Annotated in this window: 49 protein-coding genes (2 of these 49 running past the window's edge); 40 read left to right on the top strand and 9 right to left on the bottom strand. The window is 47.7% G+C overall.

The genetic code is table 11. The annotated features are described in order from the left end of the window. From ACFVU8_RS12640 to ACFVU8_RS12630, 3 genes are all read left to right on the top strand, one after another. A protein-coding gene (locus tag ACFVU8_RS12640) for a cation diffusion facilitator family transporter (RefSeq protein WP_387427658.1) crosses the window boundary here: on the top strand, positions 1-216 show its 3' portion. 753 nt of this gene lie to the left of the window's left edge; the window shows 216 of its 969 coding nt (coding positions 754-969); its start codon lies beyond the left edge, outside the window; the stop codon is at positions 214-216. A gap of 31 nt (positions 217-247) precedes the next feature. Beyond that, the gene (gene recJ / locus ACFVU8_RS12635) at positions 248-2,650 is read left to right on the top strand and encodes a single-stranded-DNA-specific exonuclease RecJ (protein ID WP_387427657.1); all 2,403 of its coding nucleotides are present in this window, start codon (positions 248-250) and stop codon (positions 2,648-2,650) included. A gap of 208 nt (positions 2,651-2,858) precedes the next feature. Further along, the gene (locus ACFVU8_RS12630; RefSeq protein WP_066364443.1) at positions 2,859-3,377 is read left to right on the top strand and encodes an adenine phosphoribosyltransferase; all 519 of its coding nucleotides are present in this window, start codon (positions 2,859-2,861) and stop codon (positions 3,375-3,377) included. A 107-nt stretch (positions 3,378-3,484) separates the two neighbouring features. Here ACFVU8_RS12630 and uraA read toward each other — a convergent pair whose 3' ends face one another. Next, positions 3,485-4,789: a uracil permease gene (gene uraA / locus ACFVU8_RS12625; RefSeq protein WP_387427655.1), complete on the bottom strand. Its 1,305-nt coding sequence runs from the start codon at positions 4,787-4,789 to the stop codon at positions 3,485-3,487. A 361-nt stretch (positions 4,790-5,150) separates the two neighbouring features. On the opposite strand from uraA, the gene ACFVU8_RS12620 reads away from it, so the two are divergent. The 13 genes from ACFVU8_RS12620 (at position 5,151) to ACFVU8_RS12560 (ending at position 22,821) form a co-directional block, all read left to right on the top strand. Beyond that, on the top strand, positions 5,151-7,331 hold the full coding sequence (locus ACFVU8_RS12620) for a RelA/SpoT family protein (RefSeq protein WP_379465883.1): 2,181 nt from the start codon (positions 5,151-5,153) through the stop codon (positions 7,329-7,331). A 21-nt stretch (positions 7,332-7,352) separates the two neighbouring features. Beyond that, the gene (gene dtd, locus ACFVU8_RS12615; protein ID WP_387427654.1) at positions 7,353-7,796 is read left to right on the top strand and encodes a D-aminoacyl-tRNA deacylase; all 444 of its coding nucleotides are present in this window, start codon (positions 7,353-7,355) and stop codon (positions 7,794-7,796) included. 172 nt (positions 7,797-7,968) lie between these two features. Next, positions 7,969-8,124: a hypothetical protein gene (locus tag ACFVU8_RS12610; RefSeq protein ID WP_175370493.1), complete on the top strand. Its 156-nt coding sequence runs from the start codon at positions 7,969-7,971 to the stop codon at positions 8,122-8,124. 185 nt (positions 8,125-8,309) lie between these two features. After that, positions 8,310-8,816 carry a type 1 glutamine amidotransferase domain-containing protein gene (locus ACFVU8_RS12605; RefSeq protein WP_387427652.1) on the top strand — a complete coding sequence of 169 codons (507 nt, stop codon included), beginning with the start codon at positions 8,310-8,312 and terminating at the stop codon, positions 8,814-8,816. Between the two features lie 42 nt (positions 8,817-8,858). Beyond that, entirely contained in the window at positions 8,859-9,293 is a 435-nt protein-coding gene (locus ACFVU8_RS12600; protein ID WP_387427650.1) for a hypothetical protein, read from the top strand. 843 nt (positions 9,294-10,136) lie between these two features. Beyond that, on the top strand, positions 10,137-11,390 hold the full coding sequence (gene hisS / locus ACFVU8_RS12595; protein WP_379465880.1) for a histidine--tRNA ligase: 1,254 nt from the start codon (positions 10,137-10,139) through the stop codon (positions 11,388-11,390). 58 nt (positions 11,391-11,448) lie between these two features. Further along, entirely contained in the window at positions 11,449-13,233 is a 1,785-nt protein-coding gene (aspS, locus tag ACFVU8_RS12590; RefSeq protein WP_387428018.1) for an aspartate--tRNA ligase, read from the top strand. Positions 13,234-13,299: 66 nt separating this feature from the next. Beyond that, positions 13,300-14,055, top strand: a complete 756-nt coding sequence (locus ACFVU8_RS12585; protein ID WP_175370488.1) for a tRNA threonylcarbamoyladenosine dehydratase — start codon at positions 13,300-13,302, stop codon at positions 14,053-14,055. 200 nt (positions 14,056-14,255) lie between these two features. Next, the gene (locus tag ACFVU8_RS12580) at positions 14,256-15,554 is read left to right on the top strand and encodes an NCS2 family permease (RefSeq protein ID WP_066364425.1); all 1,299 of its coding nucleotides are present in this window, start codon (positions 14,256-14,258) and stop codon (positions 15,552-15,554) included. Positions 15,555-15,688: 134 nt separating this feature from the next. Continuing rightward, the gene (locus ACFVU8_RS12575; protein ID WP_387427649.1) at positions 15,689-18,085 is read left to right on the top strand and encodes a HelD family protein; all 2,397 of its coding nucleotides are present in this window, start codon (positions 15,689-15,691) and stop codon (positions 18,083-18,085) included. A gap of 757 nt (positions 18,086-18,842) precedes the next feature. Beyond that, positions 18,843-20,405, top strand: coding sequence for a tetratricopeptide repeat protein (locus ACFVU8_RS12570; RefSeq protein ID WP_387427647.1), 1,563 nt, complete (start codon positions 18,843-18,845; stop codon positions 20,403-20,405). A gap of 582 nt (positions 20,406-20,987) precedes the next feature. Next, positions 20,988-21,269 (top strand): CD3324 family protein, encoded by a 282-nt coding sequence (locus ACFVU8_RS12565; RefSeq protein ID WP_066364419.1) that lies wholly within the window; start codon positions 20,988-20,990, stop codon positions 21,267-21,269. 247 nt (positions 21,270-21,516) lie between these two features. After that, positions 21,517-22,821, top strand: a complete 1,305-nt coding sequence (locus ACFVU8_RS12560) for a replication-associated recombination protein A (protein WP_387427646.1) — start codon at positions 21,517-21,519, stop codon at positions 22,819-22,821. Between the two features lie 249 nt (positions 22,822-23,070). Here the strand turns inward: ACFVU8_RS12560 and ACFVU8_RS12555 are convergent, their stop codons facing one another. Continuing rightward, entirely contained in the window at positions 23,071-23,667 is a 597-nt protein-coding gene (locus tag ACFVU8_RS12555) for a TetR/AcrR family transcriptional regulator (RefSeq protein WP_387427644.1), read from the bottom strand. 219 nt (positions 23,668-23,886) lie between these two features. Between ACFVU8_RS12555 and ACFVU8_RS12550 the strand changes: the two genes are divergently transcribed. Then, positions 23,887-25,386 carry a DHA2 family efflux MFS transporter permease subunit gene (locus ACFVU8_RS12550; protein WP_387427642.1) on the top strand — a complete coding sequence of 500 codons (1,500 nt, stop codon included), beginning with the start codon at positions 23,887-23,889 and terminating at the stop codon, positions 25,384-25,386. A gap of 246 nt (positions 25,387-25,632) precedes the next feature. On the opposite strand, the gene ACFVU8_RS12545 is transcribed toward ACFVU8_RS12550, so the two are convergent. Then, positions 25,633-26,490: a patatin-like phospholipase family protein gene (locus ACFVU8_RS12545; protein ID WP_387427640.1), complete on the bottom strand. Its 858-nt coding sequence runs from the start codon at positions 26,488-26,490 to the stop codon at positions 25,633-25,635. A 118-nt stretch (positions 26,491-26,608) separates the two neighbouring features. Here ACFVU8_RS12545 and ACFVU8_RS12540 point away from each other — a divergent pair, with 118 nt between their 5' ends. Continuing rightward, positions 26,609-26,977, top strand: a complete 369-nt coding sequence (locus tag ACFVU8_RS12540; RefSeq protein ID WP_387427639.1) for a MerR family transcriptional regulator — start codon at positions 26,609-26,611, stop codon at positions 26,975-26,977. A gap of 119 nt (positions 26,978-27,096) precedes the next feature. Here the strand turns inward: ACFVU8_RS12540 and ACFVU8_RS12535 are convergent, their stop codons facing one another. Beyond that, positions 27,097-27,543, bottom strand: coding sequence for a GNAT family N-acetyltransferase (locus ACFVU8_RS12535; protein WP_387427637.1), 447 nt, complete (start codon positions 27,541-27,543; stop codon positions 27,097-27,099). A gap of 61 nt (positions 27,544-27,604) precedes the next feature. Between ACFVU8_RS12535 and ACFVU8_RS12530 the strand changes: the two genes are divergently transcribed. Together ACFVU8_RS12530 and ACFVU8_RS12525 are read left to right on the top strand one after the other, a co-directional pair. Further along, positions 27,605-28,378: a class I SAM-dependent DNA methyltransferase gene (locus tag ACFVU8_RS12530; protein ID WP_387427635.1), complete on the top strand. Its 774-nt coding sequence runs from the start codon at positions 27,605-27,607 to the stop codon at positions 28,376-28,378. Positions 28,379-28,632: 254 nt separating this feature from the next. Next, a complete protein-coding gene (locus ACFVU8_RS12525) occupies positions 28,633-29,046 on the top strand; it encodes a CPBP family glutamic-type intramembrane protease (RefSeq protein WP_387428017.1) in 414 nt (137 codons plus the stop codon). A gap of 87 nt (positions 29,047-29,133) precedes the next feature. On the opposite strand, the gene ACFVU8_RS12520 is transcribed toward ACFVU8_RS12525, so the two are convergent. Together ACFVU8_RS12520 and mnmA are read right to left on the bottom strand one after the other, a co-directional pair. Next, the gene (locus ACFVU8_RS12520) at positions 29,134-29,544 is read right to left on the bottom strand and encodes a DUF2000 family protein (RefSeq protein ID WP_387427634.1); all 411 of its coding nucleotides are present in this window, start codon (positions 29,542-29,544) and stop codon (positions 29,134-29,136) included. A 378-nt stretch (positions 29,545-29,922) separates the two neighbouring features. Then, the gene (mnmA, locus tag ACFVU8_RS12515) at positions 29,923-31,047 is read right to left on the bottom strand and encodes a tRNA 2-thiouridine(34) synthase MnmA (protein WP_387427633.1); all 1,125 of its coding nucleotides are present in this window, start codon (positions 31,045-31,047) and stop codon (positions 29,923-29,925) included. A 323-nt stretch (positions 31,048-31,370) separates the two neighbouring features. Between mnmA and cymR the strand changes: the two genes are divergently transcribed. Then, positions 31,371-31,790: a cysteine metabolism transcriptional regulator CymR gene (gene cymR / locus ACFVU8_RS12510; RefSeq protein ID WP_175372785.1), complete on the top strand. Its 420-nt coding sequence runs from the start codon at positions 31,371-31,373 to the stop codon at positions 31,788-31,790. 149 nt (positions 31,791-31,939) lie between these two features. Here cymR and ACFVU8_RS12505 read toward each other — a convergent pair whose 3' ends face one another. Beyond that, positions 31,940-32,428, bottom strand: coding sequence for a GNAT family N-acetyltransferase (locus tag ACFVU8_RS12505; RefSeq protein ID WP_379465867.1), 489 nt, complete (start codon positions 32,426-32,428; stop codon positions 31,940-31,942). 125 nt (positions 32,429-32,553) lie between these two features. Here ACFVU8_RS12505 and ACFVU8_RS12500 point away from each other — a divergent pair, with 125 nt between their 5' ends. The 8 genes from ACFVU8_RS12500 (at position 32,554) to leuS (ending at position 42,454) form a co-directional block, all read left to right on the top strand. Next, the gene (locus ACFVU8_RS12500) at positions 32,554-33,441 is read left to right on the top strand and encodes an AraC family transcriptional regulator (protein ID WP_387427632.1); all 888 of its coding nucleotides are present in this window, start codon (positions 32,554-32,556) and stop codon (positions 33,439-33,441) included. 669 nt (positions 33,442-34,110) lie between these two features. Further along, positions 34,111-35,385, top strand: coding sequence for an MFS transporter (locus ACFVU8_RS12495; protein ID WP_387427631.1), 1,275 nt, complete (start codon positions 34,111-34,113; stop codon positions 35,383-35,385). Between the two features lie 131 nt (positions 35,386-35,516). Continuing rightward, positions 35,517-35,975: a 2-thiouracil desulfurase family protein gene (locus tag ACFVU8_RS12490; RefSeq protein WP_387427630.1), complete on the top strand. Its 459-nt coding sequence runs from the start codon at positions 35,517-35,519 to the stop codon at positions 35,973-35,975. A 131-nt stretch (positions 35,976-36,106) separates the two neighbouring features. Continuing rightward, a complete protein-coding gene (locus ACFVU8_RS12485; RefSeq protein WP_387427629.1) occupies positions 36,107-37,258 on the top strand; it encodes a cysteine desulfurase family protein in 1,152 nt (383 codons plus the stop codon). A 96-nt stretch (positions 37,259-37,354) separates the two neighbouring features. Beyond that, on the top strand, positions 37,355-37,876 hold the full coding sequence (locus ACFVU8_RS12480; RefSeq protein ID WP_066364385.1) for a PRC-barrel domain-containing protein: 522 nt from the start codon (positions 37,355-37,357) through the stop codon (positions 37,874-37,876). Positions 37,877-37,890: 14 nt separating this feature from the next. Beyond that, on the top strand, positions 37,891-38,100 hold the full coding sequence (locus ACFVU8_RS12475) for a hypothetical protein (RefSeq protein WP_066364384.1): 210 nt from the start codon (positions 37,891-37,893) through the stop codon (positions 38,098-38,100). A 230-nt stretch (positions 38,101-38,330) separates the two neighbouring features. Then, positions 38,331-39,398: an AI-2E family transporter gene (locus ACFVU8_RS12470; protein ID WP_175372792.1), complete on the top strand. Its 1,068-nt coding sequence runs from the start codon at positions 38,331-38,333 to the stop codon at positions 39,396-39,398. Positions 39,399-40,006: 608 nt separating this feature from the next. Continuing rightward, positions 40,007-42,454, top strand: a complete 2,448-nt coding sequence (leuS, locus tag ACFVU8_RS12465) for a leucine--tRNA ligase (RefSeq protein WP_387427628.1) — start codon at positions 40,007-40,009, stop codon at positions 42,452-42,454. A gap of 107 nt (positions 42,455-42,561) precedes the next feature. Here the strand turns inward: leuS and comER are convergent, their stop codons facing one another. Beyond that, positions 42,562-43,413, bottom strand: a complete 852-nt coding sequence (gene comER / locus ACFVU8_RS12460) for a late competence protein ComER (protein ID WP_387427626.1) — start codon at positions 43,411-43,413, stop codon at positions 42,562-42,564. 186 nt (positions 43,414-43,599) lie between these two features. Between comER and ACFVU8_RS12455 the strand changes: the two genes are divergently transcribed. From ACFVU8_RS12455 to ACFVU8_RS12430, 6 genes are all read left to right on the top strand, one after another. Further along, positions 43,600-44,361, top strand: a complete 762-nt coding sequence (locus ACFVU8_RS12455; RefSeq protein ID WP_387427624.1) for a ComEA family DNA-binding protein — start codon at positions 43,600-43,602, stop codon at positions 44,359-44,361. Positions 44,362-44,467: 106 nt separating this feature from the next. Beyond that, positions 44,468-44,986, top strand: a complete 519-nt coding sequence (locus tag ACFVU8_RS12450; protein WP_387427623.1) for a deoxycytidylate deaminase — start codon at positions 44,468-44,470, stop codon at positions 44,984-44,986. A 203-nt stretch (positions 44,987-45,189) separates the two neighbouring features. Next, entirely contained in the window at positions 45,190-47,886 is a 2,697-nt protein-coding gene (locus tag ACFVU8_RS12445) for a ComEC/Rec2 family competence protein (protein WP_387427622.1), read from the top strand. Between the two features lie 533 nt (positions 47,887-48,419). Beyond that, the gene (locus ACFVU8_RS12440) at positions 48,420-49,676 is read left to right on the top strand and encodes an ISL3 family transposase (RefSeq protein WP_387427620.1); all 1,257 of its coding nucleotides are present in this window, start codon (positions 48,420-48,422) and stop codon (positions 49,674-49,676) included. 8 nt (positions 49,677-49,684) lie between these two features. Further along, positions 49,685-50,167, top strand: coding sequence for a Crp/Fnr family transcriptional regulator (locus tag ACFVU8_RS12435; RefSeq protein ID WP_387427618.1), 483 nt, complete (start codon positions 49,685-49,687; stop codon positions 50,165-50,167). A 23-nt stretch (positions 50,168-50,190) separates the two neighbouring features. Next, on the top strand, positions 50,191-51,147 hold the full coding sequence (locus ACFVU8_RS12430) for an aldo/keto reductase (RefSeq protein ID WP_387427616.1): 957 nt from the start codon (positions 50,191-50,193) through the stop codon (positions 51,145-51,147). Between the two features lie 290 nt (positions 51,148-51,437). Here ACFVU8_RS12430 and ACFVU8_RS12425 read toward each other — a convergent pair whose 3' ends face one another. Beyond that, positions 51,438-52,109 (bottom strand): Crp/Fnr family transcriptional regulator, encoded by a 672-nt coding sequence (locus tag ACFVU8_RS12425; protein WP_387427615.1) that lies wholly within the window; start codon positions 52,107-52,109, stop codon positions 51,438-51,440. A 128-nt stretch (positions 52,110-52,237) separates the two neighbouring features. Between ACFVU8_RS12425 and ACFVU8_RS12420 the strand changes: the two genes are divergently transcribed. From ACFVU8_RS12420 to ACFVU8_RS12400, 5 genes are all read left to right on the top strand, one after another. Next, positions 52,238-53,407 carry an adenosylhomocysteinase gene (locus tag ACFVU8_RS12420; protein ID WP_387428015.1) on the top strand — a complete coding sequence of 390 codons (1,170 nt, stop codon included), beginning with the start codon at positions 52,238-52,240 and terminating at the stop codon, positions 53,405-53,407. A 41-nt stretch (positions 53,408-53,448) separates the two neighbouring features. Then, positions 53,449-54,267 carry a purine-nucleoside phosphorylase gene (locus ACFVU8_RS12415; protein WP_387427613.1) on the top strand — a complete coding sequence of 273 codons (819 nt, stop codon included), beginning with the start codon at positions 53,449-53,451 and terminating at the stop codon, positions 54,265-54,267. Positions 54,268-54,363: 96 nt separating this feature from the next. Continuing rightward, entirely contained in the window at positions 54,364-55,641 is a 1,278-nt protein-coding gene (locus ACFVU8_RS12410) for an NCS2 family permease (RefSeq protein WP_387427611.1), read from the top strand. A 47-nt stretch (positions 55,642-55,688) separates the two neighbouring features. Next, a complete protein-coding gene (locus ACFVU8_RS12405; RefSeq protein ID WP_387427609.1) occupies positions 55,689-56,945 on the top strand; it encodes a nucleoside permease in 1,257 nt (418 codons plus the stop codon). Between the two features lie 48 nt (positions 56,946-56,993). Continuing rightward, a protein-coding gene (locus tag ACFVU8_RS12400; protein WP_387427608.1) for a Gfo/Idh/MocA family protein crosses the window boundary here: on the top strand, positions 56,994-57,671 show its 5' portion. The gene runs 315 nt beyond the window's last position; the window shows 678 of its 993 coding nt (coding positions 1-678); it begins with the start codon at positions 56,994-56,996; its stop codon lies beyond the right edge, outside the window.

The raw sequence follows: 57,671 nt of genomic DNA, 5'->3' as shown, positions 1-57,671 counted from the left end.
GGGCGTTATGTGAACCTGGAGGTCAAAATCAGTGTTAACCCGCGCATTACAGTGCTAGAAGCCCAGGAAATTGCGGAATGTGCCAGAAAGCTGCTGCTGCAACGTTTTGTTCACGTGGGCGAGGTGCGTATGGATGTCGTACCGTATGATCCGGGTTATCCTTACAAGAGCAATCATGAGCTGGTGGATGATGATCTGCCCACCCTGCTTCAATAGTTTGCCAAGGTAAGAGAAAGGTGAGTTATCCGTGCTTCATTCTAAAACAAGATGGCATTCTCCGGCAGCCGATCCCGATGCAGTAAGGGAACTGGCCCGGAGCCTTTCTATTTCTCCGCTTTTGTCGTCACTGTTAGTTACCAGAGGCAAGGCAACGCCTGAAGAGGCGCTGGTATTTATGGACGGTGGCGGGCAGGAGCAGCACGACCCGTTTTTACTTAAGGGGATGACTGAAGCGGTTCCGAGAATTAGAAAGGCATTGCAAGAAAATGAACATATTCTGGTCTACGGTGATTATGATGCCGATGGTGTGTCCAGCACAGCGCTGATGATTCATCTGCTGCGTTATCTGGGCGCTTCCTATGACATTTATATCCCGCATCGTTCAAACGAAGGCTATGGTTTACATAATCATGCCCTGGATTGGGCGCTGCAACAGGGAGTCTCCCTGATTATTACTGTAGATACAGGTATCAGTGCTTATCACCAGATTGCTTATGCCAAGGAACTGGGCATGGATGTGATCGTAACGGATCACCATGAGCCGCCGGCACTTCTGCCAGAGGCCTATGCATTGATTAATCCCAAGCTGCCGGATTGCCCTTATCCCTTCAAAGGTTTGGCTGGTGTAGGTGTTGCACTTAAGCTGGCACAGGCACTCCTTGGTGGGGACATACCGGAGGAATGGACCGAAATCGCTGCCATAGGTACTGTGGCGGATCTTATGCCTTTACTGGGCGAGAATCGGGAGATTGTACGCAGGGGGATCCTCTCCATGCGTAATTCCCGTTTCCCTGGCATTCGCGCGCTACTTGAGGTTAGCGGGGTAACTATGAATACAGTAGGCGCGGTGAACATTGCTTTTGGCATGGCGCCGCGTATCAACGCCAGCGGCCGTCTTGATCACGCCGGGCGAGCTGTCTCGCTGTTGACCACAGAGCATGCAGAAGAAGCGCGTGAGCTGGCGGATGAGCTGGACTTGCTGAATAAGGAGCGTCAGCTGGTTGTGGAGAGAATCGTGGTTGAAGCCACAGCCAAGCTGGAGGAAAGAATCGCAGTTGAAGGGCTTCCCGATGTGATCGTTTTGGCTTCGGAAGGCTGGAATGTAGGTGTGGTAGGCATCGTTGCCTCCAAGCTACTGGAACGCTACTACCGGCCGGTAATCATTCTGGACATCCATCCCGAGACGGGGATGTGCAAGGGCTCAGCCCGCTCGATTCCTGGATTCGATATTTATGCGGCCTTATCTTCCTGTTCCAGCTTGATGGATCATTTCGGGGGGCATCCTTCGGCTGCCGGTATGAGCCTTCATCGCGATGGCCTTGGTGCCTTCGCTGATGCACTGAACGACTATGCTTCAGGTGTACTGACACCGGAGCATTTTGTGGCGGTGACATCAGCGGATGGTGAAGCAACGATCGCCGATCTGTCGCTTCAAGCGGCGGATGAGCTGGAACGGCTAGCGCCGTTTGGCATGAGTAACCCGTTGCCGAAGTTTATTCTTCGTGGTGCTGCGGTCAAAGAGACACGCACCATGGGCGCCGAAGGCAAGCACCTCAAAATTGTTCTGCAGCAAGGCAAGCATATTATTGAGGCGGTTGCTTTTGGCAAAGGTCCGCTCGGGGCACTGCTGCCCGGTGGTACTAAAGTGGATGTGTTAGCCGAATTGTCTGTGAACGAGTGGAATGGCTCCCGTAAGCCGCAGCTGATGCTGCAGGATCTGGCTGTCCACGAAACTCAGCTGTTCGATCTGCGCGGAGCTGCCGATGCGGTTCGGCAAGCGCGTGAGATCAGCGAGCGCCTGACGCCCTATGCGGGAACGGATCCGTATCGGGCTGTAGTCGTGTCTCGTAAGGAGCGAGCCCTTGTGCCAGATGAGTTGAAGGGCATGTCTCTTTGGACATACGATGAGAACGGCGGAATTTCCGCACATGACGATGAGCAGAATAAGCTGGAAGAGGAACGTGTGTCTGTCCTCTGTCTGCTGGATCTGCCGGAGTCGCCGGAACAACTGGACGCGGTACTTCAGACCTTTCCGCTTATCGATAATGTGGCGCTGCTGCATTCGATCCGAGAGAGACGTGAACGTCTGCAGGTTCCTACCCGTGATCATTTTAAGGCCTTATATAAGCTGCTTGCTTCCGTCGCTGCTGCGGCAACCCCAGAGCATGAGGTGCTGCTGCGTCTGAGCCGGCAGACCCCGCTGAGCGTACGTATGCTGGGTATGATGCTGGATGTGTTCGAGGAGCTTGATTTTATCGAACGCCACCAAGGGCTGATCACTTTTGTAACGCAGCCTGCTGCCAAGAGCCTTACAGCTTCGCAGCATTTTATCCGTTTGGGACAGGTAGCGCAGATGGAAGAGTATTTCATGGACGGCAGCCTGTCAGAGTTGCAGGACTTTATGCAATCCCGCCGGCAAGGTGTGTCCTGAGATTATAGAGATGCTTACGAAGTAATTTTGTTCGACGTTAAATCAATGCAGCCTATGCTCACAAAAAGCGTATGCTTTCGAAGTAAGTTTGTTCGATGTTAAATCAATGCAGCCTATGCTCACAAAAAGCATATGCTTACGAAGCCAGTTTTGTCGAAGTAAAATCACCGCAGCCTATGCTATACAAAACTTTTAGGAGATGATAATCTTGAACTTCAAAGAAATTATTCGCGTGATTCCGGATTTCCCACAACCGGGAATCAGCTTTAAGGATATTACAACACTGCTTAACAATGGCGAGGCTTACCGCCAGGCGATCGATGAACTGAAAGCCCTTGTAGCCCACCTGAAAATTGATATTATTGCCGGACCTGAAGCTCGCGGCTTCGTTGTGGGCGCACCACTGGCGTATGCACTTGGTGTAGGTTTTGTGCCGATCCGCAAGAGCGGTAAGCTTCCCTATGAGACTATTGAAGTTGGATATGACCTGGAATACGGTAAGGATAAGCTGGCTGTGCACACCGATGCTATCAAGCCAGGGCAAAATGTACTGATCGCCGACGATCTGCTGGCAACCGGTGGTACGATTGCTACTTCGGTTAGCTTGATCGAACAACTTGGAGGCAAAGTCGTCGGGGCAGCGTTCCTGATCGAGCTAGTTGAACTGGCCGGACGCAACAAGCTGACTGATATCGAAGTCATCTCCTTGCTGAACTATGAGGACTAAGAGATAAACGAAATAGCGTTTCCCGGGAAATAAAAAGCGGACTGCTGTCGATAGATGATAGCAGTCCGCTTTTTTATAAGTAATTTTACCCGCGTATTACCCGCGTATTAATGAGCAGATTTTTCGTTATCTTTCTCATTGCTAAGTCCAAGTACTTCAATGAGCTTGAACAACAGGGAAAGGACCATACCAACGATGGTAGCTAGCGCCATTCCCTTCAGATGAACATTACCGATCGTAAGGGTTGTACCACTGATGCCTACAACAAGAACGAGGGTTGCGAGAATCATGTTAGTTGCTTTGGAGAAGTCGACCTTTTGCTCTACGAAGATACGTAGGCCCGATGCTGCAATAACACCGAACAGCAGCAGGGAGACACCACCCATTACCGGAAGAGGGATATTGGCAATAACGGATGAGAAGGTGCCTGAGAACGAGAGCAGAATGGCGATGATGGCGGCACCACCAATTACAAATACGCTGTAAACTTTGGTCAAAGCCATGACTCCGATATTTTCACCATAAGTAGTATTAGGAGTGGAACCGACAAAACCGGAGATAATGGTAGATATCCCGTTCCCGAACAGTGAGCGATCCAGGCCAGGGTCCTTGGCCAGGTCCTTGCCGACGATATTGCTTGTAACTAGTAAGTGTCCGATATGCTCAACAATAACAACAAGGGACACCGGGATAATGGTTAGAATAACATCCCAGTCAAAGGAAGGTGTAGTGATGGTTGGGCTGGCAAAGAAATGGGCATTACCAATTGCTGCTGTATCTACTTTGCCCATCAGATATGCCAAGCCGTAACCTGTCACGATCCCGATCAGGATGTGAATGATTTTGGGGAAACCGCGGAAGAGAACCGCTCCAATCACAGTGACGCCGAGGGTTACCATGGACAGGATGATAGCACTGCTGTCAGGTGTCCAATCTGTTGCGCCTTCAGGACCGATCAGTCCGGCCATACGTGCGGCTACCGGCACCAGTTCAAGTCCAATGGTGGCCACGATAGCGCCCATGACTGCTGGAGGGAAGACTACGTCAATCCAGCCGGTTCCGGCAAAACGGATAATTAGCGCGACAAGGATGAAAATCACACCGGTGACGATAAATGCGCCAAGTGCAAGCGAATATCCACGTTGATGATCATCCTGATGTTGTGCCAGCACGGCCAGAACAGGTGAAATAAAAGCGAAGCTGGAGCCAAGATAAGCAGGGATTTTACCGCGGCAGATTAAAATGTACATGAGTGTGCCGATACCGTTCATCAGCAGAATCATACCGGGATCTACCCCGAACAGGTTGGGCACCAGCACCGTGCTGCCGAACATGGCAAACAAATGCTGAAGACTCAGAAGGAAGCCCGGCCCCCAGGGAAGCCTTTCGTTAACTTGAATTTCGCGTTGCAATGGTGGTCACTCCTCTTTCTTTTTCATAATATAAATCATTACTTGGCAAACCGCCTTTACTAGATTAAATAGAACTTGACATTTTTACAACAACAATTTCACAAGTGACATCAATTTGTACGTTATTGTGACTTCTCTTGACACTAATGCCATGCGATGGCAAGTGTTGACGTAATCCCTCGCAAGCGTCATAATTATAGACAACTTTCAACTGTAAGAGGTTGTTCACAGAAAGCGGCATAACGATCGAGAAACCTGCAGACGATGCATATTTTTGCAGGTTTGTTTATTTTATCGACTACATCATCGAGAGACTCCTGGAAGGAGTTTTTCTTATAGAAAGGAAACGGATACGACGAGAATGGGCATTGAGCGATTAATTGACAAAGCTGGCGCATATATAAAAGAAAAAGATCTGCTCCGCATCACGGAAGCATATGAATTTGCCGAACAGGCCCACCATGGGCAAGTCCGCAAATCGGGGGAGCCGTATATCCTGCATCCGCTTGCCGTCGCAGATATTGTCGTCAATATGCAGATGGATGTAATCTCCATTATTGCTGCACTTCTGCATGATGTTGTGGAAGATACGACAGTGTCCCTCGAACAGATCCGTGCGAATTTTGGCGACACCTGCGCCATGCTAGTTGATGGTCTGACCAAGCTGGAACGCATCCGCTTCCGCTCCAAGGAAGAGCAGCAGAACGAGAATTACCGCAAGATGTTCATTGCAATGGCGCAGGATATCCGGGTCATTGTCATCAAGCTGGCGGACCGTCTGCACAATATGCGGACACTGAAGTACCAGTCTGAGGAAAGCCAGCGCAGGATCTCTTATGAGACACTGGAGATTTTCTGTCCTATTGCAGATCGATTGGGGATTTCGGCAATCAAGTGGGAGATGGAGGATATTGCCCTCCGGTATTTGAATCCTCAGCAGTATTACCGCATAGCCAATCTGATGCATAAGAAGCGGGCAGAACGCGAACAGTTCATCGAGAGCGTCATTGGCCGCATTCAGGCCAAGCTGGACGAGATGGGTATCGAAGGTGACCTGTCCGGACGGCCGAAGCATATCTACAGCGTTTATAATAAAATGAGCACGAAGAACAAGCAGTTTAACGAGATCTATGATCTGCTGGCTATTCGTATCATTGTCGATAACATTAAAGACTGTTATGCCACACTAGGCATTATTCATACCCTTTGGAAGCCGATGCCTGGTCGTTTCAAGGATTATATTGCTATGCCCAAAGCGAACATGTACCAATCGCTTCACACCACGGTGGTTGGGCCAGGAGGGGAGCCTACAGAGGTTCAGATCCGTACCTGGGAGATGCATCGTACCGCAGAATTCGGTATCGCGGCGCACTGGGCGTATAAGGAAGGCACCGGCAACAACGGCAATCCCGAGAACCGGATGCCATTCTTCCGGGAAATTCTTGAGCTTCAACATGAGGCTAAGGATGCGGAAGAATTCGTCGAATCGCTGAAAATGGACTTTTTCTCGGACCTCGTCTTCGTATTTACTCCCAAAGGCGAGGTTATTGAACTGCCTGCCGGCTCTGTTCCGCTTGATTTTGCCTTCCGTATCCATACGGAGGTCGGTAACCGGACTATTGGCGCCAAGGTGAACGGAAGAATTGTACCGCTTGATCATAAGCTGAAGACCGGGGACATCGTGGAGATCCTGACCTCGAAGCATTCGTATGGTCCGAGTCGCGACTGGCTGAAGATTGCCCAGTCCTCCCATGCCCGGAGCAAGATCAAGCAGTGGTTCAAGAAGGAGAAGCGTGAGGAGAATGTCGAGAAGGGCCGTGAAGCGATTGAACGTGAGCTGAAGCGTTTGAACGTTGAAGTGTCTGAATACATCTCCGACGATAAGCTGCTTGAGGCTGCGAAGAAATTCGCCTTCAACGATATTGAAGATATGCTCTCTGCTGTAGGTTTCGGCGGCATTACGGCCGCGCAGATCGCCTCCAAGCTGACCGAGAAGCTGCGCAAGGAGCAGGAAGAGACTGCTAATCATCTGGAGCTGACCTCTGAGATGAAGGAGATCAAATCCTCGGGCGAGAAGCGGAATCAGCCGACGAACGGTGTGCGTGTCAAAGGCATTGATAACTTGCTTGTACGTTTTGCCCGATGTTGTAATCCCGTGCCAGGCGATGACATTGTCGGGTATGTGACTCGCGGCCGCGGGGTATCTGTTCACCGCCAAGACTGTCCGAATATTCCGGGCGACGGTGAGGGCGAAGAAGCGGCACGGGTGATTGAGGTAGACTGGGAAGGCAGCGTCGAGGCCAATTATAGCGTCGATATTGAGATTACAGGCCATGATCGTAACGGGCTGCTCAATGAAGTACTGCAGGCTGTCGCAGAGAGTAAGACCAACATCTCGGCGGTGACCGGACGATCCGACAAGAACAAGATGGCCATGGTTCATATGACAGTCTTGATCCGCAATACTGAACATTTGCAATCGGTAGTGGATCGGGTCAAACGTGTCAAGGATGTCTACACGGTCCACCGGATCATGCAATAAGGCAAGGAGCTGAAAGCTGCAATGAGAGTAGTAGTACAGCGCTGCAAGGAAGCTAAGGTAACGGTTAATGGCGAAGTGACCGGCGCGATTGGTGAAGGCTTGATGCTACTGGTCGGCGTGACCCATGGTGATACAGAGAAGGATGCGGCGTATCTGGCGGAGAAGATCGCGGGACTGCGAATTTTTGAGGATGAAGCAGGGAAAATGAACTTCAGCGTCACTGACACTGGCGGTGCGATTCTGTCTGTATCGCAGTTTACGCTCTACGGGGACTGCCGTAAGGGCAGACGCCCCAATTTCATGGCCGCCGCTGCGCCGGCTGAAGCCGAGCAGTTATATGCTTATTTTAACCGTGAGCTGGTTGCCCGCGGTCTGCAGGTTGGAACCGGGGTGTTCGGGGCGATGATGGATGTGTCGCTCGTCAACTGGGGGCCTGTCACGTTAATCCTCGATAGCCGGGGTTAAATCAAGCGCTACAATTTTGTTTCATTTGAGACGAGTAAAATATCGGCGGATGCCGCATTACTGTTCCTTTGGGAGCCGTGTGCGGCATCTTTTTTTGTACGGATAGGGCATTGTTCGTATGGTTAGACTAGAAGCGGATGGATATTACGGCAAGTTGCAAGGAGCTACGGCAATGAGACAATCTCAAAAGGCATGGGTATGGAGAAGCAACCCGACATTGGCGACAGGAAGCCCTGCTGAAGCAGGCGCAATTGTAAAAGGAGCTGAAGCTCCGGCTGAGATTCAGGTATTGAAGGGAAGAAGTCGTGACCTGCTGCCGCGTACCTGAGACGGGTAGTAAGTCGGCTTTTTCTATGAGGCTATAGAGGCGCACGAAGGGGATAATAACAGGTTCATTCTGTAAGACAGGGTTAGAAAACATATCGACCGGGTAATAGTAGAAGAGCAAGGATCTTTCAAGCGCAATCGTTCCGTTCAGCTGCATAAGAACAAGCAGAAGGGAGAAGTTGTCTCATGAGTAGAGTTGCATTTCTATTGGCGAGTGATTTTGAAGATTCCGAAATGAAGGTTCCTTACGATGAAGTGATAAAAGCAGGACATCAGGCGGAGATCATAGGTCTGAAGGAAAATGAGACACTGGTGGGTAAGCAGGGCAAGGCTTCGTATACAGTCGACAAGGCGATCTCAAAAGTCCGCGCAGGCGATTATGACGCTGTGGTTATTCCCGGCGGATCATCTCCAGAGAACCTGCGACTAAGTCCGGAAGTGCTTCGATTTGTAAAAGAGACCAACAGCGCAGGCAAGCCTATTGCCGCCATCTGTCATGGCCCGCAGATTCTGATCAGCGCTGAGCTGCTCAAAGGACGTACGGTAACCTCCTATCCTCCACTGAAGGATGATGTTGTCAATGCAGGAGCGGAATTTAAAGATGAAGAAGTGGTCGTCGACCACAATTATATCACTTCACGTACACCGAAAGACGAGCCGGCATTCGTGCGTGAGCTGCTGAAAGTGCTATAGACTACAGACTGACTTGAACATATATTCAAGGAGGGATTAACAATGCCTAGAAGAATACAGGCTTATTTTAAGACAGAAGATGATGCGCTAGGAGCCAAAACAGCACTTATCGCCTATAACGTGGAAGGGCTGGAGGTATGGCCGCTCAATGATCGGTTGGAACAGGACCGCCGTTTTCTGCTACCGGTGATTCCACTTGGGAATTCCGCCTTGGCAGCCGGTGGATTCAGTACATCGGGTACCTCTGGGTCACCGGGTGCCGGAGCTGCACTGGTTGCTAGTACTGGAATTCCAGAGTCTGTGGACGATGTTGAAAGCCGCGGGATTGAGGGAAGCACTGGGGAAGAAGCTGAACTTAGCGACGAAGAGCTTGGGGAACTCAGCTATATCATGGAGCTGAAGGTGGATGAGGATCGATATAACGAAGTTATTCAAATCCTGCGAGGCAAGCAAGCTTATGTGGAGCGGTTTGATTAACGGCTGCATTCTAGAGTGATGAGCAATATAGCGTCGGATGGCCTTTGTGGGCTATCCGGCGCTTTTGAATTGGATTATAAGTCGGTTCGGTTGAAAATAGGGCCCTCAAGGGTTGCCGTCACGTCAGGCTAAAGCTATGATAAAGAGACGGGTATGTCCCTGAAAATTAAGCGCTTTCTTTTCTGTAATGTACTCGTAACATTTCATACATGATTCCTTAATATAGCGTGTTTATAATAAAGACATGACCCCCTTTTTAATAATATATGATGATGGACCCGCAGCAACCGGCTGTGGGTCATTTTTTTTGTAACAGGAGAAATTTGCCGATTAAGCTCACTTTCCGCCCTCATTCATCTTAAAATTATTAATTTCCCTTCTTGACTTTAGCGCAGTGGTTCAGTAGAATCTAACAATAACAGTTATATTATAGTGCTTTGATGACGGGAATAAGTAATTCGGGCCCCCACAACCCCAGAGAGGAATCCCCTGACGAGTCGGTATTGTCCATACCAAGGACGATTAAGTCGCTACGTCTGGCTGCAAGGATTCTGTTGATGAGCGAATGAATGACCTCCCCGAGAACGCACGGCGAACATCGGCAGGATTTGACAACTGCTGCAATCAGTAGCCGTTTGCGCGTAGGCGGGCGTTAACCGCTTGAAGCGGATGTGGTGAGAGTAATCTCCTGCTCCGGAATGTGGGTGGTACCACGGGTGAATTATTGGTTATGATAATCCCTCGTCCCTGTTTGTGATAAACAGGGCGAGGGATTTTTTGTTATGCTGCGCACTAACGCAGAAATTAAGGCTATAAGGGGTATTTTTTCAGGAGGGATAGGCAGTGGCTAAAGAAAGATTCGAGAAACCCACAGGCACACAGGATGTGCTGCCAGGCGCGGTGGAGAAATGGCAGTTTGTAGAGGCGAAGGCCAGAGAGCTGTGCCACCGTTTTAACTACCGGGAGATCCGTACACCTATGTTCGAGCATACCGGATTGTTTGAAAGAGGCGTAGGCGAAACTACGGACATTGTAGAAGGCGAGATGTACACGTTCAAGGACAAAGGCGACCGGGATCTGGCGCTTCGTCCAGAAGGGACAGCAGGCGTTGTACGTGCTTATGTGCAGAACAAGCTCTATGGCGAGCCGGATGTCAGCAAGCTGTATTATATCGGGCCGATGTTCCGTTATGAACGTCCACAAGCGGGTAGATACCGTCAATTCCACCAGTTTGGAGTTGAAGCTTTCGGAGCGGTAGATCCGGCGATTGATGCTGAGGTCATTTCCTTGGGTTACGAGTTCTATAAGGAATTGGGTCTGAAGGATGTGCGGGTGGAGATCAACTCTGTGGGTAACGCGCCAAGCCGTGCGGCCTATCGGGAGGAGCTTCTGAACTTCCTGCGACCAATGAAGGACAATCTTTGCGGTGACTGCCAGCGGCGCATGGAGCGCAACCCGCTGCGGGTACTAGACTGCAAGGTAGATCAGGATAAGTTCACTGATGCACCGTCCATTTTGAATAGTCTGGATGAAGAGTGCACCGTGCATTTTGCCAAGGTTAAGCAGCACCTGGATACAATGGGCGTTGACTATTCCATCAATACGCGTCTTGTGCGCGGACTCGATTATTACACGCATACTGCGTTTGAATATAAAGCAGCCGGTATCGGTTCCATCGATACAGTAGGCGGCGGCGGGCGCTACAACGGGCTCGTGGAACAAATCGGCGGGCCGGATCAACCGGGTATCGGTTTCGGGATCGGTCTGGAGCGTATTCTGCTCATTCTGGAACACCAGAAGGTGGAACTGGAATCTTCCAAACCGCTGGATGTCTATTTTGTAGCGCTGAGTGAAGAAGCTGATCTCGAGATTACGAAGCAGCTGTATCATCTGCGCAGCAAGGGCTACTCTGCCGAACGAGATTATCTGGGCCGGAAAATGAAGGCGCAAATGAAGTCGGCAGACCGCATGGCAGCCAGATACACCGCGATCTTGGGCGAAGACGAGCTGAAGGCCGGTGTGATTGCCTTGAAGTCGATGGACACAGGAGAACAGCGTAACGTCAAGCTGGATGAACTTGCTCAGTCCATCGTATAGTCTGAGGCAATAGCATAGTACAAGAGATATTTCAATCATGAAAGGATATGATCAAATCATGCAAAGAAGTCATCATTGTGGACAATTAACGCAGGACCATATTGGACAAACCGTTACCCTTAACGGCTGGGTACAGACCCGCCGCGACCTCGGGGGCGTACTTTTCATTGATCTCCGTGACCGCAGCGGAATTGTGCAAGTTGTTTTCAATCCGGATTATTCGGGTGAAGCGCTGCAAACCGCTGACAAAGTACGCAGCGAATACGTTGTGGCTGTAAAAGGTAAAGTGGTTAAGCGCGATGACGAAACCGTGAACAAGAATCTGCCTACCGGTGAGATTGAAGTGCAAATCACGGATATTGAAGTGCTGAACGCAGCGAAGACACCTCCGTTCTTTATCGAAGATGGTGTAGAAGTGGACGAATCTTTGCGTCTGAAATACCGTTACCTCGACCTGCGTCGTCCTGAAATGCAAAAGACGCTGTTGTTGCGCTCCAAAGCATCTAAAATATTCCGTGACTTCCTGGACAGCGAAGGTTTTATCGATGTAGAAACACCGATTCTAACTAAAAGCTCACCGGAAGGCGCGCGTGACTATCTTGTACCGAGCCGGGTGCATGAAGGGGAATTCTTCGGTCTGCCGCAATCCCCGCAAATCTACAAACAGCTGCTGATGGTGGGCGGTATAGAGCGCTACTATCAAATCGCCCGTTGTTTCCGCGATGAGGATCTGCGTGCTGACCGCCAGCCGGAATTCACCCAGGTCGACATTGAGACCTCCTTCCTGTCCCAGGATGATCTGCTGGGCATGATGGAGAAGCTTTTGCAGCGTCTCTTCAAGGAAACTGTTGGTGCAGATCTCGCTCTTCCGTTCCAACGGTTGACATATGCTGATGCTATTGGTAAATACGGCTCCGACAAGCCGGACCTGCGCTTTGGTCTGGAACTGATCGAGATGAATGATATCGTAGCGACCAGCGGCGTGAAGGTATTCGCGTCCGTTATCGAAAAAGGCGGAGAAGTGAAGTGCCTTAACGCTAAGGGCTGTGGTACTTGGACTCGTAAAGAAATCGACGATCTTGGACCGTATGCCGCGCGTTACGGCGCGAAAGGGTTGGCATGGATTCAAGTGAAGGATGGCGAATTCAAGGGGCCAATCGTTAAGTTCTTCTCCGAAGAAGAGATTGCTGCTGTTAAGGAACGTACTGGCGCTGAGGAAGGCGACTTGCTGCTCTTCTCCGCAGATAACAAAAAAGTGGTTGCAGATGTTCTTGGTGCGCTGCGTCTCAAAATCGGACGCCAGCTCGGCCTGATCGACGACAACGTCTTCAAATTCGCTTGGGTAACAGACTTCCCGCTGCTGGGCTATGATGAAGATCAAAAACGTTATGTTGCTGAGCACCATCCGTTCACACGTCCGCGTGAAGAGGATCTGCACCTGTTCGAGACTGATCCGGGTGCCATTCGTGCCCAAGCCTACGATATCGTGCTGAACGGCTACGAAGTCGGTGGCGGCTCGATGCGGATCTACAAACGTGAAGTGCAAGAGCAAATGTTCAAAGCGCTCGGCTTCTCTGAGGAAGTTGCTTACGAAAAATTCGGTTACCTGCTCGACGCGTTTGAATACGGTACGCCTCCGCACGGCGGAATTGCCTTCGGCCTTGACCGTCTCGTGATGCTGCTCGCTGGACGCACCAACCTGCGGGAAACAATCGCATTCCCGAAAACTGCAAGTGCAACCGATCTGCTAATGGATGCTCCATCCCCAGTGGAAGGCTCGCAATTGGAAGATTTGCACATCAAGCTGGCGCTGAAACCGAAGAAGGAAAAAGACAAAGAATAATCATACTATTCATTCACTGCGAAGCGCATTTTGCGCTTCGTAGTGCTAGTTAAGGAGGTTAAAAATATGTTGCACCAGTTCTCGCGCACAGAACTTGCCATTGGGCCGGAAGGCCTGGATATTATGAAAAACAGCACCGTAGCAGTGCTAGGTATCGGTGGTGTCGGCGGTATAGCGGCAGAGGCGCTGGCCCGTAGCGGGGTTGGGCGGATTATCCTGATTGATAAGGACGTGGTGGATATCACCAATGTGAACCGCCAGATCCACGCACTCACTACCACTGTAGGCCAGAAGAAAGCCGAGCTGATGGTGGACCGCATCAAGCTGATCAACCCGGACTGTGATGCTATTGCGCTGAATATGTTCTATACGGAAGAAACATATGAAGAATTGTTTAAATATAAGCTGGATTATGTAATTGATGCTTCGGATACGATCATCTACAAAGTCCACCTGATCAAAGAATGTCTGGCCCGGGGAATTCCGATGATCTCAAGTATGGGCGCAGCCAACAAAATGGATCCTACCCGGTTCCAGGTTGCTGACATCTCCAAGACTACCTATGACCCTATCGCCCGGATTATCCGTCAGAAGCTGCGTAAAGAGGGCATCAAAAAGGGTGTTAAGGTTGTATTCTCTACAGAGACTCCAGTGAAACCGCGTCAGGATGTTACGGATAAAATTGTTCCCGAGAACGCGCCGGACAGACGCAAGGCGAAGCAGCCGCCTGCCAGCAACTCGTTCGTGCCGCCTGTAGCCGGTCTTATTATGGTCAGCGTAACCGTGAAGGATCTGCTGGAGGCCGGAGGCGTCAGCTTCTAATTTCCTTACTTACCAGGAAGCTGCATCTAGGCCGAAAGATTTCTGTGAATAAAGGGTAGACTAAATATTATCAAAGTAAATGGACAAAAGGGCGTACAGCCGGTTTCTGGCTGCTGACGCCCTTTTGTCAGGGCTTGAGGACTTTTTTTTGCAATGCATAGAGATGGACCTGACTTGACATTAGCGGAGGTTTATAAATAATGAAATCGAATTTTTGGCGAAATAGCGTAGGTTTACTGCCTGAACATGACTGGAAACGGGAATGGGCGGCCGGTATTCTCTCCTATTTTGCTTCAGTATATATTGTAATGGTCAATGCGGCCATTCTGCATGATGCGGGCATGCCGCTGCGGGCAGGGATGGTGGCTACATTGCTGACGGCCATTACAGGCTGCCTCTTGATGGCTTTTGCCGGCAAGACGCCGATCATAGTGGTGCCGGGGATGGGGATCAACGCTTTTTTCACGTACACCCTTGTGCATTCCATGAAGCTGGATTGGCGGGAGGCGCTGGCTGTAGTTGTCGTAACCGGCGTATTGTTTGCGATTGTGGCGTTCACTTCGCTCTATCGTATCTTGAGCGAAGCGATTCCGCACAATCTGCAGCATGCCATCACAGTCGGTATCGGTTTGTTCCTGACCTTTATCGGGCTGCAGAAGAGCGGGATCGTTATTGCCCATCAGACGACCTTCGTGGCCATCGGCCACTTCAGTGACCCGGCAGTAATCACGTCATGTATTACTCTGCTGCTCGCACTGGTACTGTTCATCCGTGGTACGAGCGGCGGTCTGCTGATCAGTATGGCGGTAGGTACCGGACTTGCTTATCTACTGGGTGCCACCAAAGGACCGGAGAATGTGGAATCCGGACATGTTTTCAGCGGATACAGTAATGTATTCTTCGGCATGCAATGGACTGGCCTGCTTAGTTTGGTATTCTGGATTGCCATTTTCCTGTTGCTATTGATTGTTGTCTTTGAAAATATCGGTCTGATCGCCTCCCAGACTCAGTTGGCAAACCGTCCAGAACGCTTTAAAAGCAGCCTGCGTGCGCTTTCCATCGCCAACATTGCGGCAGGTATCTTCGGCAGTAGTCCGGTGGTGGCTGCTGCAGAATCCAATGCCGGAATTGCGGCAGGTGGCCGCTCCGGTCTGACCTCCCTGGTCACAGGTATCCTGTTCGGTGCAACCTTCTTGTTCATTCCACTGCTGGCTTATGTGCCGGATAGCGCGATTGCCCCGATTCTGATGGTTATTGGGGGATTGATGGTGCAGAGTGTACGTGAGATGGACTTTAGCGACATGACAGAGCTGTTCCCGGCGTTCCTGGTTATGGTCATGATTCCGTTCACTTACAGTATTGTTGACGGGATGGCGTTTGGCTTCATTACCTACCCGATCCTAAAACTGTCGATGGGCAAAGGCAAAGATGTCCCACCAGCCCTGTACGCCATAGCGGCCCTATTTGTAGCGAATTTTATCCTGCACGCACTGTTATAATCCCTCAATCAACTTGTCCAGCTTGAAACATATGGATTTCGGGCCTTGGTTATGCTACAATGAGAATCCTTTTTGTATGTAGAAGAGGAATAAGGCAACCATGGCTCGATAATACTTTTAGGAGGTAACTGAAATTGGAAGACAATCTTCAAAGTGCCTATCAAGAGGAAGAAGACAGGCTGGACAAAACACTTGTAGAAATTGATGCTGTGCTGGAGAAGCTCCGCAATACGCCGGTATACACTGGACATGATTACACGGAGCAAGCTCTGGAGGCCTCCAGAGAGCAAAGACGCAGGGATTTGACCAAGCTAAGGCAGGAGCCTTATTTCGGACGGCTTGATTTTCAAGGTACAGATGAGCACGAACGCAAGGCGCTTTACATTGGCAAAATCGGTGCAGACCGCGAACAGGTAAGCGACCGTCCGCTAGTCATCGACTGGCGCGCACCGGTAGCAAGCCTGTTCTATTCGTTTACCGGCGGGACCGAGCCAGCTTCCTATGAAGCGCCAGAAGGATTGGTAGAAGGGCTAGTCTACCTCAAGCGCAACGTGGTGATCCGCAAGCAGATTCTGGAACGGGTAGCGGACACCTTTAACCGGGAGAGTGACGGCCCCGCGGTATCGGACGAATTCCTCGTCTACCGCCTTGGCGAGAACAAGGATAACCGTCTGCGGGATATTGTGTCGACAATTCAGGAAGAGCAGGACAAGATCATCCGGGCAGCGAAGAACACCGCGCTGATTATTCAGGGTGTTGCGGGCAGTGGGAAGACGACGGTAGCCCTGCACCGTCTGGCCTTCTTGCTCTATCAATACAAGGATCAGGTCTCAGCGGAGAAAATGATTATTTTCGCTCCGAACCGCATGTTCCTTGATTACATCTCTGATGTGCTTCCAGAGCTTGGTGTGGGCAACATTGCACAGAACACGTTCCCGGACTGGGCGGCAGAGGTGCTGGGGCTGGAGCTGCCGCAGCAGGATGCAACGCAGACGCTGAACCGCTGGTTCGAGACTTCCGGCGGCATGCCGGAAATCACGGAAGAGACGCCGGGCCGCTTCAAAGGTTCCACTGCGCTGATGGGCCTTATCGAGGACTCCATCAAGCTGTTGGAAGCAGACGCTGTCCCGGAAGGAGATTTCATCCCTTGGGAAGGTACGGTACTGCGCCGCTCCATGATTCTGCGCTGGCATAATGAGGAGTACGCACCGTACCCTCCGGCGAAGCGCAAGGAGCGGGTGATGGCACGGATCCATCGCTGGATTGAGATGGAGCTGAAGAAGAGCCCGTCTGCAGCAGCTATGAAGGAACGCAAGAAGAAGGGCGCTCAGCGGGAAAAAGCGTACAGCGCTAAATGGTCCAAGTACGATCCTCTGACCATCTACAAGCAGATCTTCCGGGCGGCAAAGACCCCGGAGAGTTGGCCTGCAGAACCACCCGAGATCATTCCGGCTGGTGTTCTTAAGGAAACGGCAAAGGAACTGAAGAAGGGTATTATTCGGGAAGAGGATTTGCCGCCTCTGCTGTATATTCATTATCTTCTGAACGGCAACGAAGGCATCAGCCGCTTCGACCATGTCGTGATTGATGAGGCGCAGGACTTCTCGCCGTTCCAGATCGCGATTCTGGATCTGTACGTGCGCGGTCACTCCTTCACAATCCTGGGCGATCTGTCGCAGGGCATACATGCCTACAAGGGTGTACATGGCTGGGAAGAGATGCAGAAGCTCTTCGATCCCGAGCATACGGCCTACCATGCGCTTACACGCAGTTATCGCTCGACGATGGAGATCATCGAGTTCGCGAACGGCATCCTGTCTGCGGGTGTGAACAGCCCGTTGTTGGCCGTGCCGGTCTTCCGTAGCGGTAACCCGGTGCGTCTTATCGCCTATGGTGAAGCAGGCCGCCCTGAAGTGCAGAGTTCTAAAGTAGGTGGCTCAGAAGCAGGCAGGTCTGAGGTAGACGGCTCTGAGGTAGATGGCTCTGACGTGGGCAGATCTGAGGCAGGTGCCACTGATGCGGGCAGATCTAAAGCAGACGGTTCTGAGGTACGTGACTCAGAAGCAGGAGTCCCTGATGCAGGCAACTTGTTGAAGACAAATGAGCTGCACCTGGATCCACGCGTCCAGGACCTGAGAGCCGCGCTGGCTGCGCTGTCTGGCCGGGAGTATCGTACGGTTGCTGTGCTGACACGTAGTTTGCGGGAAGCCACGGAGCTGTATGCGGCGCTCGCAGAGCATTTTAGCGACATCCATCTCATCGACGGCAGCATGACAGCTTATCAAGGCGGGCTATCCATACTGCCGGTGTACCTGTCCAAGGGACTGGAGTTCGACGCCGTTATCCTGGCGGATGCGGACCGTGGTCACTATGGGGAAGCAGCCTGGGATGCGAAGCTGATGTATGTTGGCTGCACACGCGCGCTGCATGAGCTGTGGCTGCTGCATGACGGGGAACTCCCGGCCTATGTGCAGGCGTCTGAAGGAGAGGTCCTGATCGGCTGGCCGACGGAGACGTCGCCGCAGAAGTGAATTATCAAGGAACTACCGGGGAGATTGTCCCGGCTAGTTCCTTTTTGTATATAAGACGAATAAAAGAAACTGTCGCCAGGGTTTCAGAACACAAATCTAATCGCTCGCTTACTTTCTCCTTCTTCTTAACTGTTTAACTGTGAAAAAAGGTCCCCCTCGCCCAACTAAGAGCATTTTTGTACCTTAAATTTATTGGATGAAGGAAAATAAGGGAAATAGAGGCATTATTGTATCTTATTTTCGATAAAATCAGCTTTAAAGGGGTATTATGGAATAATTAAGGTACAAAATTGCCTTTAATAAACCCTAACCCTTAAAAAACAGATTATTTAAGGTACAAAAATGCCGTTAAATTACAGATCGAGAAGCCGAATAATAAATTCTCTTTTTTCTTGGCTTTGTTTGTTTTTTTAATGCGTCCACATAGAAGCGGCGATACAGAGGAAATCTGGAGACAACATTGACCGGAAGTTAATACCTTCCACCGAAGGAATGACCGCGCCATACGTTCGGATTCTGGGTTCAGATCCTAAGTGCGGATCCTAAGTGCAGATCCTAAGTGAAGATTTTAAGTTCAAATTTTAAGTTCAAATTCTAAGTTCAGATCTTAAATTGAGATCTTAAATTCAAACCGTACGCTTGTCTTATATATAAATAAAACTAAAATCCTAAAAGAACCGGTTGACATGCCGGCCGGGATCATCAATCCTTAGAAGTAGACATAAGTGGAATATGATAGAGAGCAGGTAACACATCAATGACAACCAATGGACAACAGTTCTACCGCTTCAGTGAAGCCCCGATCTGGGAGCTGCAGCGTGCTTATTTTGAAGAAAAGGGTATGAAAGCTTGGGAAGACGATGAAGTACCACAGTATATTACGAGCAATCCTATGATTGCGGAAGCTTACGCAGAGATGATTTTCGGATTTCTTCAGGATCGGGCCGCACAAGGGCATGTATCGGAGCCGGTTACCATTCTGGAGCTTGGAGCGGGCGCCGGCCGGCTGGCCTTCCATATCGTTCGTCAATTACGCGAAATTAGGAATTACGCAGGGCTTACCTTGCCTCCCGTTCGTTATGTTATGAGTGATTTGGCTGCCAAAAACGTCGCCTCCTGGCAGCGGCATCCTGGCCTGCTGTCGTTGGTAGATGAGGGGCTGCTGGATTTTGCCCGTTTTGATGCTGTCAATGATACGGAGCTGCATCTGACTCAGAGTAAAGTGGTCATCCGTCCAGGGGATTTGGAGCAGCCCTTGCTGGTGATCGCCAATTACTTTTTTTGCAGTATCCCGCAAGAATTGCTTTACGTGGATGAAGGGAAAATTTTCGAGTGCGAGGTGGCACTGAAATTTCCAGAGCAAGTGGAAGGGCTTAGCCAATCTGAGCTGCTCAAAAAAGTGGTTCCCGAGTTCCAATACCGCCGTGCAGCCAGCTATGAAGAGGATACGCACCCTTATCAAGGGGTTATACAAATATATCAGGACAAGCTGGAGGACTCGCATATTCTGTTCCCTGCGGCAGGACTTATGTGTATGGAGCGTTTGAATGCCTTGTCCCAGGCTGGTTTTCTACTGATCACGGCAGATAAAGGCGATCACCGGCTGGAGAACTGGGAGTTCGCACCACCCCCTGAACTGATTCACCACGGATGTTTCTCTCTGACGGCGAACTATCATGCGATCCAGCATGCTTTTGAGCAAAAAGGAGCCGTGTCGCTGTTCACACAACACCACTATAAAGACATCAATGCCGGCTGTATTCTCATGCTTCAGGACCCGGCTAGTTATGTACAGACCCGTCTAGCCTATCGACGTTTCATCGACCGCTTCGGACCGGATGATTTTTATTGTCTGAAGGGATCCGTAGATCAGCATTTGGGTGAAATGGAGCTTCGTCAGCTCTTGGCCTTTTGGCGGCTTGGCGGCTATGATGCCGAGTTGTTCATCCACAGTGCTGAGCATATCTCTACCCTGCTCCAGGATTGCGGTGACGAGGAGCTGCTCGACTTGCAAAGAGGGATTCAGATCATGTGGGCCAATCATTATGCGATGGAAGCCAGCTATGATCTAGCCTTGGATTGCGGGCTGCTGCTGTTCGAGATGGATCAATTTGCGCAGGCGCGGGAGTTCCTGGAACGCTCTGTGCTAGCCAACCCGGATGAGCCTGTCGTGCCTGTCTTGTATAGTCTTGCCATCTGTAACTACGAGCTTGGGGATGAGGCGGCTACCTTGGATTATACGACCAGAGCGCTGGAACTGGAGCCGGAATATGAAGAAGCTTTGGAATTGTTGAACGCACTGAAACAGGGAGTGGAATGATCTCATAGGGGACCTCGATACTGTAGGGTTAGGCGAACCGGAAGGTTATATATCGACTGGTCGAATATGCAGAATGAGGTAACCGAATATGTAGATTCAGGCCAGCTCATCGCTGTAGAATGAACGGGCCATATGGGGCTGTATCTTTGGTGGAGAATGTTTTAAACTGTTCTTGCACTTGTAACTCCACTGGGGCTATGGCTTAATAATAAGTGTCCGGCCGGGCAAGATTACTTCTGGAAGGAGGCTGATTACGATGATTTCAGTATACGAGGTGGTTTCCGTCTAACGACGGAAACCGCAATACAAGGGGAGGCCGCAAGGCCTCCTTATTTAAAAAAACATAACGAATAATAAACATAATGTATTTTAAAGACACCGGCTCCAAGTTTGTAAACACTAACATAAAAACGATTACAAGATTGTTGTATCTGAATATAGACGCCTAACGGCTGGTTTAATATAATGAAATTACGGTATTTACCAAATTTGAGAAAAAGAAAGGAGAGCGTGACATGATTATCTTTAACAAGAAGTTGGCGGGAACTCAAGGAACACATCTGTTGAAGGAGGATACGAAACGTGAGTTATGTAAATGGGAGGGATGTTCTTCCCCCTAGGCTTTTAGAGGAGCTTCAGGGATACATCCAGGGAGAATTGCTCTACATCCCCAAGAAATCGGAACAACGTGTCAGATGGGGCGAGAACAGTGGTTCAAGGCAGGAGATTGCGAACCGTAACGAAGAGATTTTTTGTTCTCACCGCAGTGGATGCTCTGTATCGGAGCTTCAGAAAAGATATCATCTATCGGAAGAAAGTATCCGTAAAATTATATCAAAAATGCGGCTGGCGCTAAACCGCTAGGCCGCACTTTGAACAAAGAGCATGGCTCCCGTCCCGATGACGAGGTCATGCTCTTTATTATGTATTTCTCTGATATGGTATGATAGGGGAGCAAAAAAGATATGAACTGAAAGAAGCAAACTTTCGTGGCCTGCGCTTCAGATGATGATGAACGCAGAATATGCTGATTTTTTTCTAAAATTGTGATCCCAAAGTTCCAGACCTTTCAGGTTCAACCTATATAGAATATCGCAAGGAAGTGGAGATTATGGATTTATTTTCTTTTGAAGAGAGTAGAGGGGACGGACGGCTGCTGGCTGACCGCATGCGCCCGGAGAATCTGGATGAATATATCGGGCAGGAGCATATCATAGGCCGGGGTAAATTGCTGCGCCGGGCGATTGAGGCTGATCAGGTCTCATCGATTCTGCTCTATGGGCCACCGGGATGCGGCAAGACGACGCTAGCCCATATTATTTCCCACCACACGCAGGGCGAGTTCGTGCGGTTGAATGCCGTTGAGGCTTCCGTCAAGGATGTACGGGAAGTGATTGAGCGAGCGCAGAGCAACAAGTCCCTGTACGGGACGAAGACGATTCTTTTCCTGGACGAGGTGCATCGCTTCAACAGCTCGCGCCAGGATGCCCTGCTGCCCGCGGTGGAGAAGGGCACGATTATTTTCATCGGGGCGACGACAGAGAACCCGTTCCATTATGTGAACGGGGCGCTTATGAGCCGGTCCACGCTGTTCCAGTTGGAGCCGCTGACGCGGGAGCACAGTCTCACGGCGATGAAGCGGGCACTGGACGATAAGGAACGGGGCCTGGGGTTCATGGACCTCCGAGTGGACGAGGAGGCCCTGCAGCATATCGCCACGATGGCGAACGGCGACATCCGGCGGGCACTGAATGCGCTGGAGTTAGCTGCGCTCACGACAGCGCCTGAGAGCGACGGCAGCGTGCACATCACGCTGGAGGTCGCAGAGGAGTCGATCCGCCGCCCGATCGTCAAGGCGGATGAATCGACGCAGTATGATGTGCTGTCGGCTTTTCACAAGAGCATTCGCGGCTCCAGTGACGCCGCGCTGTTCTGGTTCCTCTATGCCGTCGAGAAGCTCGGCATGGACCCGATGACCTTCATCCGGCGTCTGATCGCAGCCAGCAGCGAGGACATCGGGCTCGCCAATCCGCAGGCCATGGTGCAGGCTGTCAGCGCCCTGGAGGCTTATCGCAACAACGGATGGCCGGAAGCGAAGCTGAACATTGCTCAGGCGATTTTGTTCGCGGTAGAGAGTCCAAAATCCAATGCCGTATACACGGCCATCTCCAAGGCAATGTCCAGCATTGAGGAACTGAAATCGGCAGAGGTACCTCTGCACCTGCGGGACACGCATTACAAAGGCGCGTCCGCACTGGGACACGCCGGGTACCAGTACCCGCATGATTTCCCAGGCCACTATGTGAAGCAAGATTACCTGCCCAAGGCGATTGCCCGCAGGGTGTTCTATCAAGCTACTGAGCAGGGCAATGAAGCGAAGATTCGTCACAATCAGGCGTTGCGGCGGGAGCGGTAGACCTGAATCGAGCTTTTCTTAACCTGCAACAGGATGTTTTCTAACGGACGGGGCTTCTTTTTAACACTAATGCTTATGGGAATCACTCATTGAGCTTTAGGGGAGTTGTGGCTCATCTATCGCTTCGGATGTCGGAAACTGCGAGCCCAAAGGGTTGCGCTAATAAATCTGAACTTCCTATTTGCTTGTAAATAAGACACAAGAGCCCGAGTGCTCTTGCGTCTTATTTTTTTGAATATGATGACGCTTCTATGAACTGGTCGTATTTTGATGTAAACGGAACAACAGAGAGAGCTGATTGGCGAGAAAATTCGGTGTGTAGGGCATATCATTGCGAAGCCAGAAGACAATTGTACCGATGAATGCGGAAGAGCCATACCAGATTGCAATATCTTTAGGAACGCTCACAACCGAACCGGATAAGGAAGCGTCTCGATTCTCTGCTCTGCTGGAGATGACATCAACCATCAGCTGCATTAGGCGATCGGAGAAGATCGGTATGCGTTTTGAAGCGAGCAGCACCTTGTAAAAGTTTGAATTCTCCGCGATATGTTCAAGCACACTGACCAATACGAACCTCTCAAAGTCAACACGAGATTGACGCTGAACATCTTCAAAGATAGCAACAATTGCATTAATCATGTCATCTGCCATCTTCTCCATCATATCCGGAATATCCCGGTAATGAAGATAGAAGGTAACACGATTGATGGTGGCGCGTTCCGCAATACGATTCACGGTTATTTTCTCAAGATCAATCTCCTGCAGCAAATCGATAAATGCATTTCGAATCAATTGGCGCGTGCGTAGTACACGCGGGTCCGTACGCGGTGATTTTGTTGACATGCGCTTTCATTTCCTTTCCCTGTAAATAATTTGTACGACAAAAATATACGATTTGTAAATAATATTCTGAATAAACGACAGATCCTGTTCAGCTGTAAACTAACATACATTTTTTTGAAAAGTGTTGCTTGTGAATTGTAAGAGGGGTGGCTATAATTCTTTACGTTGAGTTTATTATACTACACAGTGTCTATTAGTTTCGCACTGAATTTGAAGGGAATGAGAAAACTGAGCAATAATTTATCTTTAGCCAGCAGCTCCATTAAGAAAGGTCCGCTATTGTTTGTCATGATTCTGGGGGCGTTCATCGCTGTTTTGAACCAGACGATTATGAGCGTCGCGACACCGGAGCTGATGATCGACTTTAATATTGGGGCATCTACGGCCCAATGGCTGACAACCGGATACATGTTGGTTAACGGGGTTCTTATTCCTATCACCGCATATCTCATGCAACGGTTTACGACCCGTGAGCTGTTTCAGACTGCGATGGTTATTTTCCTCGGTGGAACTATTGTTTCGGCGGTAGCACCTAACTTCGATATTTTGCTGGTTGGCCGTCTGATTCAAGCTGCTGGCGCTGGAATTATCATGCCGTTGCTAATGACTGTCATTCTGACTGTATTTCCTCCTGACAAACGGGGAGCCGCGATGGGGATGGTCGGTTTCGCTATTATTTTTGCTCCTGCTATCGGTCCTACACTCGCCGGTTATATCATGGAGCATTATTCCTGGCGTACGATGTTCTATGGAATGATTCCGCTTGCTGTAATCGTTATTGCGATCGCCTTTATTTATCTGAAAAATGTGGCTGAACGAAAATATCCGAAGCTTGACGTTTGGAGTATCATTCTCTCAACTATCGGCTTCGGTACCGTTCTTTATGGCTTCAGCAGTGCTGGAAGCAAGGGCTGGTCAAGCACGGAAGTGGTCCTATCTATTGTTGTAGGTGTAATCTCCTTGATTTTGTTTACCTGGAGACAGCTGGTCTCCAAGAGCCCGCTTCTCGATCTCAGAGCGTTCAAATACGGCATGTTCTCCTTGACAACCGTTATTAATATTGCGGTTACGATGGTTATGTATGCGGATATGATGCTGCTTCCGCTGTATTTGCAGTCTGCACGTGGATATACAGCCCTGGAATCTGGGCTGCTGATGCTTCCTGGCGCGCTTCTCATGGGAATTATGATGCCGATAACAGGCAAACTGTTCGATCGGTTTGGAGCGAAGTGGCTGTCCATTATCGGTATGGTTATTACGATCGGAACAACAATCGGATTCATTAATCTGACCGATTCCACCAGTTATACGTATTTACTTTTAATGTCCACAGGACGGCGCTTCGGGATGGCTATGTTTCTGATGCCAATTACAACAGCGGGCCTGAACCAACTGCCTGCAAAACTGAATGAGCACGGAACAGCTATCTCCAATACCATTAAGCAGGTGGCTGGTGCGATAGGTACTTCTTTACTTGTTACGGTTATGACGAGCAGAACCAAGACTCATTTGCAAGATATGATGGCAACAGGCGGCTCAGGTTCGAAGGAGCATATGCTAATGGAGGCGACTATTCAGGGGATTAATGATGCGTACCTTGTCATTATTGGAATCGGAATTGCCGGCTTGTTGCTTTCTTTCTTCATTAAACGTACAGGGCAGGCCGAGAAAGAAGAAGGCGCAATAGCCCTGAACACAAAACTAGTTAATGAAACATAGGGGAGCAGGGAAGGTTCTTCTAAGTATTCTTCTGATGCAACAATACAACGGCTACGGTCCTATGACATTGGGGATAAACGGAACCGTCAAACCGTAAGAAAATGAAGCAGGGTCCCATCCAATCTGGATGGGACCCCTTTTTCTCGACCAAGGGTAGTACTTGCGAAGCTGTTACCAGGGGCGCAATATGAATTCAATATTACAGTGCCCATCCTCTCTCAGATAGAAGTACTTATCTTCTCTCTGTCATTCCCACATAGCCCGAACTGCTTCGGCAATGGAGCGGCCCTGTTGCCGACCGGCGGTTGCCGTTATGCCGCAGTGCGTCGAATCGTAGGGGTTGAGGCCTATGGCCGCAACACTGTGTTCATCTGGGATTATGAGATAAACGTCTGCATTTGTATGCAAGCCTTCCGCCTCTTCCACGGCTCCCGGAATGGAACCATAACCTTTTGGCATCGGGGCGAGAATGATAATCCGTTGGTGGCCTTCCGCCAGCCGCGCATTGGTTGTGGACACCATGCCTCCGTCAGTCCAGTTGCGCTCACCGATGGAGACGAGCGGCCAAATTCCTGGAACGGCCCCGCTTGCCGACACGGCATCGGGTAGAGGAATTCCAGACTCATAATCGAAAGTGTGAAGATGCCCGGTATCGGCATCGATGGCGGTTACCTGCAATTGTTGTGGCCATTCTTTGGTCACAAGGCGGCTTTCGACTAAGGCGCGCCGCTGTTCAGGCGACACGGAGGGGGAATTGTTTTTGGCGATAAGACCGAATTCTGCTCCGACTTTTCGCGGATCGCTTCCTCCGGTGACGAAAACCTTGTACCACGCTTGCATCAATTCTTTGGATGCGGAGACTGGTATCTCGTTCGGGTTCGATTCCAACTGGTCCGCAAACAGTTTGTGTATGTCGTACCCACTAGCCAGGGCTGTTCCGACAAAGGAGCCAGCAGACGTTCCAATGATCGTCTCAGCTTGATGCAGGTCGACTCCAGACTCCAGCAATCCCGTTAAGATCCCGACCTCCCACGCTATGCCGGTCACACCGCCGCCGCCCAAGACGACGGCTCGAGTCATCGATTGGTTGTTCTGACTGTTCATGCCCATGCCTCCCATTTTGATTAATCGTTGTAGGAACTTGTTTGACAAGGTTCCTTTCGGCCTCTAGAGTATAAACTATAAAGTATACTTTAAGGTCAAGTGTATCGGGGAGGTTAGGATGAAAATTCATGTGCTGGCCCAAAAGACCGGATTAACGCCGCCGACCATTCGTTATTATGAGAAGGAAGGCTTGCTGAATATGCGCCACGTTGTGCGTGGTGATAATAACTATCGGGATTATACCGAAGCAGCGGTCGAACACCTTCAATTGATAAAACGTGTGCAGGCTGTGGGATTTACGCTCAAGGAGATAAAAGCCGTTATGGAGGAAAAAGAGGGGAGTAAACTTGAGATCTCCCGGTCCATTGAATTGTTACGCGAGAAGATGTTGGAAATGGACTTCAGGAAAATTGAATTGGAGCAAGCCCAGGCACTTCTTGCCCGTATGCTAGCCAATAAGCTGGCGTTGTTGAAGGAGAAGCAATAAAGAGACTGGGAGTAACGAAAAAGAAATGCTTCTAGTCTCTATACGTGGATTGGCGCAACCTTCTTCATTCACTCGTGGTCGCTAACTTCTCCTTCGTAACGTCTATTGACTGTAGATGCTTAATTAACGGAGAAATGTACCCAATCTTTACCTTGGATGGCGTTCATTTTATGGAAGAATGATTGGGCGCGTTTATTATGAATAGAAGTTATCCATGTCATATTGGCATATCCCGAATCCTTACAATAATTCTCACATGCCAAATAGAGTTGGGACTCCAGTTCTGAATCTCTATAAGGCTCCTTAAGGAAGAGGTCGTTCATTACAGCAATTTTATCTGCTCTCATTGAACTAAAAGTAAAGTAGAGAGTAGCAAAACCGACGAGTCTACCCTCTTCTTCTGCAACGAATTGAATGCCAAATTGTTTGTCAAAAAGGGTTCTAATCAATTGATGAATTTTATCGATAGGCGGGTGGGGATTTTGATAAAAGTCGACATACTCATACATTAATTCCGTCAAACTTGTTAAATCATCAGGTTCAGCAATTCTTACAAAAGACGACATGGTAATTCCTCCAGGTAGATACAATTAATATAATATAACTAATTTGATAGGGGGACTTGAATTGAATGATTCTGTTCTAAAGTTCTATGATGAGATTGCAGAAGACTATCATCTTATATTTGTTGATTGGAATCAAGCAATTTCGCAGCAAGGTGAGGTTCTCGACAAAATCATCCAATCCAAGTTGGCTATTTCTCCCCCGCATCACATTTCACTTTTGGACTGTTCGTGCGGCATAGGTACACAAGCAATTGGGTTGGCGAAATATGGGTATAACGTAAGTGCGACTGATCTAAGTCCCGCTTCCGTAAAAAGAGCCGAAGAAGAAGCAGTATCGCGCGGGGTTAACATCAACTTTGGCGTAGCAGATTTTCGCTCGTTGGATAAAGATGTGTCGGGATCTTTTGATATCGTTCTGTCGGCGGATAATGCTATTCCTCATCTTCTTACAGACGGCGATTTAAATAAAGCGTTTGAAAATATCCATACAAAGCTTAATCAGAATGGCTTGCTTGTAGTTACCATAAGAGACTACGATGCATTGGTACAAGAGAGGCTGACAACCACACAGCCGCGTGTTTTCGATGAGGGTAAACGTATCGTTTTTCAGGTATGGGATTGGGCAGGGGACGGAAATACGTATACGACAAACCAATTTATTGTGCAGGAAATTAACGGTGAATGGATAACAAAACATAATAGAACTGAGTACAGGGCATTGCTGCGAGAGGATATTAACAAAGCATTAAGTGCGACTGGTTTTACAGCTATTGAGTGGCATCTCCCTGCGGATTCAGGCTATTATCAGCCTATTGTGACAGCTCGGAAATTTTAAAATCATATATTCCAGTTGAAGAAAAACAGTGATATCGTTCTAGATCTGTTGACCTGGGGGTAACACCATAGTTTATAGTTTAAAACCAACGGAACATGTGCACAATTGTTCTTTTGGTTTTTTATTATGACACTATCCATAGGTGAGGGAGCGAATTGAAGCGAATCTTATTAAAATATATTGCTTTGACTTACGGGATATTTTATGTTTTTTTCTTCTAATCGGATTGGCGATGATTGTGTTAAAGTCTCAGCATATCTACGGTAATTTGTGTTTTTCTGCTCCAATTTCTTATTTTTGCAGGAAGTCTATATGTAAGACAAGTTATATGGAATGTATCGATACACCAACAATTAGTTGCTTCATGGACTACACTGTTTATTGTATTTGGTAATAATCTTATTTATGGACCACTTGGAGAAGAGCCAGGGTGGAGAGGATTTGTACAGAATGAGTTACAAAAAAGATTCAGTCCTTTGAAATCTGCTATGATTTATAAGTTGAATCAAAGTCTGGTCATTCCAATATTAATTCATCAGCTTTTCAATTATTTGATGGCAATTCAAATGGGGGATCGATTGCAAATTTTAATCGTTACTACTCTATTCTATTTTATTGTGGCACTAGCTTTGGTTCTAACATCGAGCGTCGCAAAGTCCAGATGGTGATAACATCATGCTCGCCTGAGAAATATGATTCATAGAAAAGGGAGACACTTTGCTGAATTTGTATATGGATTATCAAAGAGTTGATCCTTATTTTAATACACTATATTTTTTTGTAGCCACTCGGACTAACTCTTCTTCTCCCCAAACAATAACCCCAACAATTTTTGTTTCCTCAGTTTCTTTTGAAGATATTTCTAGCGAATACTGATCAAAGGCATTATTAAGAGATTGTCCGATTTGTGAGAACACTATGCATTTTAATTCAGCGGCATCTATCGGTAACAGTTTGATCAATGTATGAAGTTGATTTTCTCCAGCCTTAAGAATTACAGTGCTATATTGTATACCTGCATGTTGAACATTGTCTTTATCCAAAACAGGTCTCTCGGAATATAGACTTGGCTCAACAAGAGAGGCTTGCCCCATTAATAAAGCAGCCACATTTGATGCAGCGCCTATTTCTAGATTTTTGTCTAATATAATAGCTATCCTCTTCATATTACAGCCTTCACTCCTCTAGTGCTTTTAATAAAACAAATCCAAGGCAAATTAATTCCCTTGCGTAGAACTTTGTAAGTTGTTAGTCCATAGTGGTCGGCGCAAAGCTGATTTGTAATAGCAATTGAACGATTTATGTTCTTAATAACTATTCTACATGCTTCAGGATTGGAAGATACAGTAATATTTTCTTGGTAGCTAAGCTGAACAAAAATATAACAAATGCAAGGAGGGGAAAATGGGGGAGTTTGTATAATAATTCTTTAAGTAAGGACTTTGGTATGCAAAAAGGTGACCAAACGGATTTGTCCGTAGTCACCTTTTTTGCAGCCTTCAAGTCTATTTGAAATCTATGGAATATGTTGTAACTCGCAATCCTTAAACGTTCTGCGCCAAAGGCACAACTTTCTCTGCATATTCAATCGTTCCGCCGCCAAGGCACTCTTCGCCTTGGTAGAAAACAACGGCTTGTCCAGGCGTAATCGCCTTTTGCGGTACGTCAAATGCTACATGCACCGTTCCGTCCTCACGGGCAGTCAATGTTACGCCTTGGTCTGGCTGACGGTAGCGGAACTTCGCTACACAGCGCACGGGTTCTGCACCGAGCTGTGTGCCGTTGATCCAATTCACCCCGGAGGCTACGAGCCCGGTGGAGTAGAGGCTGTGGTGCTTGTCGCCTTGTACTACGTATAGAATGTTGCGGTTCAAATCCTTCTCTGCCACAAACCATGGCTCACCATTGCCCGATCCGCCGATACCCAGCCCTTGACGTTGTCCCAGTGTGTAGTACATCAGCCCTTCGTGACGGCCTTTGACTTCGCCGGTAGCGATGTCGACCATGTCGCCTGATTGTGCCGGCAGGTACTGGCTCAGGAATTCACGGAAGTTACGCTCTCCAATGAAGCAGACGCCGGTGCTGTCTTTTTTCTTCGCGGTATATAGACCCGCTTCTTCGGCAATTCTCCGTACTTCCGGCTTCGGCAGATGACCGATTGGGAACATAGCTTTGGAGAGCTGGTACTGATTCAATGCATTCAGGAAGTAGGTCTGATCTTTGTTGTTATCGACACCGCGCAGCAGCTTATACACGCCATCTTCCTCAACCACGCGGGCATAGTGACCTGTAGCTACATAATCTGCGCCGAGCTGCAGTGCCTTGTTCAGGAATTCCCCGAATTTGATCTCACGGTTGCACATGACATCGGGATTTGGGGTGCGTCCAGCCTTATATTCATCGAGAAAATAGGAAAAGACTTTATCAAAGTATTCCTTCTCGAAGTTTACGGTATAGTAAGGGATATCAATCTGCTCGCAGACGCGGCGAACATCCTCTGCATCCGTTTCTGCCGTGCAAACGCCGAATTCGTCGGTATCGTCCCAGTTCTTCATGAAGATGCCGATGACGTCATAGCCCTGCTGCTTGAGCAGAAGCGCCGTGACGGAGGAATCGACTCCTCCGGACATGCCGACGACGACACGTGTGTCTTGCTTTGCTTTTGTCATCGTAATCACCATTTCTGTGCAAAATATGAAGCGAACGGCCAAAGTATTTATGAAACACCCGGCTCAAATTGTATTATAACATACCTGTCTACCACAGACTGTCCACTTTAGGCTAAATTCAGCCAAAAAAGCCCAAAGTCATGACAATTTGTCCACTGGGAGAGAACATTCTTGCAAAAAGTTACGTTTTGTTCTCCAAATGTGGGCGCAGATATGTTAACATAAACTCATAGGAAACATCGGAATACGTTGAAATGTAAGTTTTGTATTACCCGACTAATGATTATACTATAAACAGCAACTAAACCGAAAGAGGTGCCCCTTTGAAAATATCGACAAAAGGACGTTACGGATTAACAATTATGATGGAGCTTGCCATGAAGTTCGGCGAGGGCCCAACATCACTTAAGAGCATTGCTGAGAAAAACGGATTGTCTGAACATTATCTGGAGCAACTGATCGCTCCCCTGCGGAACGCAGGTCTTGTAAAAAGTATTCGCGGAGCTTACGGCGGTTACATTCTGTCCCGCGAAGTCGCTTCCATCACGGCGGGAGATATCATCCGCGTATTGGAAGGTCCTATTTCCCCTGTCGATTTTACGGAAGAAGATGACCCGGCTAAGCGCGACCTGTGGCTTCGTATCCGCGACAGCATTGCTGATGTGCTGGATTCCACCACATTGTCGGATCTGATCAATTTTAAAGAAGAGAATCATGCAGATAACTACATGTTCTATATTTAGAAAAAAAGTAAATTAATTAATTTCAAAGTACTTCACGCATAACTCTGCTATCCCCTGTTACTGTGGAGCAGATAACCAGCAATAAAAGCCCGTCAACCTTAATTGGTCGGCGGGCTTTTATTCTATTTACATGATAAGCTCTGTGAATATTAACTAAAGTGGAGATACATGATATGCATATCTGAGTACACTCCGCTTTTCAAGCGAAACCCTTCCGGAATGGTTCCTACGGTCTTGAATCCGGCTTTCTGATAGGTGTGAATAGCTGCTGAATTGCCTGAAACTACTGCATTAAATTGCATTCCTCTAAAACCCAATTTTCTAGCTTGTTCGATCGATTTTTTGACCAGCGGGTCTGCTAATTTACGGCCGCGGTACAATTTGGAGATCGCATAACTCGCGTTTGCTACATGGCTGCATCTGCCAATATTATTAGGGTGCAAAATATAGTAACCAGCCACTTCATCATCTACCAAGATGCATGTGACAGCAGATTGTTCCTCCAGCATATTTTCGAATTCTTTCTCCTCGTAGTGATCCTCTCCAGGAAATGCGACACCGTCAATTAATATGTCGTTCCAAATATTTTTAAGGAGCGTTATATCTTCTTTCTTATACTCTCGGAATGTAATGTGCATTTTTGCTCTCCTAACTTTAAATGTAATTTGAAATTAGATATGATGATATCATCATTTATTTGAGCAATCTGCAATTATATTATCATTTTATATAAGAATATCGTCATTCTTGAAGTGGAGGATATATGAATAAGAATTTGGAGGAAAAGAATGATTATCCAGACACGCTTTTCCCAATTGAAATGTATACGGTCACTCGATTGTCGTGTATACCTCGCGGAAGAGGTTTTAATGGCTTACACTGGCATGATGAAATTCAACTAACTTTAGTTACTTCCGGTTGGATAAGCATGCAAATTAACGGTGATAATTATAGGCTGAATTCGGGAGAAGCAATTTTTATAAACAAAGGCTTGTTGCATGTAACAACAGAGATGTCCGCTGATGGGCAATATGTAAGTTTCAATTTTCCAGAAAAACTATTATGTTTTTTTTCAGGAAGCCGAATGGAGCTGCAATATGTCCAACCCTATACCAATAGCTCAGCATTTCCAGCGAAGATTCTCAATAAAGACGTAGATTGGCAAGCCTATTTAATTCAAATGTTATGGGACCTGAAAAAAATGTACGATGAACCAAGATATTTTGGATGGGAGTATGAAGTGGCTTGCAAGATAAACTGTATGTGGATGAAATTGATAAGTCATGTTCCCTTACAAAAAAACGAGACAAATAATAAATCCAAGATGCAACAGCTGGAGCGTGTGCAATCCATACTCAGCTTTATCCATCAAAATTACTCGGAAGATATCTCTTTAGCAGATATAGCCAAATCGGCTAGGGTTAGTATCGCAGAATGTGGCAGGTGTTTCCATAAAATTGTTCATACAACTCCGTATAACTACCTTATAGGATATCGGATTAAACGAAGTGTGGAACTGCTAGATGCGTCGAGATTCACTATTACTGAAATTGCCACTCGGGTTGGATTCAATCATGTCAATCATTACATTCAATCCTTTAAGAAGCATCATGGAATAACACCTGGAGAGTATCGGAAATCTAAACTTTAAACTCTTCCATTAGGAAAGCTAGCACCGGAACATAGACTGTCGACAGATTTCAACCACCAGGAGCAGTATATTCCCTTTACCAGTCGTCTTTACAGTGAAAAAGAGGGGAGCGTCCCCAACTAACAACATTTTTGTACCTTATTTTTCTTGAATATAGGCAAATGAGGGAAATAGAGGCATTATTGTATCTTATTTTTGGTAAAAGCACACTGAACGGGGCATTCTGGAAGATTTAAGGTACAATATTGCACTTAATCTTCATTAACCCTTAGCTGCAGAGGAATTAAGGTACGAAAATGCCGTTAATTACACTTCGTGACTTCTTAGTAGTGATTCGAATTCTTTTTAAATAATCTGCTATATGTGGTTGCAATTGACTCGCCTCCGTAACTCCCATTTCCTATGTTTCTACTATCGGACCCCGCCGGGTACTTTTCAACTATACTCATTCTTTCCCCTGCCTAACTGGTATCCAATGAATATAATTAATCTCAACTAATTTCGGAGGTGTGCTTATATGCGACAGAGAAACTTGGCTGCTTGTTTACTCACAGTATGGAAAGAAAGTACAGACCGGTAGAACTTTCGCACGGCTTAGACTGGAATTCATGAAGCCGGGATGAACGTGTACGGAGATTCTGCCGTGAATAGAGAGGCGGACCCGGTTTAATGAAAAGACAGCTTAATGCAAGACATGTGTATTCCTTTATGGGATTTTGGACATCCCTTGCCAGTGCCACAATGTTTACCACCTATGCGGTGTATCAGGTTATTACTCTCGGTCTGAGTCCGCTGCAGCTGCTGATGGTGGGTGCGGTGCTGGAGCTGACAGTATTGATTTTTGAAGGGATTACCGGTGTAATCGCGGATGTGTACAGCCGAAAATGGTCGGTAATCATCGGAATGTTTATCTTGGGTGTAGGCTTTGTTGTTGAAGGTAGTGTACAGGCGCTGGAGAGCAGTGTTCCGTTGCTTTCGGCTTTTGCGTGGCTTTTAGTGTCACAGGTTTTCTTTGGCATTGGTTACACGTTCACGAGCGGTGCTGATATTGCCTGGATTGTAGATGAGGTTGGCGAGCAGGAGGCCGGGCGTGTTTTTCTGACTGCCAAGCGACTGAGCCTGTTCGGAACACTGGCTGGCATCGGCATTAGCGTAGGTCTTTCTACAATTCAGTCTAATCTGCCTTATGTGGCAGCTGGCTTGATGTATCTTGTGCTGGGATTCTTTCTGATTCGGTATATGAGGGAGACGAAGTTTGTCAGACCGGAGAAGAGTGAGGGAACACCATTTGCACATTTGAAAAGTATGAAGGATGCTTGGCTGTCCGGAGCAGGCATGATTCGCCGTCATCCGGTTCTGCTGATGCTGCTGCTCGTTACCGTGTTTAGTGGTGCAGCCTCGGAAGGGTATGACCGGTTATGGCAGGCACATCTGATTACAGACATCGGATTTCCCGAAGGGATAACGGCCTCGGTTGCAGTGTGGGTCGGATTGATCGCTTTGCTGTCGACACTGGTCAGTCTGCCGGTTGTCTGGCTCGCGGAGAAAAAGCTGGATATCAACAGCCGGCCGCTAATACTCTTCAGTCTGATAGTGCTGACTGCTTTGCGGATCGGGGCAATCCTGCTCATGGCATTTGCTCCCGGCTTCGGGTGGGCGCTTGCCGCTGTGCTGCTGCACGATACGGTCATGACCCTGAACGGACCGATTTACAACACATGGCTCAATCAGCACATCGAGAGTAAGTCACGGGCAACGGTGATTTCGATGATGAGTCAATCCGATGCGCTCGGTCAGTCGGCGGGAGGACCGCTGGTAGGCTGGATTGGTAACCGGTTGTCTGTCCGTGCCTCCATCGTTGCTTCAGCTGTACTGCTGACGCCAGTTCTTGGCCTATTTGCCAGACAGATTCGGGATCGGGCAGCAGAAAAACAGCGCGAATAAGGCGATTTTCTGGTATACTTGACAGTATAATGTTACGCAAACAAAACGGGCACCGTCCCTGATGGGGATGGTGCATCCGTTTTTTCTTGTGCCTCCAGGGCATTATAATTTGTGAAGTAGAGGTGTTCCGGGTGATTCTGGTAAGTTCATGTCTGGCAGGAATGAAAGTAAGATATAACGGCACGGATTGCTTGCATGAAAGCATTCAGAAACTTCTGGACGAGGATAAGGCCGTGGCGGTCTGCCCTGAACTTTTGGGCGGATTTTCTACCCCACGGGAACCGGCTGAAATCGTTGGCGGAGACGGCTATGATGTGCTGGAAGGAAAGGCCCGGGTGATGGACAGGTCCGGAGTCGATGTGACTGAGCTGTACCTTCGTGGTGCGCACATTACACTGGACAAGGCCCGGGAGATGGGGGCCACCGTGGTTGTACTGAAGGAGAATAGTCCGTCTTGCGGTAGCGCAATGATCTATAACGGCGAGTTTTCAGGTGAAAAGATTACCGGGGATGGCGTCACTTCTGCACTGCTGCGTAAACATGGCATCACCGTGATCTCCGAGGATCATCTGGCCGACATATTAGACTGAATGATAAAACTCTAAGTTGAATCTATGCCTTAACATTAATCCATGCAATAACTTTTTTTGGAAAATTGCCGCCTTTGGCGTTATAATCAAATTACCAATTCCCATATCTATAGAAGTGGAGAACTTTAGCTATGAAATCCATCTATTTAGACCATGCTGCTTCAACCCCGATACATCCTGAGGTAGCGAAGGTCATGCTGAATATAATGACAGAAAGCTATGGCAATGCGTCGAGTGTACATCAATTCGGGCGTTCAGCCAAAAGAATTTTGAACGGGGCGCGTGATTCTATCGCGGCCTTTTTGGGCTGTTCCTCCGACGAGTGGGTGTTCACTGGCGGAGGGACAGAGAGCGATAATCTGGCTCTGTTCGGTGCTGCGGCTGCCTCTACGAACAAAGGACGCCACATCATTACCACGATGATCGAGCATCATGCTGTGCTGCATACCTGCGAGGAACTGGAGCATCAAGGTTACACGGTTACTTATCTGCCCGTTGATGAGACAGGCCTTGTATCTGTAGCTGATGTAGAGGCCGCTTTGCGTGAAGACACTGTGCTGATCAGTGTGATGTATGCCAACAATGAGGTGGGCACTGTTCAGCCGATTGCAGAGATCGGCCGTCTGGCTGCGGAGCGGGGTATCCTGTTCCACGTTGATGCGGTTCAGGCACTAGGGGCGCTGCCGATCAGGCTGCATGAGCTTCCTGTGGACTACATGAGCTTTACCGCTCACAAAATAAACGGGCCGCAGGGCATCGGCGGCCTTTATGTACGGCGCGGTGCGCCGGTGCATCCAAGACTGCACGGCGGTCTGCAAGAACGTGGCCGGCGTGCGGGCACAGAGAATCTGGCAGGCGTCGCCGGGTTCGCCAAGGCGGTAGAGCTGGCGATTCAGGGGCAGGAGCAGCGCAGTGCGGCAGCGCTGGAACTGCGGAAGCTACTGCAGGATGAGCTGGAGCGCCTGGTTGGGAGCGATGGGTTCGTAGTAAACGGGAATTCCGAGCATTTTTTACCATCGATCTTGAATGTGAGCTTTCCGGGGGTACGCACCGATGTCATGCTGATGAACCTGGATATGGAGGGGATTGCCGCAGCCAGCGGCTCGGCCTGCACCTCAGGATCACTCGAGATTTCCCATGTGCTGCAAGCGATGAAGCTCTCCGGGAATCTTTTGGACACAGCGATTCGTTTTAGCACGGGTTTGGGTAATACTACTGAAGAAATAGAGTATGTTGCCCAAAAAGTTGCAACCATTTTGAATCGGCTGCGTAATAGAGACTAGGCGCTTTTTCGGTTCTGATATGGAGTGATGGAATTTGGGCATTCGGCTCTTTGGAAATCCCAATACACTTCACTAGCAGGGGGACCAGGAACAGCTATGAAACTTCAGGATATGATTGGCCTCGCTGTATTTGAGGTTGAAGAAGGTCAGGAAGTCGGAAAAATTGTCGATATTCTGGTGGATTCAAACTGGAATATTACGGGTATTGAACTGGAAAGCAAAACTTTTTTCACCAATCATGTGAAAGTTGTGGCATGGAACGAAATGATCGCCTATGGCGAGGATGCTGTCATGATTCGCAGTAAAGAGTCGATTGAAAAGGCAGAAGCTGACCACATACCATATACTTTTCTTCTGGGCAAACGTAAATTGAAGGATTTGCAGGTCATTACTGCAGCCGGAACGATACTGGGCCGGATCTCCGATGTTTATTTTGACCAAAAGATGGGAAACACAATAGTAGCGCTGGAAATCAGTGACGGACTTGTGACTGATTTGATCGAAGGCCGCAAATGGCTGCCTTGTTCTGAAGAGATGTCTATCGGTGAGGATACCGTCATGGTGCCCGCGATGAGCGAAGAACGGCTACAGAAAGCCATTAATATTGTTAACGGATAGGTGGAATATATATTATGAAGTGTCCAAACTGTGGCTCTAAAGATATCGGAAAGATCGGCTCGCATCAATTTTATTGCTGGGGCTGCTTTATTGAATTAACGGTGAACGGGGAGAAAATGTCCGTATACCAGGTGGAGGAAGACGGTACGCTCAGCTCGCTCGACGACCTCTTTCCCGGAGAAGAAATCGCCCAGGATTTCCCGCAGATTCACGCCTCTTCCTGAGTTGTCATTAGGGTTGGTCTGAACAGCGGTACATAGGTCATATAACGTCAATTTCCTTTCAGCGAACCAAAGCTGCAGGGTTATTGGCGTTTTTTGGTTTTGGGCACTCCTTTTGGCCGGGAGCGAGAGCCTTATTTTGGTTCCGTCGAAGTAGATGCGATTATTTTACTGCGGTAGAACATATACTTATGTACGTAGCCAGTCCAGTTATACCGCAGGAGGTCACACTCATGGAGCAATGGTCCCAAAGTAAATGGTTTCGCTGGATGATCGGGGTGCTGCTCTCTCTGATCATTTTGTATTTTGTTTGGCTGCTTCGTCCGATGCTGATGGGCATTTGGGTGTTTTTAAAAGCCATTCTGGCGCCTTTTCTGGCAGCCATGATTATATCTTATGTGCTTAATCCCGTAGTCAGCATGCTGGCCGGACGCAAAATGCCGCGAAGTGTCGCTGTTCTGCTTATATATGCCGTATTTCTGACAGCCATTGCCGTCATTGCGATCAATCTCATCCCGATGTTCATCGAGCAGTTGGAAGAATTAAATGAGCATCTGCCGGAAATGACACTCCGTGCCCAGAGCTTAATGAGCGGCATGAACTCCAAGCTGATTCCGCCAGGAGTGGGAATGGGGATGAACAACTGGTTTTTTCAGCTGGAAAATCGTTTGGCAGAAGGGATCTCTAACTTTCTTGATAACATAGGCTCTACTATCAACGTGCTGTTTAATGCCTTTATCGTACCGTTTCTTGTTTTCTATATCCTCAAGGACTTTGAAGTGTTTGAACGGACGATTGTGTCGTGTCTGCCAAGGTCGCGCCGGAAATCGATTGTCACTCTGTTCAAAGATATCGATGAGGCGCTAGGGAACTATATTCGGGGTCAATTTTTGGTCTGTTTAATTATTGGAGTGTTTGCGTATATTGGCTATGCAATCATCGGGATGCCCTATGCGCTGCTGTTCGCCAGTGTCGTTGCGGTGTTTAATATCGTGCCTTATATGGGGCCTTTTCTCGGCGCAGCACCGGCCGTTGTGATGGCTTCAACCGTCTCGCTGAAGCTGGTGCTGCTGGTTGCACTGGTGAATACTCTATGCCAGATTGTGGAGAGCAACATTATTTCTCCTCAGGTCGTAGGGCGGACGCTTCATTTGCATCCACTGCTGATTATTTTTGCCTTACTGGTCGGGGGCGAGGTTGCCGGGATGCTGGGATTAATTCTGGCGGTGCCGTTTTTCGCGGCGGCAAAGGTCGTCATTCAGCATTTTGTGGCATATTATATTAGAAGAAAGCCGGTGTAGATGTCGTTAATGATTGACTACAGGTGGAGCTATTGTATATAATGTTGTGGAATATTACGATTTACATCGTGAATAGCTGTTCAATGATGAGGAGCATTAGTTCCGGATAGACCGTTATTGCAGAGAGCCGGCACAAGGGTGCGAGCCGGTTGACGGACAGGAATGAACTCACCTCGGAGTAACGATGCAAGCCGCAGAAGAGATGTAATCCCTTGGGAGAACATCACAATGTGTGTGAACCATCGTCGCCTCACCCCCGCTAAAGGGTGCAAAGTGAGTGGCCGGTAAAGCATATCCAGCCGCTAACTAGGGTGGTACCACGGGAATTCAGACCTCTCGTCCCTAGCGATTATACGCTAGGGATGGGAGGTTTTTTTGAAAATATAAGGGTTTATAAGTTTTACGCTTATAAACCATCTTTATATTTCTCGCTGAAACGGACGCCATCCCTTAGAGGACGGATAAGCCGTTTCTACTTGAATATAAGAGTGTATATGCTCCGCGCAGTACATAAGGCTTATATTTTTTGCGAGAAACGCATGTCTTCCTCTTCCAAGGGGACGGCCAGCCGTTTCTTCTGATTAGCAACACTCCAAGGAGGGCATAAGATGAGCGATAATAAACCAAACACAGCCACTACTGGCTATCACGCCCAAAGCATTGAGCCGAAATGGCAGAAATACTGGGATGAACACAAGACTTTCAAGACTGGTGAAGAACCAGGCAAATCGAAATTTTACGCGCTGGATATGTTCCCGTATCCTTCAGGTGCAGGGCTGCATGTAGGCCATCCGGAAGGCTACACGGCAACAGATATCGTCTCCCGCTACAAGCGTATGCGCGGTTACAATGTACTGCACCCGATGGGCTGGGATGCCTTCGGCCTGCCAGCAGAACAGTACGCGCTGGATACCGGACAGGATCCGCGGGAATTCACGTTCAAGAACATCGACAACTTCCGCCGTCAGATCAAGTCCCTGGGCTTCTCGTATGACTGGGATCGCGAGATTAGTACGACAGATCCGGAATATTACAAATGGACACAGTGGATTTTCATTCAGCTCTACAATCGTGGCCTGGCTTATGTAGCTGAAGTGCCGGTGAACTGGTGTGAGGCGCTGGGAACAGTGCTGGCGAACGAAGAAGTCATCGATGGCAAAAGTGAGCGCGGCGGTCATCCCGTGGTGCGCAAGCCAATGCGTCAGTGGATTCTGAAGATCACCGATTATGCGGAGCGCTTGCTTGAGGATCTGGAAGAGCTGGACTGGTCCGAGAGTATCAAGGATATGCAGCGTAACTGGATCGGTAAATCAACCGGTGCGGAAGTGACCTTCGCTATTGAGGGCCATGAGTCCAGCCTGCAAGTATTTACGACCCGCCCGGATACTTTGTTCGGAGCCAGCTACTGCGTATTGGCGCCAGAACATGAACTGGTGGACGTAATTACCACTGACGCACAGCGTGCAGCGATTTCGGAATACCGTGAGAAGGCTTCACGCAAGAGTGACCTGGAACGTACCGATCTGGCAAAAGAGAAGACAGGCGTATTTACCGGAGCTTATGCAGTTAACCCGGTTAATGGTGCGCAAGTGCCAATCTGGATCGCCGACTATGTACTGGCCGGTTATGGAACAGGAGCTATTATGGCCGTGCCGGGTCATGATACACGCGACTGGGAATTTGCGAAGCAATTCGGTCTGAACATCGTAGAAGTCGTGCAAGGTGGCAACATTGAAGAAGAAGCTTACGCAGGAGACGGCCCGCACGTTAATTCCGAGTTCCTGGATGGCCTGAATAATGCAGAAGCTATTGCCAAGATGATTTCCTGGCTGGAAGAGAACGGAAAAGGTCAAGGCAAAGTCACATATCGTCTGCGCGACTGGCTGTTCAGCCGTCAGCGGTATTGGGGTGAGCCGATTCCAATTCTGCATTTGGAAGATGGAACGATGAAGACTGTACCGGAAGATCAGCTGCCGCTGATGCTGCCGGATGTTGATGTTATCAAGCCGTCGGGTACAGGCGAATCTCCACTGGCGAACGTGACGGAATGGGTAGAGACTGTAGATCCGGAGACTGGCATGAAGGCGCGCCGCGAGACCAACACCATGCCGCAATGGGCGGGCAGCTGCTGGTACTATCTGCGTTATATTGATCCGCACAATGATGAGGCGCTGTGCTCGCCAGAGAAGCAGAAAGAATGGCTGCCGGTGGACCTGTATATCGGCGGAGCTGAGCATGCGGTACTTCACTTGCTGTATGCCCGTTTCTGGCATAAAGTGCTGTACGATCTGGGCGTAGTACACACCAAGGAGCCGTTCCACAAGCTGGTGAACCAAGGTATGATCTTGGGTAACAACAATGAGAAGATGAGTAAGTCACGCGGCAATGTTATCAACCCGGATGAGATTGTGGAAGCTTATGGTGCAGATACGCTGCGTGTCTATGAAATGTTCATGGGACCACTGGAAGCCACCAAGCCTTGGAACGAAAAAGGCGTGGAAGGTATCCACCGCTTCTTGTCCCGCGTATGGCGCCTGTTCGTGAACGAAGATGGTAGCCTGACCAGCAAGATTACAGCTGACGGCGGTACTGACGAGTTCAAACGGACTTGGCATAAGACATTGAAGAAGGTTACCGAGGACTTCGAGGCTCTGCGCTTCAATACGGCGATCAGTCAGCTCATGATCTTCATCAACGACGCCTATAAGCAGGAGACGCTGTCTACAGAAGCGGCTGAGAACTTTGTTCAAATGCTGTCCCCTCTGGCGCCTCACCTTGCGGAAGAGCTGTGGCAGCTGTTGGGTCATGGAGGTGGCATCAGTTACGTGGCTTGGCCAGCTTATGATGAAGCATGGACGGTGGATGCCGAGGTTGAGATTGTCGTGCAGGTAAACGGCAAAATCGTACAACGCGCCCTGATCCCGCAGGATATGAACCAAGAAGACATGCAGGCCCACGCGCTTGCGCTCCCGAACGTGAGTGCAGCCGTTGAAGGTAAGACCGTACGCAAGATTATTGCCGTTCCCGGCAAGCTTGTAAATATCGTAGTGGGTTAAGCGAAGAACGCAATTTGCCCGCAGCAACGGAGTGATCCGTGCTGCGGGTTTTGTTTTGCTAAATACGGGTGAAGCTGTCTGAACCGGGCTTCTTTTCGTGGAAGTTACTAGCTATCTAGTGAGTTTTGGGGAGTGTCGTCCAATGCGAAGAGCAGATTCAGCTTGTCGACATCCTCGTCGTATTTGTCATGGGTTGTAGAGATCAACTTCTCGAAGACACCATCTAAACTAAGGCGCAAATGGTTCAGCGCTTCCGCTGTAATGCCGCCGGGAACGGCGACCCGTTCCTGCAGCTCCTGCGGGCTGAAGTTTCCTTCGGTCAGCAGCTTACCTGTGCCAAGTAACATTTCACCGGCCAGACGACTGATTAAATCTCCGTCAATACCGGTTGCAACGACAGCGGTATTGATCCAGCGCTCGATGAAATAGCTTAGAAAAGCAGGTCCGCAGCTGGAGAAATCAGAAGCAATTCGAGTATGGGCTTCGTTGATCTCTATAGGAACGCCGATAAATGACAGAAGACTGAGCAGCTTCTGCCTGTCTTCCGTATTTAACAGACTGCCAAAGATGCAAAGTGAAGAGCCGCTCTTGACGCTGTGCGTAATGCTGGGAATGACTTTGGCGATTTTGGATGGCAGAACAGTTTCCAGATGATGCAGCTGCACAGGGCTGGTAATGGAGACTACAATTTGCTCTTTCGTCAAGATAGAGCCGATCTCATCCGTTAACGTTTTGAATTCCAGGGGCTTCACGCATATAAAAAGGATATCGCTTCCGCCAGCGGTCTCGCGGTTGCTGCCGCATAGCTCGATACCGGGATGCCGCTCTTGAAGCTGCAACAGCCTGCCCGGGCTGCGGTTGCTGGCCAGCACCTGGCTTGGCTCCAGTGCACCGGAGGAAATGAACGCGTCAATCAATAGACTGCCCATGCTGCCGGTTCCGATAAATCCTATCTTCATCCTAAGGTTCCTCCTTTCCTGTGTTGCTTTTTTGAGGAATGACATGAATTCTCTTCGTTATATGTATGCAGGGTAGCCTTGGACTCATGACAGGTTTTGTATAAAACAACAAGAGTTTATATATCAGAGGTTGTATTTATATTCAAAAAAACGAATAGAAGGATGCAGAGGAAGGAGTGGAGTTAGGTGAATAAAGGAACAATCATTGGTGGAATAGCCGCGGCGCTTATAGGCAGCGCTCTGATCTGGGCTGCGAGTGGCAGTAGTTCCGGTATAGCTGGTTGGGAGACGCTTAACGTAAGCATGGGGGAGGCCATCGGGGTTCCCGTTCATGAGGAAGCAAAAATGCCGGCTGGTGAAAAAGGCGGACAGGAGAAGGGGGCTTTGGCGGAGTCTGTTCAGTCAGGGGCAGAAGCCGTTGCGGCAAAAGCACCTGTAACATTGGGGAACGCTGATGCGGCGGGGGCAAACACAGGGGCGGCGCTGCCTGCAGGGGCTGGAAATGCGATAAATGCTGCAAACGTTGCAAATCCTGCAAGCGCCACAAACGCTACAAATGCAGTCCCACAGTCAGGGCAGCAGACTTCGGTCGAAGGACAAGCACAGGGCCAGCCAGGTGCTGTGGTGAGTGGTGGAGTGGGTGCTGGGGTGAGCGCTGGAGCGGGTGCTGGTGTGAATGGTGAAGCGGGTGCTGGGGCAAGCGCCGCAGGAGTTGCAGCTGCTCCCCCTGTCCCGCCACCTGCTGCCCCCACTTCCGGTCTGATCAATGTTAATACCGCAACCGTAGCGGAATTAATGAATTTACCGGGGATCGGGGAGAAGAAAGCGCAGGCCATTATCGATTATCGTAGCAGCAAAGGCGCTTTCCGGGGTGCGACTGACCTCGGCAAGGTCAAAGGAATCGGCCCCAAGGTGCTGGAAAAACTGCGGCCACTGGTGACTTTTTAATGGGAATCTTGAAGCGCAGCGGGCACTTCTTGTTCTAGTGGACACATGCGGTGATGTGTTACAATAGTAAACAAATATTTTGATATAGAGAAGATGGAGATGGAAGATGACTGTAGTCAAACGCAAAAACTGGGATACCTATTTTATGGACATTGCTTGCATGGTCTCGACCCGTTCGCGTTGTAATCGTCGTCATGTCGGTGCCGTGCTGGTGCAGGGCAAGAAGCTGCTGGGTACCGCCTATAATGGCGCACCGATGGGAGTACCGGATTGCTCGGAAGCCGGCTGTATGATCTCGGAGACGGTTGAAATGGAGGTAGTGGACGGTAACGAGAAGATGGTCAAGAAGCAGCGCTGCATTCGCACTATCCATGCGGAGCAGAACCTGCTGCTGTTCACCGACCGGATTGACCGTGAAGGCAGTACCGTATATGTCACCGATGAGCCCTGCTGGACCTGCGCCAATATGCTGGCCAACAGCGGGATTGTAGAGATCGTGTACTATCGTCCTTACCGGAAGGATATGGAGAAAGTACGGGCCATGATGGCCGCCAAGGGGATTATTTTCCGCCAGTTGGAGAGCTACGAGCCACCGCCGGAGACGATGATAACGATATCGGAATAAACCGGAAATCACGAATTAAATAAGTATTGAACCGGAGGAAGAACCTCTGTAGACGCATGTATGGTGCGGATACAGGGGTCTTTTTTTATGTTTAGAAAAGATAATTTGCATTTGATGCCGATAGATTTCAATTGATTTGAAGGATCAGAAGGACGAATGCATTCTTTTCTGCTGGATACAGCAAAGAGAGGGAGGGCGAGAGTTTGAAAGCTAGACCGCTATTAAGCTTTACCGTATGCTGGGTGATCGGCAGCACTGCGGCCTGCTTGTATTCCGGGAGCAGACTGCTTCTTGCCGGTACGGGACTATTATTGCTGCTCGTGGCGCTGGCCTGTACGGGAAGGCTGGGGCTGAAATATGTTGCAGTATTGGCAGCAGCCATGATTTTGTCGGTCGGTTACTGGGAATGGAACGAAGTTCATCATGTCAGCCGGCTTCCAGACGTGCTTCAGCTACAGCCTATGGAGACGAGAGAGATAGAAGTGCTGGCAGAGGGATTCATAACTTCCCCGGTGGATCGGGACGGGGATCGTGCAGATTTTACAATGAAGGTATCGGAGATTACTCGTGGCGGTCAGGTAGCAGGGCAGGAGGGGACGGGCGTCGGAAGTAGTCCTGACCATTCCGGATCACAACGCAGCGGGAAGTCTGGCGGCCAAGGATCAGGAGAGCAGCTTGCTGTGCAGGTGAAATTGCAGGCCGAATCGGAGATTGAGATAGCTGCTGCGTGGAAGCGGGGCGACCTTGTAAAGCTGACTGGTGTACTGGAGCAGCCCCAGGAAGCCCGGAACTTTGGCGGTTTCGATTATAGAGCCTACCTCCAGACCCGGGATATCTACTGGCTGCTGAAAGTGACGGGTGCAGAGACAGTGGAGACAGTGCCACCGGAATCTTGGAGCTTGTCTACGGTGTTACGCTGGAACGATGGAGTCCGGGCAAGTCTTGGGGCTGAATTGGATCGGTTATTTGAAAAGCTGCACTCAGGGTATATGAAAGGCCTAATTATCGGAATGCAGGAGGATCTGGATCCTAACACGTTCCGGCAGTTCTCCCAGTTGGGGTTGACGCACATCCTCGCAATTTCAGGGATGCATGTAGCAGTGTATGTAGGTGCTATTCTATTTCTCCTAAAGCGTTTCCGCCTGACTCGGGAGACGACGTTAACCGTTACGTTCATGCTTGTACCTGTGTATGTGCTCTTGTCGGGGGCAGGGCCTTCGGTCATTCGCGCCGGACTGATGAGCATGATTGCTTTGGCTGCTGCGCGTGCCGGGATTCTAAAAGACGGCCTGAACATTCTCTGCGCCTCCGCGCTCATCATGCTGATCTGGAATCCCTATATGCTGGTGAATGTCAGCTTCCAGTTGTCGTTCCTTGTGACAGCCGGGCTGATGATTTATGTACCGCTGGCCGATGTTTTGCTGCGGAGACTGCCGCGCTGGCTCAGGAGTGCTGTATCCGTAACTGTCGTCGCGCAGTTTATCTCTTTTCCACTGACCATCTACTATTTTAACCAATTTTCGCTAATGTCCTTCATTGCCAATCTCGTGCTGGTCCCCTTTATTACCTTTGTTATTCTGCCGCTTGGGACTGTCGCGCTGCTGCTGGGGCGTTTATGGGGGGATGCGGCAAGGCTACTGGCCACCATTACAGAGCAACTGAATAATATTACCTTTGGATTGGTAGAGTGGATCAACGGTTTTCCCGGCGGGGTGATGATTTGGCGTTCGCCATCTCTGCTATGGATCTGTGTCTATTACGTCCTGCTCTTCGGCTTGCTGTACTTCGCTAAGTTACGGATTGAAACGCGGGATAGAGCAAGGCAATATACAGAAGACGAGACAAGACCATTGGCGGAATTAATGGAGTCTGAGATTGTAAGGAGTGTAGGCGGAATTAGAGAACTGTCAACGATGTATACCGGATGGAGGTCACCGGCGCTGCGCTGGAGTGGGGCAATCTTGTTAACAATGTTTGCAGGATTCAGTCTGCTATTGTATCAGGGTTATCAACCGGATCAGCATCCAGGCGGCGGAAGTATCAGTTATCTCGACATTGGGCAAGGCGACAGCATTCTGATCACAACCCCGGGCGGGTCACACATCCTGGTGGACGGCGGCGGGACAGTCAGTTTTGGCAAAAAAGAGGAGTGGCGTATCCGCCGCAATCCATTCGAGGTAGGGGCCAAGGTGCTGGTTCCGCTTCTTAAAAAGCGCGGCATTCACCGCTTGGACGCCATCATTCTGACCCATGCCGATCAGGATCATGCCGGAGGATTACAGGCTGTGCTGGAGAACATTCCGGTCTCTGCCTTTTTATTCAACGGGACTATGGCTGAGCAGGAGCCCTATAAAAAGCTGATGCGGACCGCGCTAGAAGCCGGCGTTCAGCTGTATACTGTGCATCAGGGCATGGAGCTGGCGCCGGATCACGCGACACGTTTATTTTTCCTGTGGCCGCCGCCGGTAGAGGGAGAAGAGGGTTATCTTTCAGAGACGGACAACCAGAATCATGCCTCTGTGGTCTTTCGCCTGAATATGAATGAGCGGAATTTCCTGTTCACAGGGGATATGGATATGGCAGCGGAAGAAGAGATTGTCGCTCAAGGGGGAGCATTGGGATTTCACGCTGGACCGCAGATTGATGTGCTGAAGGCGGCGCATCATGGGAGTAAAACGTCGACAGGCGAGGAGTGGCTGCAATTCTGGCAGCCAGCGGCTACAGTCATCTCTGCGGGCGTCAACAATATGTACGGGCATCCAGCGCCAGTGGTGATGGAGCGTCTGACCGACAGTGGCACAGCGGTGTACCGCACGGATCGGCAGGGGGAGATCCAGATGAAAGTTACGAAGGATGAGATCAAGGTGCGGCATAAGCTGGATGGAAAGGCAGGGGAATGAGAAGGAACAGTCACTTTTAGTCATGTTGTCGGACGTGCTAGGGCATTGGCGCTTGCTTGTGGATGTCCAAGTTGAATGAAGCTGTTGGTCATCTCTCTTTCTCGAGCACGCAGCAGTATATAGCATGGTTTCAATTCTTGGACAGCAGGGAGTATGAAAGGACGATGGTGAACAGGGGGAGATATTATTTATTATTAATTAGGAGAAGAAGGCATCATCGAGGATGTGAAGATATTTCTCAACGGGGAGTTACAAAATCATATTAATGGTAAAAAATCTTTTAAAGGCGAAGTCGATAAAAAGTGGGAGGAAGTACCTAAAATCCCAAAAAAATTATCTGAATTGGGGCTGCAGTAACTGGGGTTTAATTGATTTTATAATTTTTTTTAAAAAAATATTTTATGTTAATTGGCTCAAAACAGAAATTAGCGGTTGAAGAATTCAAGTGAGCGCAGAACGGAGATAAAAATGGAAAAACATCTGCAAATCCTGTAATGTTGTAAGTCCTACCAAACAACAAAAGGATATGACAGATGCCACTCCAGTATATCAACGAAATGCTCGGATTACCAGAGCTACAACTTCATAAAATTGTCTCCATGGATACCCAGGACATTCATCTGGAGGCATCGCCTATAGCCTACAAACAACCTTGCCCCATCTGCAATTCGGAACAAGATGTGAAGCGTGATGGTCGAAACAAACCACGTAAAATTCGCCATTTAAGTGTCTTTGGTAGAAAGAGCTATTTGCATATCCCATCTCTTCGTTTGGCTTGTACGCGTTGTCGAATCCGCTTCGTTTGGACGTATGGCTTTGTGGGTCCGAAACAGCGGTACAGCCGAGCCTTCCGAGCCCAAACGGTAGAACAAGCGCTTGGCTCCACGTCAGCTCATAGTGCACGAATGCAAGACGCGCCTGCGAGTACGGTACAGCGGATGCATCAAGATGCCCTCCCCATCGAAAGCGAACGCTTGGTGGAGCAGGCTTGGCGAGAAGCCAAGGACAGCAAAGTCCTCGTACTGGGGATCGACGACTTTGCGATCAAAAAGGGCCACACGTACAATACCGGCATTCACAACCTTCCGGGCGAAACGATGCTGGATTTACTGGCTGGCCGCAAGCTCGAAGACCTGCGTGCCTATGCTCGCCAGCATCCCGACTTTCTGGCGCTGAACCCCAAAGCTGTTGCGATGGACTTGGCTCAGGCGTATCATACGTGGATCAGCGAATGCTTTCCGTGTGCCATCCGCATTGCGGATCGATTCCATGTTCACGGCTACGTCATTGAAAGTGTCCAGGAGGTCCGCAAGTCGGTTCAGCAGACCCTATCCCCCAGGGCCAAGGCGATCTTGAAAAGTCACCATCGACTGCTAAATCCACCCGTCGACAGCCTGCCCGAAAAGAACAAAGCTCAGTTAGAAATCCTGCTTGCCTTCTCTCCGCTGTTATGCAGCGTGTGGGAATGGAAGGAAGCCTTTTCTCAGTGGTATGACTGTTCATCGAACGTCTGCATCGCCCGCCTGGGTTTTACACGTTGGCTCAAGCAAGGCGAGAAAATAGACTATAACGCCGTGCGAAGTGCCTTGAAAACCATGCGCAATTGGCAGGATGAGATCGTGAATTACCATCGTTGTCGTTGGACTAACGCAACCGTAGAAGGGCGGCACAATCGTATTAAGGCTTATCAGCGTCGACACTACTTTACTCGTAATCGGGCATGCTACAAAGCTGGCATTTTAATTGAATGTAATCGACCCGTTTACCGAGTTGAAAAGTTCAACCGCTAATTTTTAGATTGAGCCGTGATATTGTAATTCATATTGGCGATGAGCCAACTGAAATTTATTTTGTCGTATCGGGGATATTAAGAAGTTATTACATTGATATTAGCGGAGACGATAAGACACAGTTGTTTATTAACGAAAATTCATTTTATGCAAATGAATACTTCTTGGATATGGAACCTTCAAAATGTTGTGTTGAGGCACTCGAAGATTGTACCGTGTTGGTTGTAGAGTGGAGGGATCTGGTACACCTATTAGAATCCAATGTTTATTGTATGAAGGCTTATATCAAAGCGTTGGAGTATAGTATCAGATATAAAATCGGCAGAGAGAATAGTTTTTTGTTAAAGAGTGCTACGGAACGTTATTTGGATTTTAAAAAGAAATATGTACATTTGGAAAAGCGAGTAAATCAATCTTATATTGCCTCTTATCTTGGAATTACTCCTGTATCGTTAAGCAGAATACGGCGAACAATAAAAGACGAAAATTAAAGATGAAGAAAGCATGGTGACACATGAGATATACAAAATTAAAAGACAAGGAAATACCAGCAATAGCGTTTGGAACATGGTCATGGGGAACAGGATTTATGGGAGGGAACCGTATTTTTGGGAATGATCTTCAGAAAGATGATCTACTCCCAGTATTTAATAGAGCTTTACAACATGGATTCACATTATGGGATACTGCACCCATTTACGGTTTGGGGGCATCAGAATCTATCCTCGGCGAATTCATAATGCATGAAAGTGATATAGTTGTCTCTACTAAATTCACGCCTATAGGCTATCAACTGAAAAGTAAGTTAAGAAAGACTTTAGACAAGAGTTTAATTAGGCTAGGAGTGAGTAGTGCAGACATTTATTGGGTTCATAATCCAAAGGATGTCGTCAAATGGACAAAAGAACTGATCCCCTTAATGAAAAGGGGGCTGATCAAACATGCTGGAGTATCTAATCACAATTTGGAAGAAATTAAAGTAGCGGCTAGGATATTAGAAAAAGAAGGTTTGCAACTTTCAGCTGTACAGAACCATTATAGTTTATTATACAGAGCTTCTGAAGAAACGGGTATCATAGATTGGTGTCATAGAAACAACGTTGTATTTTTCTCCTACATGACATTGGAACAAGGTGCTTTAACCGGTCGGAATAACGCTAATAATCCATTCAAAAAGAATACCAGAAGAGGGAAAGCATTTAATATAGATGTACTGAAAAAACTTGAAGGTCTGATAAAAACAATGACTGAAATTGGGGATTCGTACGGAGTAGAACCAGCTCAGATTGCTATGGCTTGGGCAGTTACCAAAGGAACGGTACCCATTATTGGTATAACGAAGGTATCACATGTCGATGGTGCGTTGGCCTCGCTCGATGTAAATCTTAAGCAAACTGAAGTAATTCGTTTAGAGAAAGCTGCAAGGGAAACAGGAATTAACATCAAAGGATTTTGGGAAAAAAGCATGTAGCTAATGTCGTCGGTATCTTCGTGTTGCTGTTCGGAACGAATGGGGGAATAAGGCTACCTGATAATGTAGGTAGTTATAAAAGAACTCGAACATTGTGCGAGTTCTTTTTAATTGGAATCAAGTTATTGTCCTGCGCTTTAGTACAAGTATTTGTTTTTTTAAAAATGTACAAGGATAAAGCCTTATTGTTGAATCTTAAACTTAGGTACTCGACCGTGTAGGGAGCCCTGTTACTTCTTTAAGTTTGTGTGTTTGCGGACGATTCCTTCAGCCAATAAGGTTTTATAATATCAAATAAAAGAGGAGTACTTTCTTAATAATTCCATATCGAGGATAGTAACTTGTTTACTTATTTTACGAATAATCTCTTCATCTATCAGTTCATTCAGCATTCTCCGTAAGTGTCTCTCCGAGATGCCAATCTCATTAGCTACGTCTTTATGTTTAAAATAAATCGTGTTCGATTTGGAATGCTCAGAAGCTTGAACGATGAATTTACACAGTTTCTGCTGAGGCGGGTAGAGCAGGGATCTTGCATTTTTAATGGAGGATTTCATAAGTTTTTCACTCATGCTTTTGCACATTAATAATAGAAAGTCTGCTGATTTCATCAAGTGGTCATTTACAATTTCAATTGGAATAAGGAGTACACTCGCGGGCTGTGAAGCCATCACCGAATGCACAAAGTTGCTTTTAGTGAAATATTCAAAATCACCCATCATTTCTTTGTTTTCTAAATGCTCTATAAGAGCAAGATCACCTTCCTCTGAAGAATTCATGATGGCTCCTTTCCCTTCAATAACAATATAAAGGTAATTCAGCTTCTCTCCAGAAACAATGATCCATTCATTTTTATTATATTTTTTTACCCTTAAGAAGGGGGTAACTTCTGGCGGCAAAATAGTTGTTAAATCGGCTTCTTTAATCGCTTCTTTAACGTTCAGCAGATTCGATCTCTCCATGACGACATTACCTCCCCATTAAATGTAAAAGCAGACAGATGGCCTTATTGTTAGCATTTTAAATTATTATACTGAATGCAGTAACACATAATCAATTTTACATGAATGAGGTGGGTATTTTGAAATCAATGATTGATAATTTTGAATTAGCGGCCATCGGTGAATCTAGAATGCACTGGTTTCGTGAGAGAATGCCTGTTGTAGCAGAGATTAATCAAATTTTCAAAGAGCAGCAGACATTCAAAGGCAAGAAGATTGCTGTGTGTATGCATATCGAGCCCAAAACAGGCTACTGGATTGAGGGGCTGCTTGGTGGCGGTGCGGAGCATGTTTATCTTGTTGGCTGTCTTGGCACTACAAAAAAAGATACAGCAGCTTATCTGTCTTCGCTTGACAATATTACTGTGTTAGGAAAAGAAGGCGATAGCTATGAAGACCATAAGCACTATTTGAAGCTTGTGATGGAAGATAAAATTGACCTGTTCTTGGATAACGGAGCCAGCTTGATCCTGGCACATAATGAATTAAAGCCAGATTGGACACCAATCGGAGCAAATGAGGAGACACGCACTGGAAAACTGCTCATCGAACAAAAACAGGTACAAACATCCTACCCCATTGTTGTTATTGATGATTCGCCGTTGAAGCAAATTATTGAAAACGCTGTCGGTGTTGGACAGTCTCTGGTTGACGGATTTATGCGGACTACCAGCCTGCTTATTGGGGGGAAAAAGGTTCTTGTTGTTGGTTACGGTTACGTCGGTAGCGGTGTTGCCAAGAAATTCCGCGGCCTGGGAGCTACAACGATGGTATATGATATTAATCCTATCTACCAATTAAAAGCTAAAGCAGACGGGCATATTGTAGGCGAATTGGAGGAACTTATTCCTAACGCTGATGTCATCATCACGGTGACGGGAAGATTTAGTGTGATTACAGAAAAGCATATCGCGCTGTTCAAGCATAAAGCAATTTTGGCTAACTCCGGGCACTACAGATTTGAAATTAATGTTGACGAGATAAAAATGGAAGCGCTATCTGTAGAGCAAGTAAAGGAAGGAATTGAAAGAATCTCTTTCAAGGACAAGAGCATTTACTTGCTTCACCATGCTGACCCGCTCAACTTGGCTGGCGCTGATGGAAATCCGATTGAAGTTATGGATCTGGGTCTTGGTCTGCAATCTTATTCCGCTCTTCGAATTGTAACGGATGCTTCCAGCTTATCTGCTGGTATGCAACCAGTTCCCGATGATATTAATGAGCGTGTCAGTCAATTGTTTATCAAATCCTTAGAGTAGCAGTTTAGTCAGATAGGAACTTATGAAGGGAATTGATTTAAATGAACGTACTGGAAAAAATAAGAGATACTAAGACGTATTTAATATCCAAAATGGATCAGTCTCCAACAATCGGCCTTGTGCTTGGTTCCGGGCTTGGTGTGCTGGCAGATGAAATTGAGCAGCCGGTCATTATTCCTTATGATGAAATTCCGCATTTTCCTGTATCTACAGTCACAGGTCATGCAGGGCAATTAGTGATAGGCAGACTCAGAGGTAAAGTTGTCATAGCCATGCAAGGCAGATTTCATTATTATGAGGGGCACTCCATTGAAGCCGTTACCTATCCAATACGGATCATGAAGGCAATTGGCGTAGAACAGCTTATTGTCACAAACGCAGCAGGCGGAATCAATAGTGAGTTTCAAGCTGGTGATTTAATGCTGATACAGGATCATCTTAATCTGACAGGTCAAAATCCATTAATTGGTCCTAATCTCGATGAATTCGGTCCAAGGTTTCCTGATATGACAGAGGCATATTCTAAATCGCTGCAGTCACTTGCCAAATCGGTGGCAGTTGAACATGGAGTTAATTTGGTTGAAGGTGTGTACGCCGGAATGCTGGGTCCAAGCTATGAGACGCCTGCGGAAATTCGCTTCTTGAATACTATTGGCGCGAGCGCAGTAGGTATGTCTACTGTGCCGGAGGTCATCACTGCACGGCATTCTGGAATAGAGGTGCTCGGCATTTCATGCATCAGCAATCTTGCGGCGGGTATTTCTCCAAACGTACTAACGCACGATGAAGTGATGGAGACAACGGAAAAAAGCAAACAGCAATTTTTAAAGCTAATAAAAGAAATAATTACTGCTATGTAAGATAGAACCTTGATCTATGGAGCTTTAGATTTGTGATTGTACTAGTTAAATACTAGTGGGTGGCGGCGGGATTGTATGTTGGAGGCAATATTTATTATGTTAAATAAGCTTTTTCAAATAAAGGAGCATGAATCAACATGGCGTAAGGAATTAATGGCAGGGTTAACTTCATTTTTCACATGCTCATACATTATATTGGTAAATCCGCTGATTTTGCGAGATGCTGGAATTCCGATAGAGGCTGGCGTGATTTCATCCATAATCATTTCGATCCTCGGTTGCTTGCTGATGGGGCTTTTTGCTAATGCGCCTATAATCCTTATCCCCGGAATGGGGATTAACGCTTTTTTTAGTTATACAATGGTGCAGTCCATGGGATTGTCCCCGCAGCAAGGTCTTGCTGTCATAATGGTGTCTGGCCTTGTCTTTGCTGTCATTGCTTTTACTTCATTAAGTACAAAATTGATCAGTGCCGTTCCAAGTTCATTAAAGCATGGGATTACAAGCGGAATTGGGGTATACCTTACTTTTATTGGTTTGCAAAAGGGAGAACTTATTCGGGCAAATCCTTCAACCCTTGTCGAAGTTGGAAATCTGGCCTCCCCCGTAGCTCTTGCAACAATCATTGGCTTAATGGTGACACTTATTCTATTCGCTAGAAATGTTAAAGGCAGCCTATTGATTGGCTTATTGTCTACGGCTTGCTTAACAATCATTTCAGGTACTCATTCTGCTCTATCCTCTGAAGGTATTAGTATTGCTGCCTATAAAACGATATTTCTGTCCGGTCAATTTAGTTTTATTACGATCCCATTTTGGATAGCAACATTTTCAATTACGATGATTGTATTATTTGAAAATGTTGGATTACTTAGCGGAATGCTTCCTGATGTCTCCAAGTTTCCGAAAGCTCTTAGGATAACGGCCATTTCTACTATTTTATCTGGCATTGTAGGAACAAGCCCTACTGTTGCATCAGCAGAAAGCGCTGCTGGAATCGCTGAGGGTGGAAAAACAGGAATTCCGGCACTAGTGACCGCTATCTTGTTTTTAGCATGCATTCCTTTACTGCCTTATGTAGGATATATCCCAGAGAATGCAGTTGCCCCCATCCTCATTCTAATAGGAGCTTTAATGATGAGAAGCTTGGCAGAAATCTCATTTAATGATTTTACAGAGTGGGTCCCTGCTTTTCTGATGGTTGTCTGTATTCCATTGACCTCTAGCATAGCTGAAGGTATTGCATTTGGATTTATTTTCTATCCGATTATGAAGCTGGCTGTCGGCAAATGGAAAGATGTTTCTGTCATCTTATATGTATGCGCTGCCCTTTTTCTATGCAATTTGTTTGCATTACCATTATTCACACATTAACTTGCCTAAAGTGATAGTATCAGTTACTCCATAGGGGGAATAGCTAGATGAACATTGTGAACCGGTTAAAAGTGCTATCGTTTTTGCAGTATTTTATTTGGGGAAGCTGGTTAACAACATTTAGCTCATATATGATAGATACGCTTCACTTTTCCGGAGCGGAAGTAGGGCTTGTTTACAGCGCCAATGGGATTGCCGCATTATTTATGCCAAGTCTTATTGGTATTATTGCCGATAAGTGGATACCGGCCAACCGTGTGTTCATGTTATGCCATCTCATTTGTGCAGTGGTTCTTTTCTACACAACTTCGATTTCAGATGCAGGCAGTATGTTCTTATTCATGCTTTTTAATGCTATGCTCTTTATTCCAACAATAGCTTTGTTGAATAGCATCTCTTACTTCTGTCTGGAGCAAAACCATTTAGATGCTGTATCCACATTCCCGAAAATTCGCATTTATGGAACAATAGGTTTTATTGTAGCCATGTGGTCCGTTAGCTTGCTCGGTTTCGAGCTTAGCAATATGCAATTGTATTTGGCTGCAGGATCGTCTGTTCTTATTGCTTTATTTTCAATGCTATTACCGAAGGTGTCTTCTAGTAAAAAGGAAAAAAAGAAGAATTGGGCGGAAACGCTTGGACTGGATGCTTTCGTTTTATTTAAACAACCCAAAATGATTGTATTTTTTATATTTGCCATATTACTGGGTGCAACCTTGCAAATTTCGAATACATTCAGCAGCCCCTATTTGCATGATTTTTCCTTACTGCCTGAGTATCAAAATAGTCTGATTGTAAAATATCCTTCTATATTATTATCTGTTTCACAAATGGCAGAGGTGTTTTGTTTATTATTGATCCCTTTTTTCTTAAGAAAATATGGAATCAAACGCATAATGATTATTAGTATGGTGGCATGGTCTCTGCGATTCATACTTCTGGCTTTTGGGGATCCATCACCATTTGGGTTTATGCTTTTGCTGATAGCCATGCTCGTATACGGTTGTGCCTTTGACTTTTTTAATATTTCGGGCTCTCTCTTTATTGAAACAGAAACAAATTCGGACATTCGGGCAAGTGCGCAAGGTCTTTTTATGACAATGGTCAATGGGTTTGGAGCATACTTTGGCTCTGTAATCAGTGGTCATATTGTCGATTATTTCACTGTAAACGGGACAAAAAATTGGACATCTATATGGCTTGTTTTTGCGGTGTATGCCCTAATGCTTGCTGTCATCTTTGTCTTTTCGTTTAAGTATAAACATGAGCCCGAACGTTTCAAAGCTGACATTATAAATCATTAGATTGAAAGGGTTTACTTTTAGATCATAAATGGAATGGAGATAAGTCAAATGGGAACATCTAAACTTTGTTTTATAGGTGCAGGATTTCATGCAACAACCAACATCTATCCCTCAGCCCTTGAAGCTGGAGCAGAAATCATGGCAATTTCGACACGGAATATAGATCGCTCTAAAGCAGCTCTTCAACGATTTGGAAGCAGGGGAAATGCATATGACAACTATAAGACGATGTTGCAAAATGAAGACTGTGACGGAGTAGTGGTCGTAGCTCAACCCCATGATCAGACAGAACTTGTATTGGATTGTATCAAGGCCGGGAAAAATGTGTACGTAGACAAGCCGCTTGGCTGGAATGCTCTGGAAGCTGAACAAGTTGCAAACGCTGCCGAGCAAGCCGGAGTTGTATTAATGGTAGGATTTATGAAACGTTACGCTCCTGTATATATGAAACTTAAAGAACTGATTGATAGTAGAGCACTCGGCACGGCGCGTTCTTTTGAAGCCAGCTTCGCGGTTGATAGCACACCGTTTTGCAAAAATGATGAAGAATTCATAAAGCTTGCAGCCATTCACATCGTTGATCTGATTCGTCATCTATTCGGGGAAGTAGCTCAAGTAACAGGGTTTAAGAACAGCAACAACGAGTTTATCTCGCAAAGTCTTTCGTTAAAGTTTGACAATGGTATCGTTGGAAGTATTTATTTCTCTGGCATGAGTGCCTGGTCG

This window comes from Paenibacillus sp. NPDC058177, assembly GCF_042883835.1.
Lineage (GTDB): Bacteria > Bacillota > Bacilli > Paenibacillales > Paenibacillaceae > Paenibacillus_AQ > Paenibacillus_AQ agri.
This window is presented reverse-complemented; position numbering and strand designations above follow the sequence as displayed.

Coding starts and splice junctions, on each gene's coding strand:
- ACFVU8_RS12620 (WP_379465883.1), top strand. CDS start 5,151: ATGGGCATTGAGCGATTAATTGACAAAGCTGGCGCATATATAAAAGAA.
- dtd (WP_387427654.1), top strand. CDS start 7,353: ATGAGAGTAGTAGTACAGCGCTGCAAGGAAGCTAAGGTAACGGTTAAT.
- ACFVU8_RS12610 (WP_175370493.1), top strand. CDS start 7,969: ATGAGACAATCTCAAAAGGCATGGGTATGGAGAAGCAACCCGACATTG.
- ACFVU8_RS12605 (WP_387427652.1), top strand. CDS start 8,310: ATGAGTAGAGTTGCATTTCTATTGGCGAGTGATTTTGAAGATTCCGAA.
- ACFVU8_RS12600 (WP_387427650.1), top strand. CDS start 8,859: ATGCCTAGAAGAATACAGGCTTATTTTAAGACAGAAGATGATGCGCTA.
- aspS (WP_387428018.1), top strand. CDS start 11,449: ATGCAAAGAAGTCATCATTGTGGACAATTAACGCAGGACCATATTGGA.
- ACFVU8_RS12585 (WP_175370488.1), top strand. CDS start 13,300: ATGTTGCACCAGTTCTCGCGCACAGAACTTGCCATTGGGCCGGAAGGC.
- ACFVU8_RS12580 (WP_066364425.1), top strand. CDS start 14,256: ATGAAATCGAATTTTTGGCGAAATAGCGTAGGTTTACTGCCTGAACAT.
- ACFVU8_RS12570 (WP_387427647.1), top strand. CDS start 18,843: ATGACAACCAATGGACAACAGTTCTACCGCTTCAGTGAAGCCCCGATC.
- ACFVU8_RS12560 (WP_387427646.1), top strand. CDS start 21,517: ATGGATTTATTTTCTTTTGAAGAGAGTAGAGGGGACGGACGGCTGCTG.
- ACFVU8_RS12555 (WP_387427644.1), bottom strand. CDS start 23,667: ATGTCAACAAAATCACCGCGTACGGACCCGCGTGTACTACGCACGCGC.
- ACFVU8_RS12550 (WP_387427642.1), top strand. CDS start 23,887: ATGAGAAAACTGAGCAATAATTTATCTTTAGCCAGCAGCTCCATTAAG.
- ACFVU8_RS12545 (WP_387427640.1), bottom strand. CDS start 26,490: ATGAACAGTCAGAACAACCAATCGATGACTCGAGCCGTCGTCTTGGGC.
- ACFVU8_RS12540 (WP_387427639.1), top strand. CDS start 26,609: ATGAAAATTCATGTGCTGGCCCAAAAGACCGGATTAACGCCGCCGACC.
- ACFVU8_RS12535 (WP_387427637.1), bottom strand. CDS start 27,543: ATGTCGTCTTTTGTAAGAATTGCTGAACCTGATGATTTAACAAGTTTG.
- ACFVU8_RS12520 (WP_387427634.1), bottom strand. CDS start 29,544: ATGAAGAGGATAGCTATTATATTAGACAAAAATCTAGAAATAGGCGCT.
- mnmA (WP_387427633.1), bottom strand. CDS start 31,047: ATGACAAAAGCAAAGCAAGACACACGTGTCGTCGTCGGCATGTCCGGA.
- ACFVU8_RS12505 (WP_379465867.1), bottom strand. CDS start 32,428: ATGCACATTACATTCCGAGAGTATAAGAAAGAAGATATAACGCTCCTT.
- ACFVU8_RS12500 (WP_387427632.1), top strand. CDS start 32,554: ATGAATAAGAATTTGGAGGAAAAGAATGATTATCCAGACACGCTTTTC.
- ACFVU8_RS12495 (WP_387427631.1), top strand. CDS start 34,111: ATGAAAAGACAGCTTAATGCAAGACATGTGTATTCCTTTATGGGATTT.
- ACFVU8_RS12485 (WP_387427629.1), top strand. CDS start 36,107: ATGAAATCCATCTATTTAGACCATGCTGCTTCAACCCCGATACATCCT.
- ACFVU8_RS12480 (WP_066364385.1), top strand. CDS start 37,355: ATGAAACTTCAGGATATGATTGGCCTCGCTGTATTTGAGGTTGAAGAA.
- ACFVU8_RS12475 (WP_066364384.1), top strand. CDS start 37,891: ATGAAGTGTCCAAACTGTGGCTCTAAAGATATCGGAAAGATCGGCTCG.
- ACFVU8_RS12470 (WP_175372792.1), top strand. CDS start 38,331: ATGGAGCAATGGTCCCAAAGTAAATGGTTTCGCTGGATGATCGGGGTG.
- leuS (WP_387427628.1), top strand. CDS start 40,007: ATGAGCGATAATAAACCAAACACAGCCACTACTGGCTATCACGCCCAA.
- comER (WP_387427626.1), bottom strand. CDS start 43,413: ATGAAGATAGGATTTATCGGAACCGGCAGCATGGGCAGTCTATTGATT.
- ACFVU8_RS12450 (WP_387427623.1), top strand. CDS start 44,468: ATGACTGTAGTCAAACGCAAAAACTGGGATACCTATTTTATGGACATT.
- ACFVU8_RS12440 (WP_387427620.1), top strand. CDS start 48,420: ATGCCACTCCAGTATATCAACGAAATGCTCGGATTACCAGAGCTACAA.
- ACFVU8_RS12430 (WP_387427616.1), top strand. CDS start 50,191: ATGAGATATACAAAATTAAAAGACAAGGAAATACCAGCAATAGCGTTT.
- ACFVU8_RS12425 (WP_387427615.1), bottom strand. CDS start 52,109: ATGGAGAGATCGAATCTGCTGAACGTTAAAGAAGCGATTAAAGAAGCC.
- ACFVU8_RS12420 (WP_387428015.1), top strand. CDS start 52,238: ATGATTGATAATTTTGAATTAGCGGCCATCGGTGAATCTAGAATGCAC.
- ACFVU8_RS12415 (WP_387427613.1), top strand. CDS start 53,449: ATGAACGTACTGGAAAAAATAAGAGATACTAAGACGTATTTAATATCC.
- ACFVU8_RS12410 (WP_387427611.1), top strand. CDS start 54,364: ATGTTAAATAAGCTTTTTCAAATAAAGGAGCATGAATCAACATGGCGT.
- ACFVU8_RS12405 (WP_387427609.1), top strand. CDS start 55,689: ATGAACATTGTGAACCGGTTAAAAGTGCTATCGTTTTTGCAGTATTTT.